This is a genomic window from Affinundibacterium seohonense (assembly GCF_014284305.1).
GTDB lineage: Bacteria > Pseudomonadota > Gammaproteobacteria > Burkholderiales > Burkholderiaceae_D > Undibacterium > Undibacterium seohonense.
This window is the reverse complement of record NZ_JACOFW010000019.1, coordinates 1-57,671: the sequence shown is the minus strand read 5'-3', so window position 1 is coordinate 57,671 and position 57,671 is coordinate 1. Positions and strand designations below refer to the sequence as shown.

At 44.0% G+C, this 57,671-nt stretch carries 58 protein-coding genes and 1 tRNA gene (1 of these 59 running past the window's edge); 50 read left to right on the top strand and 9 right to left on the bottom strand.

Annotated features, from left to right (window positions below):
* The 10 genes from H8K52_RS15340 to H8K52_RS15295 all read left to right on the top strand — a co-directional run.
* On the top strand, window positions 1-21 hold the 3' end of the coding sequence (locus H8K52_RS15340; RefSeq protein ID WP_186923790.1) for a YfgM family protein. The gene continues 648 nt to the left of window position 1, outside the view; only the last 21 of its 669 coding nucleotides appear in the window; its start codon lies off the left edge, out of view; it ends in the stop codon at window positions 19-21.
* A gap of 1 nt (window position 22) precedes the next feature.
* Entirely contained in the window at window positions 23-1,189 is a 1,167-nt protein-coding gene (bamB, locus tag H8K52_RS15335; protein WP_246464581.1) for an outer membrane protein assembly factor BamB, read from the top strand.
* Between the two features lie 4 nt (window positions 1,190-1,193).
* Window positions 1,194-2,537 (top strand): ribosome biogenesis GTPase Der, encoded by a 1,344-nt coding sequence (der, locus tag H8K52_RS15330; protein ID WP_186923789.1) that lies wholly within the window; start codon window positions 1,194-1,196, stop codon window positions 2,535-2,537.
* A 148-nt stretch (window positions 2,538-2,685) separates the two neighbouring features.
* Window positions 2,686-2,922: an RNA chaperone Hfq gene (gene hfq, locus H8K52_RS15325; RefSeq protein ID WP_186889331.1), complete on the top strand. Its 237-nt coding sequence runs from the start codon at window positions 2,686-2,688 to the stop codon at window positions 2,920-2,922.
* A gap of 44 nt (window positions 2,923-2,966) precedes the next feature.
* On the top strand, window positions 2,967-4,076 hold the full coding sequence (gene hflX, locus H8K52_RS15320) for a GTPase HflX (protein ID WP_186923788.1): 1,110 nt from the start codon (window positions 2,967-2,969) through the stop codon (window positions 4,074-4,076).
* A 71-nt stretch (window positions 4,077-4,147) separates the two neighbouring features.
* Entirely contained in the window at window positions 4,148-5,404 is a 1,257-nt protein-coding gene (gene hflK, locus H8K52_RS15315; RefSeq protein ID WP_186923787.1) for an FtsH protease activity modulator HflK, read from the top strand.
* Window positions 5,404-6,300 carry a protease modulator HflC gene (hflC, locus tag H8K52_RS15310; RefSeq protein WP_186923786.1) on the top strand — a complete coding sequence of 299 codons (897 nt, stop codon included), beginning with the start codon at window positions 5,404-5,406 and terminating at the stop codon, window positions 6,298-6,300. The genes hflK and hflC overlap by 1 nt, the downstream gene beginning before the upstream one ends.
* A gap of 117 nt (window positions 6,301-6,417) precedes the next feature.
* Window positions 6,418-7,569, top strand: a complete 1,152-nt coding sequence (locus H8K52_RS15305) for an ATP phosphoribosyltransferase regulatory subunit (protein ID WP_186923785.1) — start codon at window positions 6,418-6,420, stop codon at window positions 7,567-7,569.
* A gap of 6 nt (window positions 7,570-7,575) precedes the next feature.
* Window positions 7,576-8,889, top strand: a complete 1,314-nt coding sequence (locus H8K52_RS15300) for an adenylosuccinate synthase (protein WP_186923784.1) — start codon at window positions 7,576-7,578, stop codon at window positions 8,887-8,889.
* Window positions 8,890-8,900: 11 nt separating this feature from the next.
* Window positions 8,901-9,437, top strand: coding sequence for a phosphoribosyltransferase (locus tag H8K52_RS15295; RefSeq protein WP_186923783.1), 537 nt, complete (start codon window positions 8,901-8,903; stop codon window positions 9,435-9,437).
* Between the two features lie 217 nt (window positions 9,438-9,654).
* On the opposite strand, the gene H8K52_RS15290 is transcribed toward H8K52_RS15295, so the two are convergent.
* Window positions 9,655-9,739 (bottom strand) — tRNA-Leu (locus H8K52_RS15290).
* Window positions 9,740-9,967: 228 nt separating this feature from the next.
* On the opposite strand from H8K52_RS15290, the gene rnr reads away from it, so the two are divergent.
* The 3 genes from rnr to cysE all read left to right on the top strand — a co-directional run bounded on the left by rnr (window position 9,968) and on the right by cysE (window position 14,257).
* The gene (rnr, locus tag H8K52_RS15285; RefSeq protein ID WP_186923782.1) at window positions 9,968-12,427 is read left to right on the top strand and encodes a ribonuclease R; all 2,460 of its coding nucleotides are present in this window, start codon (window positions 9,968-9,970) and stop codon (window positions 12,425-12,427) included.
* Window positions 12,428-12,613: 186 nt separating this feature from the next.
* Entirely contained in the window at window positions 12,614-13,354 is a 741-nt protein-coding gene (gene rlmB / locus H8K52_RS15280) for a 23S rRNA (guanosine(2251)-2'-O)-methyltransferase RlmB (RefSeq protein WP_186923781.1), read from the top strand.
* 156 nt (window positions 13,355-13,510) lie between these two features.
* Window positions 13,511-14,257 (top strand): serine O-acetyltransferase, encoded by a 747-nt coding sequence (gene cysE, locus H8K52_RS15275; RefSeq protein WP_186923780.1) that lies wholly within the window; start codon window positions 13,511-13,513, stop codon window positions 14,255-14,257.
* A gap of 38 nt (window positions 14,258-14,295) precedes the next feature.
* On the opposite strand, the gene H8K52_RS15270 is transcribed toward cysE, so the two are convergent.
* The 5 genes from H8K52_RS15270 to H8K52_RS15250 all read right to left on the bottom strand — a co-directional run bounded on the left by H8K52_RS15270 (window position 14,296) and on the right by H8K52_RS15250 (window position 19,184).
* Complete coding sequence (locus H8K52_RS15270; protein WP_186923779.1) at window positions 14,296-15,069, bottom strand: UDP-2,3-diacylglucosamine diphosphatase; 774 nt, start codon at window positions 15,067-15,069, stop codon at window positions 14,296-14,298.
* Between the two features lie 61 nt (window positions 15,070-15,130).
* Window positions 15,131-15,619 carry a peptidylprolyl isomerase gene (locus tag H8K52_RS15265; RefSeq protein WP_186923778.1) on the bottom strand — a complete coding sequence of 163 codons (489 nt, stop codon included), beginning with the start codon at window positions 15,617-15,619 and terminating at the stop codon, window positions 15,131-15,133.
* 89 nt (window positions 15,620-15,708) lie between these two features.
* Window positions 15,709-16,374 (bottom strand): peptidylprolyl isomerase, encoded by a 666-nt coding sequence (locus tag H8K52_RS15260; protein WP_186923777.1) that lies wholly within the window; start codon window positions 16,372-16,374, stop codon window positions 15,709-15,711.
* 51 nt (window positions 16,375-16,425) lie between these two features.
* Window positions 16,426-18,219: a L,D-transpeptidase family protein gene (locus tag H8K52_RS15255; protein WP_186923776.1), complete on the bottom strand. Its 1,794-nt coding sequence runs from the start codon at window positions 18,217-18,219 to the stop codon at window positions 16,426-16,428.
* The gene (locus tag H8K52_RS15250) at window positions 18,186-19,184 is read right to left on the bottom strand and encodes a L,D-transpeptidase Cds6 family protein (RefSeq protein ID WP_186923775.1); all 999 of its coding nucleotides are present in this window, start codon (window positions 19,182-19,184) and stop codon (window positions 18,186-18,188) included. Before H8K52_RS15250 ends, H8K52_RS15255 begins: the two co-directional genes overlap by 34 nt.
* A gap of 471 nt (window positions 19,185-19,655) precedes the next feature.
* Here H8K52_RS15250 and H8K52_RS15245 point away from each other — a divergent pair, with 471 nt between their 5' ends.
* The 26 genes from H8K52_RS15245 (at window position 19,656) to motD (ending at window position 44,196) form a co-directional block, all read left to right on the top strand.
* A complete protein-coding gene (locus H8K52_RS15245; RefSeq protein ID WP_186923774.1) occupies window positions 19,656-20,303 on the top strand; it encodes a DNA-3-methyladenine glycosylase family protein in 648 nt (215 codons plus the stop codon).
* Between the two features lie 55 nt (window positions 20,304-20,358).
* Window positions 20,359-21,333 carry an acetyl-CoA carboxylase carboxyltransferase subunit alpha gene (locus H8K52_RS15240; RefSeq protein WP_186889361.1) on the top strand — a complete coding sequence of 325 codons (975 nt, stop codon included), beginning with the start codon at window positions 20,359-20,361 and terminating at the stop codon, window positions 21,331-21,333.
* Entirely contained in the window at window positions 21,330-22,775 is a 1,446-nt protein-coding gene (gene tilS, locus H8K52_RS15235) for a tRNA lysidine(34) synthetase TilS (RefSeq protein WP_186923773.1), read from the top strand. The genes H8K52_RS15240 and tilS overlap by 4 nt, the downstream gene beginning before the upstream one ends.
* Window positions 22,765-23,496, top strand: a complete 732-nt coding sequence (dnaQ, locus tag H8K52_RS15230) for a DNA polymerase III subunit epsilon (RefSeq protein ID WP_246464577.1) — start codon at window positions 22,765-22,767, stop codon at window positions 23,494-23,496. The genes tilS and dnaQ overlap by 11 nt, the downstream gene beginning before the upstream one ends.
* 556 nt (window positions 23,497-24,052) lie before the next feature.
* Window positions 24,053-24,370, top strand: a complete 318-nt coding sequence (flhD, locus tag H8K52_RS15225) for a flagellar transcriptional regulator FlhD (RefSeq protein WP_186923772.1) — start codon at window positions 24,053-24,055, stop codon at window positions 24,368-24,370.
* A 35-nt stretch (window positions 24,371-24,405) separates the two neighbouring features.
* Window positions 24,406-24,957 carry a flagellar transcriptional regulator FlhC gene (gene flhC / locus H8K52_RS15220; protein WP_186923824.1) on the top strand — a complete coding sequence of 184 codons (552 nt, stop codon included), beginning with the start codon at window positions 24,406-24,408 and terminating at the stop codon, window positions 24,955-24,957.
* Window positions 24,958-25,359: 402 nt separating this feature from the next.
* Window positions 25,360-25,776, top strand: coding sequence for a class I SAM-dependent methyltransferase (locus H8K52_RS15215; RefSeq protein ID WP_186923771.1), 417 nt, complete (start codon window positions 25,360-25,362; stop codon window positions 25,774-25,776).
* 134 nt (window positions 25,777-25,910) lie between these two features.
* Window positions 25,911-26,771: a flagellar motor stator protein MotA gene (gene motA / locus H8K52_RS15210; protein ID WP_186923770.1), complete on the top strand. Its 861-nt coding sequence runs from the start codon at window positions 25,911-25,913 to the stop codon at window positions 26,769-26,771.
* Window positions 26,772-26,787: 16 nt separating this feature from the next.
* Entirely contained in the window at window positions 26,788-27,702 is a 915-nt protein-coding gene (motB, locus tag H8K52_RS15205) for a flagellar motor protein MotB (RefSeq protein WP_186923769.1), read from the top strand.
* 60 nt (window positions 27,703-27,762) lie between these two features.
* Window positions 27,763-28,311 (top strand): chemotaxis protein, encoded by a 549-nt coding sequence (locus H8K52_RS15200; RefSeq protein WP_186923768.1) that lies wholly within the window; start codon window positions 27,763-27,765, stop codon window positions 28,309-28,311.
* Between the two features lie 48 nt (window positions 28,312-28,359).
* Window positions 28,360-28,725 carry a response regulator gene (locus H8K52_RS15195; RefSeq protein WP_186923767.1) on the top strand — a complete coding sequence of 122 codons (366 nt, stop codon included), beginning with the start codon at window positions 28,360-28,362 and terminating at the stop codon, window positions 28,723-28,725.
* Window positions 28,726-28,773: 48 nt separating this feature from the next.
* Complete coding sequence (gene cheA, locus H8K52_RS15190) at window positions 28,774-30,825, top strand: chemotaxis protein CheA (protein ID WP_186923766.1); 2,052 nt, start codon at window positions 28,774-28,776, stop codon at window positions 30,823-30,825.
* A gap of 37 nt (window positions 30,826-30,862) precedes the next feature.
* Window positions 30,863-31,369 (top strand): chemotaxis protein CheW, encoded by a 507-nt coding sequence (locus tag H8K52_RS15185; RefSeq protein WP_186923765.1) that lies wholly within the window; start codon window positions 30,863-30,865, stop codon window positions 31,367-31,369.
* A gap of 49 nt (window positions 31,370-31,418) precedes the next feature.
* Entirely contained in the window at window positions 31,419-32,306 is an 888-nt protein-coding gene (locus H8K52_RS15180) for a CheR family methyltransferase (RefSeq protein WP_186923764.1), read from the top strand.
* Between the two features lie 3 nt (window positions 32,307-32,309).
* Window positions 32,310-32,918: a chemoreceptor glutamine deamidase CheD gene (cheD, locus tag H8K52_RS15175; protein ID WP_186923763.1), complete on the top strand. Its 609-nt coding sequence runs from the start codon at window positions 32,310-32,312 to the stop codon at window positions 32,916-32,918.
* Window positions 32,919-32,990: 72 nt separating this feature from the next.
* The gene (locus H8K52_RS15170; protein ID WP_186923762.1) at window positions 32,991-34,067 is read left to right on the top strand and encodes a protein-glutamate methylesterase/protein-glutamine glutaminase; all 1,077 of its coding nucleotides are present in this window, start codon (window positions 32,991-32,993) and stop codon (window positions 34,065-34,067) included.
* A gap of 95 nt (window positions 34,068-34,162) precedes the next feature.
* Window positions 34,163-34,558, top strand: coding sequence for a chemotaxis response regulator CheY (cheY, locus tag H8K52_RS15165; protein ID WP_186889376.1), 396 nt, complete (start codon window positions 34,163-34,165; stop codon window positions 34,556-34,558).
* A gap of 366 nt (window positions 34,559-34,924) precedes the next feature.
* Complete coding sequence (locus tag H8K52_RS21980; RefSeq protein WP_186923761.1) at window positions 34,925-35,062, top strand: hypothetical protein; 138 nt, start codon at window positions 34,925-34,927, stop codon at window positions 35,060-35,062.
* Between the two features lie 91 nt (window positions 35,063-35,153).
* The gene (locus tag H8K52_RS15155; protein WP_186923760.1) at window positions 35,154-36,371 is read left to right on the top strand and encodes an EAL and HDOD domain-containing protein; all 1,218 of its coding nucleotides are present in this window, start codon (window positions 35,154-35,156) and stop codon (window positions 36,369-36,371) included.
* Window positions 36,372-36,597: 226 nt separating this feature from the next.
* Window positions 36,598-37,752: a flagellar biosynthesis protein FlhB gene (flhB, locus tag H8K52_RS15150; protein WP_186923759.1), complete on the top strand. Its 1,155-nt coding sequence runs from the start codon at window positions 36,598-36,600 to the stop codon at window positions 37,750-37,752.
* Entirely contained in the window at window positions 37,749-39,839 is a 2,091-nt protein-coding gene (gene flhA, locus H8K52_RS15145) for a flagellar biosynthesis protein FlhA (protein WP_186923758.1), read from the top strand. Before flhB ends, flhA begins: the two co-directional genes overlap by 4 nt.
* Window positions 39,836-41,092: a flagellar biosynthesis protein FlhF gene (gene flhF, locus H8K52_RS15140; protein ID WP_186923757.1), complete on the top strand. Its 1,257-nt coding sequence runs from the start codon at window positions 39,836-39,838 to the stop codon at window positions 41,090-41,092. Before flhA ends, flhF begins: the two co-directional genes overlap by 4 nt.
* The gene (locus H8K52_RS15135; RefSeq protein ID WP_186923756.1) at window positions 41,085-41,927 is read left to right on the top strand and encodes a MinD/ParA family ATP-binding protein; all 843 of its coding nucleotides are present in this window, start codon (window positions 41,085-41,087) and stop codon (window positions 41,925-41,927) included. Before flhF ends, H8K52_RS15135 begins: the two co-directional genes overlap by 8 nt.
* A gap of 7 nt (window positions 41,928-41,934) precedes the next feature.
* The gene (locus H8K52_RS15130; RefSeq protein WP_186923755.1) at window positions 41,935-42,669 is read left to right on the top strand and encodes an RNA polymerase sigma factor FliA; all 735 of its coding nucleotides are present in this window, start codon (window positions 41,935-41,937) and stop codon (window positions 42,667-42,669) included.
* Window positions 42,651-43,397, top strand: a complete 747-nt coding sequence (locus H8K52_RS15125; protein WP_186923754.1) for a flagellar motor protein — start codon at window positions 42,651-42,653, stop codon at window positions 43,395-43,397. The genes H8K52_RS15130 and H8K52_RS15125 overlap by 19 nt, the downstream gene beginning before the upstream one ends.
* A gap of 16 nt (window positions 43,398-43,413) precedes the next feature.
* Window positions 43,414-44,196: a flagellar motor protein MotD gene (gene motD, locus H8K52_RS15120; protein ID WP_186923753.1), complete on the top strand. Its 783-nt coding sequence runs from the start codon at window positions 43,414-43,416 to the stop codon at window positions 44,194-44,196.
* 75 nt (window positions 44,197-44,271) lie between these two features.
* Here the strand turns inward: motD and H8K52_RS15115 are convergent, their stop codons facing one another.
* The 3 genes from H8K52_RS15115 to flgA form a co-directional block, all read right to left on the bottom strand.
* Window positions 44,272-44,766 (bottom strand): flagella synthesis protein FlgN, encoded by a 495-nt coding sequence (locus H8K52_RS15115; RefSeq protein ID WP_186923752.1) that lies wholly within the window; start codon window positions 44,764-44,766, stop codon window positions 44,272-44,274.
* Window positions 44,763-45,080 (bottom strand): flagellar biosynthesis anti-sigma factor FlgM, encoded by a 318-nt coding sequence (gene flgM, locus H8K52_RS15110; RefSeq protein WP_315466936.1) that lies wholly within the window; start codon window positions 45,078-45,080, stop codon window positions 44,763-44,765. The genes H8K52_RS15115 and flgM overlap by 4 nt, the downstream gene beginning before the upstream one ends.
* Before the next feature lie 124 nt (window positions 45,081-45,204).
* The gene (flgA, locus tag H8K52_RS15105; RefSeq protein ID WP_186923750.1) at window positions 45,205-45,918 is read right to left on the bottom strand and encodes a flagellar basal body P-ring formation chaperone FlgA; all 714 of its coding nucleotides are present in this window, start codon (window positions 45,916-45,918) and stop codon (window positions 45,205-45,207) included.
* Window positions 45,919-46,157: 239 nt separating this feature from the next.
* On the opposite strand from flgA, the gene flgB reads away from it, so the two are divergent.
* From flgB to flgL, 11 genes are all read left to right on the top strand, one after another.
* The gene (gene flgB, locus H8K52_RS15100; RefSeq protein ID WP_186923749.1) at window positions 46,158-46,565 is read left to right on the top strand and encodes a flagellar basal body rod protein FlgB; all 408 of its coding nucleotides are present in this window, start codon (window positions 46,158-46,160) and stop codon (window positions 46,563-46,565) included.
* A 5-nt stretch (window positions 46,566-46,570) separates the two neighbouring features.
* Window positions 46,571-46,978 (top strand): flagellar basal body rod protein FlgC, encoded by a 408-nt coding sequence (flgC, locus tag H8K52_RS15095; protein WP_186923748.1) that lies wholly within the window; start codon window positions 46,571-46,573, stop codon window positions 46,976-46,978.
* 39 nt (window positions 46,979-47,017) lie between these two features.
* Complete coding sequence (locus tag H8K52_RS15090) at window positions 47,018-47,686, top strand: flagellar hook assembly protein FlgD (RefSeq protein ID WP_186923747.1); 669 nt, start codon at window positions 47,018-47,020, stop codon at window positions 47,684-47,686.
* 121 nt (window positions 47,687-47,807) lie between these two features.
* Window positions 47,808-49,154, top strand: coding sequence for a flagellar hook protein FlgE (gene flgE, locus H8K52_RS15085; protein WP_186923746.1), 1,347 nt, complete (start codon window positions 47,808-47,810; stop codon window positions 49,152-49,154).
* A gap of 42 nt (window positions 49,155-49,196) precedes the next feature.
* Window positions 49,197-49,937 carry a flagellar basal-body rod protein FlgF gene (gene flgF / locus H8K52_RS15080; RefSeq protein ID WP_186923745.1) on the top strand — a complete coding sequence of 247 codons (741 nt, stop codon included), beginning with the start codon at window positions 49,197-49,199 and terminating at the stop codon, window positions 49,935-49,937.
* Between the two features lie 77 nt (window positions 49,938-50,014).
* Window positions 50,015-50,797 (top strand): flagellar basal-body rod protein FlgG, encoded by a 783-nt coding sequence (gene flgG, locus H8K52_RS15075; RefSeq protein WP_186923744.1) that lies wholly within the window; start codon window positions 50,015-50,017, stop codon window positions 50,795-50,797.
* Between the two features lie 45 nt (window positions 50,798-50,842).
* Window positions 50,843-51,517: a flagellar basal body L-ring protein FlgH gene (locus H8K52_RS15070; RefSeq protein WP_186923743.1), complete on the top strand. Its 675-nt coding sequence runs from the start codon at window positions 50,843-50,845 to the stop codon at window positions 51,515-51,517.
* A 14-nt stretch (window positions 51,518-51,531) separates the two neighbouring features.
* A complete protein-coding gene (locus H8K52_RS15065; protein ID WP_186923742.1) occupies window positions 51,532-52,677 on the top strand; it encodes a flagellar basal body P-ring protein FlgI in 1,146 nt (381 codons plus the stop codon).
* 9 nt (window positions 52,678-52,686) lie between these two features.
* Complete coding sequence (gene flgJ / locus H8K52_RS15060) at window positions 52,687-53,601, top strand: flagellar assembly peptidoglycan hydrolase FlgJ (RefSeq protein ID WP_186923741.1); 915 nt, start codon at window positions 52,687-52,689, stop codon at window positions 53,599-53,601.
* Window positions 53,602-53,752: 151 nt separating this feature from the next.
* Window positions 53,753-56,074 carry a flagellar hook-associated protein FlgK gene (flgK, locus tag H8K52_RS15055; protein WP_186923740.1) on the top strand — a complete coding sequence of 774 codons (2,322 nt, stop codon included), beginning with the start codon at window positions 53,753-53,755 and terminating at the stop codon, window positions 56,072-56,074.
* Between the two features lie 9 nt (window positions 56,075-56,083).
* Window positions 56,084-57,292 carry a flagellar hook-associated protein FlgL gene (flgL, locus tag H8K52_RS15050; protein WP_186923739.1) on the top strand — a complete coding sequence of 403 codons (1,209 nt, stop codon included), beginning with the start codon at window positions 56,084-56,086 and terminating at the stop codon, window positions 57,290-57,292.
* Window positions 57,293-57,671: the final 379 nt, after the last annotated feature.

Below are 57,671 nucleotides of genomic sequence, written 5' to 3'. Positions count from 1 at the left end.
GTAACTACAGACAAGAAATAATATGAAATTAAATATGTTTCCACGTGGCATATTGGTATCTTTGTTCAGCATAGGCTTGTTGAGTGCTTGTTCAAGTTTGTCTTGGCTCAATCCATTTGCTAAGGAAGATCCTAAGACTGCTCCAGCGGTATTGCAAAATTTTACTACCAGCATGTCTGTAAAAAATGCTTGGACCGTCAGTTTGGGATCCGCTGGTGATTATTTTTTCAGCCCAGCAGTGGTCGGTGTGGATGTCTACGCAGCGAGCGCTGATGGGACTGTTGCAAAGATTAATAGCTCTAGCGGTCAAGTCGTTTGGAAAATCAAAGCAGAGCTCCCTTTAACTGCAGGCGTTGGCGCTAATGCAAAAGCAGTTGCGGTGGCTGGTCAGAAAGGTGTGTTATTTGCATTTGATGATCTTGGTAAGTTGCGTTGGAAAGCGCAGGCAAGTAGTGAAATATTGTCGGCTCCAGCAGTGACCGAGAGCCTGGTTTTGGTTCACAGTATTGATAATCGCATTACGGCGTTTGATCTCGAAACCGGTGCAATGAAGTGGGCTGTCGAACGTCCATTGCCAATTTTAACTTTGCGTATGGCGACAGGAATTACGATCAAAGATCAAATGGCTATCATTTCTACGCCAGGTGGTAAATTAATTGCATTAGCACTGCAAAATGGCGGTTTACGTTGGGAAGCCACGGCTGCAGAAGCAAAAGGGGCTACTGAGTTAGAACGTATCGTTGACATGTCTGGTGCGCCTGCCTTGGTTGGTAATACCACTTGCGCTGCTAGTTATCAGGGGCGTGTTGCTTGTTTTGATGCGGTAAATGGCACGGCAAAATGGGCGAAAAATATTTCAAGTGAAGTTGGCGTTGCCGCCGATGAACGTTTTGCATTCGCCGTGGATAATACCGGTGGTGTGTTTGCTTACGATATCAATGGTGGTGCTACCGTATGGAAAAATGATAAATTGACGAATCGAGGATTGGCAACGCCAACCTCGTTTGGTCGTGCGGTGGTGATCGGTGATCGTTTGGGTTTCCTGCATTTTTTATCGAGAGAAGATGGTTCTTTCCTGGCGCGTATGCCGACGGATGGAAGCAAGATTATGTCTGCGCCGGCGATTGTCGGTAATAACCTGATTGTGCAAACGAAATCAGGTGTTGTTGTCGCATTTGCGACGGAATAAATTAATGAAACCAGTTATCGCTTTAATCGGTCGACCAAACGTCGGCAAATCCACACTGTTTAATCGCCTGACGCGTACTCGTGACGCGTTAGTCGCTGATTTGCCAGGACTGACTCGTGATCGTCACTACGGTGAAGGTCGAGTTGGTGAACGTCCATTTTTAGTGATTGATACAGGTGGTTTCGAGCCAGTTGCAAAAGAAGGCATCATGCACGAAATGGCCAAGCAAACCAAGCAAGCCGTGGCCGAAGCTGATGTGATTATTTTTCTTGTTGATGGTCGGCAGGGATTGACGCCGCACGATAAGACGATTACTGATTTTTTGCGTAAGTCAGGTCGATCGGTCATGTTGGTTGTGAATAAGGCTGAGGGCATGCGCTACACCAGCGTTGCGGCAGACTTCTACGAACTTGGGTTGGGTGACCCGTATGTGATTTCGTCTGCGCATGGTGACGGTGTTACCGACTTGGTGGAGGAGGCATTAAACATCGCTTACGCTTCACGTCCAGATGAGCCGGAAGAAAATCTGGATGCTGCAAAGGGTATCAAGATCGCAATTGTTGGTCGTCCAAATGTCGGTAAATCGACCCTAGTGAATACTTTGTTGGGTGAAGAGCGTGTAATCGCATTTGATATGCCGGGAACTACTCGCGATTCGATTGAAATTCCGTTTGAACGCGATGGGCAACAATACACCTTAATTGACACTGCCGGTATTCGTCGTCGTGGCAAAGTATTTGAAGCCATCGAAAAGTTTTCGGTCGTGAAAACGCTCCAATCTGTTTCTGAAGCGAACGTGGTGTTGCTGCTACTGGATGCACAACAAGATATTTCTGAGCAAGATGCTCATATCGCCGGATTCATTCTGGAATCTGGTCGAGCCTTGGTCGTTGGTGTGAATAAGTGGGATGGATTGCAAAGCGATCGCCGTGATGAAATTAAGATGGATATTGAACGCAAATTAAATTTCCTAACGTTTGCGAAGTTCCACTTTATTTCGGCGTTGAAGTCCACTGGTATTGCACCTTTGATGAAGTCGATTGATTCTGCTTATGAAGCGGCGATGGCGAATTTGTCGACGCCAAAGTTGACTCGTGCACTGATTGAGGCTGTCGAACATCAACAGCCTAAACGTAAAGGTTCGATTCGTCCTAAGATGCGTTATGCGCATCAAGGCGGACAAAATCCTCCTATTATTGTGATTCATGGTAACGCGTTGGATGCGATTGGCGATGTCTATAAACGCTATCTAGAAAAACATTTCAGAGAAACTTTTAATTTAACCGGAACGCCTTTGCGGATAGAAATGCGTTCGGGAAAAAATCCTTTTACCAAAGATTCGAAGTAAAAAAACGGTAGATACAAACTTTACTTCGTTAAATTTCTTGGAAGTATTTTAAAAATTAATTTCTCGTGGTATCTTAATTATCTTTTGGACACTTGAAATAATAAAAGGTGTCCCCAACTCCTAATCACAACAACACAATGGAGCTGTTATGAGTAATAAAGGGCAACTGTTACAAGACCCATTTTTGAATGCGTTAAGAAAAGAACACATTCCTGTTTCAATTTATCTGGTCAACGGGATTAAGTTGCAAGGTCATGTTGAATCATTTGATCAGTATGTCGTGTTGTTACGTAATACCGTGACGCAGATGGTTTATAAACACGCCATCTCTACCGTGGTTCCAGCTCGTGCGGTGAGTATTAATTCTGATTCTGAAGCAGAGTAATTATTGTTGAATCTTTTAAGTAATTGTATTTATTTTAGGTTTATATGCGCGCTGCACTAGTTGGCGTGGACTTCGGCAAAGGAGACTTTGCGGCAAGTTTAGATGAACTTTCTCAGCTCGCGCTTTCGGCAGGGGCTGAGACTATCACAAGCATTGCATGTAAGCGATCGAGTCCTGATGCGGCCTTGTTTATAGGTTCAGGTAAGGCCGATGAGGTCGCTCATGCTGTCATTGATCTTAGTCTGGATCTCGTCATTTTTAATCACGCACTATCGCCAGCGCAACAGAGAAATCTAGAGCGTCACTTGAAGATACGTGTAGTTGATCGTACTAGCTTAATTCTGGATATTTTTGCTCAGCGTGCCAAGAGTCATGAAGGTAAGGTGCAAGTTGAGCTGGCACAGTTGCAGCATTTAGCGACGCGCCTAGTTCGCGGTTGGACTCACCTTGAGCGGCAAAAAGGTGGTATTGGCTTGCGCGGGCCTGGTGAGACGCAGTTAGAGACCGATCGTCGTCTGTTAGGTGAGCGTGTGAAAATGCTCAAGGCAAAGATGGAGAAGTTGCATAAGCAACGTGAAACACAGCGACGTTCTAGGGGCAGAAGTAATACTTTTACTGTGTCTTTGGTTGGGTATACGAATGCTGGTAAGTCAACCTTATTCAATACCTTAACGAAGGCTGGCACGTATGCGGCCAATCAATTGTTTGCGACTTTAGATACAACATCACGGCGTTTGTATTTGGAGGGTGCTGGTAACATTGTTGTGTCTGATACCGTTGGCTTTATCCGCGATTTGCCACATCAGTTGGTTGCGTCGTTTAGGGCGACGTTGGAAGAAACGATACATGCGGATTTGTTACTGCATGTCGTGGATGGTGGAAGTGCGGTCAGAAATGACCAAATTGAGCAAGTAAATCATGTTCTTAAAGAGATAGGGGCTGATCACATTCCGCAGTTGTTAGTGTGGAATAAGATCGATCAGGCTGATTTGCTTCCCGCAATCGAACGGGATGAGTATGGTAAAATTAGCAGAGTATTTTTAAGCGCAAAAAATGGTCAGGGTATTGATTTGTTGCGTGACGCAATAGTTGAACTGATGCAAAAAGAAGCCGTCAGTTTTGAGTCCAATACCGAAGCTGTATTTGATGAATAGCATGTTTTGGTTTGTATTTCTTTTGTTTTATTTTGGTTATTAAATTCAACAATTTATCGGGTAATCAACGAATGCGAATTCCTTTTTTAAATCGCTTAAGGCCATTGCTCTCTTTGAATGATCCTCAATGGGGTCGTGGGTCAAAGGGTGATAAGCAAGATGGTAAGAAGCCAGAAGACGGCCCTCCAGATCTGGATCAGTTGTGGCGTGATTTCAATCAATCTATCGCTCGCATGTTTGGTAAAAATGGTGGCGGTGATGGTGGTAATGCTGGTGGGTCGCCTGCGGATTCTTTGTTCGCAAAAATTGGCTTTGGTGTGATTGTTGCCGTGCTAGCTTTCTTCTGGATGATCAGCGGCTTTTTCATCGTTCAGGAAGGTCAAACTGGTGTCGTTACGACTTTTGGTAAATATAGCTACCAAACCAGCCCTGGTTTTAACTGGCGCTGGCCAGCACCAATTCAGGCGCACGAGATTGTGAATGTGCAGCAAGTACGTACCGTGGAAGTTGGCTATCGTAATAACGTTAAAAACAAACAGGCTAAAGAAGCTTTGATGTTGACTGACGATGAAAACATTATTGATATTCAATTTGCAGTTCAATATAAATTGAAAGATGCGGCGAAGTGGCTTTATAGTAATCGCGATCAAGAAGAAATGATTCGTCAGGTTGCGGAAACAGCGATTCGTGAAATCGTTGGTCGTAGCAAGATGGACTTTGTTCTTTATGAAGGTCGTGAAAAAGTTGCGCTTGACGTGAACATGTTGATGCAGCAAGTCTTGGATCGCTATGATTCGGGCGCGCAAATCACCAACGTTACAATGCAGGCAGTGCAGCCACCAGAGCAAGTACAGGCGGCATTCGATGATGCGGTAAAAGCGGGTCAGGATAAAGAGCGTCAGAAAAATGAAGGCCAGGCCTACGCGAACGATGTGATTCCAAAGGCCCGTGGTGAAGCCTCTCGTATGTTGCAGGACGCTGAAGGTTATCGTTCAAAAGTAATCGCAAACGCCGAGGGTAATGCGGCACGGTTTAAGCAAGTTTTGGTCGAATATCAAAAGGCACCAGCAGTGACACGTGACCGTATGTATTTGGAAACCATGCAGCAAATTTTCTCCAGCACCACCAAGTTGATGATGGATACAAAAAACGCCAACAATATGATTTATTTGCCTTTGGATAAGCTCAATTCGCAAGGTGAAAACGGTGCTCGTACAAATGCGCCTGCAGTGTCAAATAGTGCACCAACAGACACCATGAGCACTGTCGAAGTCAGAGGAAATAAAGATGGTCGAGTTCGCGATTCTCGCGATAGGGAGTCACGTTAATGAATAAGTTTATTTCTTCTTTAATCGCCCTAGCTATTGCTGGCGTGGTTTTTTACTCGACTATTTTTGTCGTCGATCAAAGATCGCATGCTATCGTGTTTGCTCTTGGTGAAGTTAAGGCTGTGATTAGTGAGCCTGGTCTGCATTTCAAATTGCCGCCACCATTTCAAAATGTGATGTTTTTGGATAAGCGTATTTTGACGATCGAATCCCCAGAAGCAGATCGTTTCATTACTGCTGAGAAGAAAAACATTTTGGTTGATACTTATGTGAAATGGCACATTACAGAACCAAAACTATACTTTGTTAGTTTTGGTGGTGAGGAAGGTCGTGCCCGTGATCGTTTATCGCAAATCGTGAAAGCTGCTTTAAACGAAGAAATTACTAAGCGTTCAGTACGTGATGTAATTTCTGGTGAACGAGATAAAGTGATGCAAGCGATTCGTAAAAAAGTCACGGATGAAGCGAAGCAAATTGGTGTCGAAATAGTCGATGTACGCTTACAGCGTGTGGACTACGTTGAACAGATTAATAACTCTGTCTACGAACGTATGAAAGCTGAGCGTAGTCGTGTGGCAAATGAATTGCGCTCAACAGGCTTTGCTGATTCAGAAAAAATTCGTGCAGATGCGGATCGTCAACGTATAGTCATTTTGGCTGAGGCTTATAAAGAAGCGCAGACCGTCAGTGGTGCAGGCGATGCAGAAGCAGCGAAAATCTATTCTCAAGCCTTTAGCCAGAACGCAGAGTTTTACAAGTTCTATCGCAGTTTGGAGGCCTATCGTGCTAGCTTTAAGAGTAAGAGCGATATGATGGTAGTTGATCAGGGCTCAGAATTCTTTAAATATTTTAAAGCGCCAGGGGCAGGAGCTGCCGGAGCTGCACCGAAAAAATAAATGTACTAAAAGTGGGTGACGTTAGATAGACTGCATTTCATTTTGAACTGCAGTCTTTCTAGTTTTTGCCCGATCCATTAATGTTTGTAGTATTGCTATTGCTGAAGATTGTTCCCTATGCCAAATTGGCTACTCCCAGAAAACATCGCCGACGTCTTGCCATCAGAAGCGCGCAAGATTGAAGAGCTGCGCCGTGTTTTATTAGATAATTTCCGTTGCTATGGCTATGAATTAGTCATGCCACCGTTACTTGAATACATTGAGTCTTTATTGACCGGTGCTGGTCAGGATATGGATTTACGCACCTTTAAATTAGTTGATCAAATTTCTGGTCGAACTATGGGTGTGCGCGCTGATATGACGACGCAGGTGGCACGGATTGATGCGCATTTGTTGAATCGCCGATCAGTGACACGTTTGTGCTATGCCGGTAGTGTTTTACATACACGTCCATCTGGTTTGCATGCAACGCGTGAACCCTTGCAAATCGGTGGTGAGATTTATGGACATGCTGGTCTCGAAGCTGATGCTGAAATTCAAGAGCTGATGCTGGCATCTTTGGCATTAGCGAATATTTCAGAAGTGCGTTTAGATCTCTGCCATGTGGGAGTGTTGCGCGCCTTGTTGAATAGTGATGCTGCAGCCAAACACCATGAGTCTCAGTTATTTGCTTTGTTAGAGGCAAAAGATTTGCCAGCATTAAAAGAGTTGACGAAAGACTTTCAGCCAGAAGTTCGTCAAGCTCTATTGGATTTGCCAATTTTATATGGCGACAAGGCGATTATTCAAAAAGCCCGTGAAATTTTGCCCAAACTCGATGGGATTGCGATAGCATTGGACGAGTTGAGCTATTTGGTTGATTTGGCAGGTAGTGCCAAAGTCACGGTTGATTTGGCTGATTTACGTGGTTACCACTACCATAGTGGTGTCATGTTTAATGCCTTTGTTCCTGGATTGCCAAACGCAGTTGCACGCGGTGGTCGTTATGATCACGTGGGGGAAGCATTTGGACGGGCGCGACCAGCAACTGGCTTCTCATTAGATTTGCGTGAGCTGGCGCGTTTGATGCCTTCTGCGGAGCGAAAGAACGCGATTTTGGCACCGTGGAGCCCAGATCCGGCATTGCGTCATAAAATAAATGAATTGCGCCAAGCAGGTGAAGTAGTGATACAAAATCTGCCTGGCCACGAGAATGAACAGGACGAATTTGAATGCACGCGCATGGTCGAATTCGATGGTAGTCAATGGATTTTAAAAACTGTAGGTTGATGAGCGATGTCACAAAATAAACCAGCAAAAAACGTAGTTGTCATTGGTACACAGTGGGGCGATGAAGGCAAAGGTAAAATCGTCGATTGGTTGACGGATCACGCGCAAGGTGTGGTGCGTTTTCAAGGTGGACATAATGCCGGCCATACTTTGGTTATCGGTGGTCAAAAGACGGCTTTGCAATTGATTCCGTCTGGAATTATGCGTGCAGGTACTGCCTGCTATATCGGTAATGGTGTCGTTCTTTCCGTACCAGATTTGCTGCGTGAAATCGATAAACTGGAAGCGAACGGCGTTGAGGTTTGTTCTCGTTTGAAAATTTCTGAAGCTTGTCCAGTTATTTTGCCTTACCACACTGCCCTTGACGCGGCGCGTGAAGCTGCACGTGGTGCGGCTAAAATTGGCACAACTGGTAAAGGTATTGGCCCAGCTTACGAAGATAAGGTGGCACGTCGTGCGATTCGCGTTGCTGACTTGTTAAATCCAGAACGCTTTGCTGAAAAGCTCAAAGAAAATCTGGAATACCATAACTACGTCTTAGTAAATTATTTGAAAGCCGAAGCCGTCGACTTCCAAAAAACCTATGATGATGCGATGCGCGATGTTGCACGTATTCGTCCTATGGTCACTGACGTTTCCAGCGCTTTGCATGCAGCTTACAAAAATGGTGCAAGTTTGTTGTTCGAAGGTGCGCAAGGTAGTTTGCTCGATATCGATCATGGTACCTATCCATTCGTCACTTCAAGTAACTGTGTGGCTGGTAATGCATCTGCAGGCTCGGGTGTTGGTCCTGGCATGTTGCATTACATCTTGGGTATTACCAAGGCTTACACAACACGTGTTGGCTCTGGTCCATTCCCATCTGAATTGCCAACTGATCAAGGTGTTGGTAAGCATCTGGCAAGTGTGGGTCATGAGTTCGGTACAGTAACAGGCCGTGCGCGTCGTTGTGGTTGGTTCGACGCGGCTTTGTTGAAGCGCTCTGTACAAATTAATGGCGTGTCTGGCATGTGCTTGACTAAGCTTGATGTGTTGGATGGTTTAGAGTCTTTGAAGCTGTGTACTGGTTATACGATCGACGGCAAAGCTGTTGATATTTTCCCAGTGGGTGCAGAAGAGGCGGCACGTTGTGTTGCAGTGTACGAAGAAATGCCGGGCTGGTCTGAATCGACCGTAGGTGCGCAGTCGATGGATGCGCTACCGGCGAATGCACGTAACTACATCAAACGTATCGAAGAGTTAGTTGGCGTGCCTATCGACATGGTTTCAACTGGTCCCGACCGTGAAGAAACTATTGTATTGCGTCACCCATTCCTGTGAAGATAGTGGAGATGGCGACTTTGAATACAAAGCAAAAGGATTTGTCTGTTTCTTGGGATGAGTATCATCGTTCGATTGAACGTTTGGCATTGAAAGTCCACGAATCAGGTCTGCAATTTGATCATATTTTGTGCTTGGCTCGTGGCGGTCTCAGAATCGGCGACGTTTTCTCACGCTTGTTTAAGTTACCTTTGAGTGTACTCTCTGTTAGTTCTTATCGCGGTTCAGCTGGCCAAGAGCAAGGGCAAATACAGATTGGCGGTAGTGTAGCCAGCGTAGAAAAGAATCTTCGAGGTCGCGTTTTGCTGGTCGATGATCTGGTTGATTCCGGAGTTACTTTTAAAGAAGTCCAACCATGGCTGCGACTCCATTATCCGGAAATCACTGAGATGAAAAGTGCAGTTATTTGGGTGAAATCGGTGTCTGTTGTGGTTCCCGATTTTTATCTGGAATATCTCGAAGGCGCGCCATGGATACACCAACCATTTGAGATCTACGACACTTTAAGCTTTGATGATATTGGTGTTGGTAGTTCTGATAAACATTAAGTTCATCGTGAATTGAATTTAATTCTAAAAGACGGATTTCATTTATTTGTATATCCGTCTTTTTTCTTTTGCTGAGGTGTTGCCACTTGATTCATCGACCAAATTGAGTGAATTGTTACCAGGCAGTTTGATTACGCCAAAAGCGAGTGACGTTGAGTGAGATGCTCTTTGAAAATAAAAAAGCCGTTGACGAATCAACGGCTTTTCTAAGTAATGCTGGTGCCCACGGAGGGACTCGAACCCCCACACCCGAAGGCACATGGACCTGAACCATGCGCGTCTACCAATTCCGCCACGTGGGCAACGGAGACCGAGATTATAAAGTAAAGCCTTATAAAGTCAATGTATTTAAAATGGCGCGGCACTTTAGTTTTTAGAATATACAGCGCCTGTCAGCATTGATTTGTCGGGTCGTGATTGTCGATTCTGGCAAAGACTAGGTATTTTTTGTTTTACCCGATAAACTATGTTTATCCATTTTTGGTCATCATTTTTATGATCATATTTAATTTAGAAGAGACTTCATCGTTTTGAACAAACATCTTTATCCTATACCAAGCCGTGAAGATATTCTCGGCGTCTTGCGTGCTTCAAAAACAAGTTTGAAGGCAGCATCGATTGCAAAAAAATTAGGCGTCAAACCTGAGGAGATCGACGGCATGGCAAAAAGACTGAAAGCAATGGAGCGCGAAGGTCAGGTCGCGCAGGATAAGTTAGGAAATTTTTCTGCACTGGCGCAAGATAATTTAATCGTTGGTCGTGTCAGCAGTCATCGTGATGGCTATGGGTTCTTGACACCAGATGACGGTAGCCCAGATTTGTTTTTATCTGAGCGTGAGATGGGGCGTATTCTTAATGGCGATCGGGTCAGTGCACGTGTCGTCGGCACTGATCGAAAAGGTCGATTAGAAGGAAGCGTGTTAGAAATTCTTGAACGCGCTAATACCCACATCATTGGTCGTTTGATTCAAGAAAATGGTATCTGGCTCATTGCCCCCGAAGACAATCGAATTAATCAAGACATCTTGCTAGCAGGCTCACCAGGAAAGGCAAAAGCGGGGCAGGTTGTCAGCGTGGAGTTGATCGAGCAGCCAACCAAATATTCACAAGCGATTGGCAAAGTCGTTGAGATTCTTGGTGAGATTGATGATCCAGGAATTGAGATAGAAATTGCTGTGCGTAAGTTTGGCGTGCCACATGAATTTTCCGATGCTGCGCAAAAAGCCGCAAGTAAATTACCATTCGATGTTGGTCCTAAAGATTTAGAGGATAGAGTTGATCTGCGCGATATCGCACTGGTGACGATTGATGGTGAAGACGCGCGTGATTTTGATGATGCCGTGTATTGTGAGCCATGCAAAATTGGCCGTGAGAAGGGCTATCGTTTGTTGGTGGCAATCGCGGATGTTAGTCATTATGTGAAACCGAATGATGCGATTGATCAAGATGCCTTATTGCGCAGTACGTCTGTTTATTTTCCACGACGCGTGATCCCGATGTTGCCGGAAAAACTGTCGAATGGTTTGTGTTCTTTGAACCCGAACGTCGATCGTTTAACGCTGGTTTGCGATATGGTAATCTCGCTTGACGGTGAAGTGACAGCCTATCAGTTCTATCCTGCTGTCATTCATTCAGCTGCACGTTTCACTTACACCGAAGTTGCCGCAATTTTGGGTAACACCAAAGGACCGGAAGCGCATAAGCGCCTGCCTTTGGTGCCGCATTTGTTGCATCTGTATGAAGTATTCCAAGTGTTATTGAAAGCGCGTCACCGCCGTGGTGCAATTGATTTTGAATCGACCGAAACCTATATCGTCGCCAATGCCGCGGGCAAAATTGAAAAGATTCTACCGCGCACACGGAATGACGCACATCGCTTGATCGAAGAGTGCATGTTGGCTGCAAACGTTTGTGCAGCAAGTTTATTGCAGGAATTTGAACACCTCGGCGTGTATCGTATTCATGCTGGGCCGACCAAAGAAAAACTTACTCAAGTGCGTAATTTCTTGCGCCAAGTTGGATTAAATCTGATGGGAGGAGATAAACCTTCAGCTTCGGACTATGCGCAATTGATGGATAAGATTAAAAGTCGCCCAGACTCACAGTTATTGCAAACCATGTTGCTGCGTTCGATGCAGCAAGCGGTGTATAGCCCAGATAATATTGGTCACTTTGGTTTGTCTTATGATGCTTACGCGCATTTTACAAGTCCGATTCGTCGCTATCCTGATTTGCTGACACATCGTGCGATTAAGGCGATTCTGCTGGGTAAAAAGTACGAGCCTAAAGGAATCGATACTAGTATTTTAAATACCACCATCTCGAACGCAGCTCGCAAACAAATGGCCGTCGACAGAGCTGCTGGCAAAGAGCGCCAACAGAAAGAGCAAACTATTTGGGATATGCTTGGAACTCATTGCTCTGCCAATGAGCGGCGTGCTGACGAGGCGTCACGGGATGTTGAAGCTTGGCTCAAGTGTTATTACATGAAGAGTAAATTGGGCGAGGAATTTACCGGCACAATTTCAGGCGTCACGCAATTTGGTTTGTTTGTGCAATTGGATGAAATGTTCGTAGAGGGCTTAGTGCATATCACTGAGCTTGGCGCAGATTATTTTCAATTCGATGAAGCGCGTCATGAACTGCGAGGTGAACGCAGCGGTAAGCGTTATCAATTGACGGATAAGGTTAAAGTCGTGGTGAGCCGAGTTGATATTGATGCGCGAAAAATTGACTTGTCCTTAGCGACCAGTGCGGTGCCCAATAGATTCCCCAAAACACGCGAGTTGGAAGAAGTTGTTGAGCCACGCCAGACTAAACGTAGTGCTGCGAGCAAGATAGCTAAGTCTATCCCAGGTAAAGTGCAAAAGGACATGAGCACCTACGCCGAGACGCCAGTGAATAGACTTAAAGGCAAAAAAGTTGGCGTTGCCCCAAGCCGTAGCGAACGCAAAGTAAAGACGGTTCAGAGTAGTCGCAAAAAGCGTTGAATCTTGATCGCTTTTTCGATTTGTTGACGTGATTCAAGTCGAAAAATAGTCGATGCAAGTTCAGTGCATTAAATAGTACAAGTAATGAATATAGGGTTCATGAAGATTCACTTAGACGTGCTATAGAAATATGAGCTGTTTTCATTTTCATGAACCCAAGAATTAAACCCGTTAGAGAAATACACAATGAAAAGTAAAATGATTTTCGGCTTTCATGCCGTCACTTCCCGTCTTCGTCATGAAGCATCATCGGTAGAAGAAATTTATGTCGACAATGATCGTTCTGATCGTCGTATGCAAGAGCTCATTCACGCTGCCAAATCCGCAGGTATTCGGATTATTCAAGCCGATGATCAGCGCCTGTCAAATATTGTCGGAACCCGTCGCCATCAAGGTGTCGTGGCAAAAGCTGGTGAGCTATCTCTCGCTCGCAATCTCGATGAATTGCTTGATGCGATTGAAGGCCCACCATTGCTGCTGATTTTGGATGGTATTACCGACCCGCATAACCTCGGTGCATGTTTGCGCGTAGCTGATGGTGTCGGTGCGCATGCGGTGATTGCACCAAAAGATCGAGCGGTGGGTTTAAATGCCACTGCCGAAAAAGTCGCAAGCGGCGCGGCTGAAACAGTACCGTACATTACAGTGACCAATTTGGCGCGTACGATTCGTGATTTGAAAGAACGCGATATTTGGATTATTGGTACTTCTGATGATGTCGAAAAAACGATTTATGATGTCGATTTTAAAGGTGGTATTGCGATCGTAATGGGGAATGAAGGTGAGGGTATGCGCCGTTTGACGCGTGAGAATTGCGATATGCTGGTGCAAATTCCAATGATGGGTTCAGTTGAAAGCTTAAACGTGTCCGTTGCTTCTGGCGTTTGTTTATATGAGGCACGTCGTCAACGCATTGCAGCTCAGTAAGTCAACTATTTCGCTGAATGCCGTGAATATTTTGCTTTAATAGAAGCAAAAATTTAACAGCGTTCAGCGACAATTCTCAAAAAACATTACACTCCTGTTTTGTCTTTTTGCCCGAAGTTCAGTTCTGCACAATTTCTATGCATTCATTTCATCATCATGTTTAAGCAATTACGCGAAGATATCGCTAGCATCATTCAACGTGACCCCGCCGCTCGCAATACTTGGGAGGTCATTACCTGCTATCCGGGACTACAAGCAATTGTGATGCACACTTGGGCGCAATGGTGCTGGACTCATGGCATGAAGTGGTTGGGACGCTTTATCGCGCATCTTGCACGTATTTTTACTGGTATCGAGATTCATCCAGGTGCGACGATTGGAAAACGCGTTTTTATTGATCATGGATTTGGTGTGGTGATTGGCGAGACAGCGATCGTTGGAGATGATTGCACCATCTATCAAGGCGTAACGCTAGGGGGAACGTCGCTCACAAAAGGTGCTAAGCGTCATCCAACATTGGAGCAGGGCGTGATTGTTGGTGCTGGTGCAAAGGTTTTGGGGGGCTTTACGGTTGGTGCCGGTGCAAAAATAGGATCGAATTCTGTCGTTATCAAACCAGTTCCTGCAGGCGCAACTGCGGTAGGGAATCCTGCGCATATTGTCCAATCGAGCAAAGATAAAGATGCGGCCAATACCCCATTGAGCTTTAGTGCATATGGGCTTAGCACTAGCGGTGATGATCCGATTTCAAAAGCCTTCCGTCAGTTGACTGAGCATGTCTGTTCACAACAAGAACAAATTGAAAAATTGCGTGCTGCAGTTCAAGTCGCAGGTATCGTATGCGAGAAATCTTTGAATGAAAAGCGCATTGATGCTAAGGAAATTTCGCAATTGGTTGATTGAGTAAGACGAGGCTTTACTTGTACTGAGCGTCTGGTAACTCAGAGGTAAGTGAATTCTAAGTTGCCAGTAGAATCCAAGCCTAAGAAGCCGCCACGCCTGTTCGCGCCATGATCGTAATCCCAGTCGGGTAATACGTAACGTAAGCCATAGTTCTCTTGATGTATCGCATTCCGGTGGGTATGTCCGTGAATCAGTGTGGCACCGGGAAATTCTTGTAAGAGTGTTTTCACATCATCTTGATTAACATCCATGATTTGCATACTTTTGTTTTGCTGTTCTGCGTTGCTGGCCTGACGCATGCTAAGTATGATCGCCTTGCGTTCTGCTAAAGGTTTGGCGAGGAATGCAGATTGCCATCCAGCTTGACGTACCATTCCACGAAATTTTATGTAATCGAGGTCATCGGTACAAAGCGCATCGCCATGGGAAATGATGAAGTGGTGTTGGTCGATGTGAACTTGGGTTGGGTCTTCTAATAGCTGAACGCCTGATTGCTGTGCAAACATATGCCCGACTAAAAAGTCCCTGTTCCCAGCAAGCCAAAAAATCTTAACGCCGCTATCGCTGAGCTCACGTAACGCATTGATGATTTGACGGTTGTAACGATCGCTACAATCATCGTCTCCAGCCCAATACTCGAACAAATCGCCGAGCAGGTATAAGCGCTCGGCGTTGACTGCGATCTCACTTAGGAATCCAAGGAATACACTGGTGGTTTGTGGCAGAGAGTCTGATAAATGTATGTCTGAAACGAATAGAGCGTGAAACTTCTTTTGCGCGATATTTGTTGAGATGGGACTGGATTCGGACATTAAAGAGTCGTCTATTGTAATTGTTTAAGTTAACCGCGTAATAAAGTGAACTGAATTTAGTTTAAACAATTTCCGCCTTTTCAATTAGAATATTCTCGACTGGAACGTCAGCAAACAAAGCAGATCGTGTTGTTTTTGATGCTGAAATTTTGTCGACAACGTCTTTGCCCTCAACCACTTCACCAAACACGCAATAGCCCCATCCATCTTGGCCGGGGTAATCTAAGAAGTCGTTCTTGCTAGTATTGATGAAGAATTGCGCAGACGCAGAGTGAGGATCGCTGGTGCGTGCCATCGCCAACGCGTAACGCACGTTCTTTAAGCCGTTGTTCGCTTCATTTTCGACGTGACCATTCGTTGGTTTTTGCTTCATACCGACTTCAAATCCTCCACCTTGCACCATAAAACCAGGGATCACGCGGTGGAAAATTGTTCCTACATAATGACCGGACTCAACATAAGCTAAGAAATTTTTGACCGTCTTTGGTGCTTTCTCCGGATTGAGTTCAATTTTAATTGCACCTAAATTCGTGGTAAGTAGCACTGCCATAATGTCCCCTTTTTTTAGAAGTAATTCGTATTGTAATTGATTCGGCTGTTAATTTTAGAAGAGCGAAATGTCGAAATTTAACATTGGAGTTATTTGATTAATTTAACCGAAATAATCTTGATCATTGTTACGGGAACATTTTTATGGACGCTGAGCTCTGTGGTTGGTGCAGCTTTAATTTTCTCGACAACTTCCCAACCTTCAATGACCTTGCCGAAAGGGGTGTATCCAGCGGCAGCAACCAAAGCGCGTGAACGCGACATTGATACAGGTTCTCCGTTTTTCACGAGTTGGACGGGATCGCCATCAGGCACTGGTTGATAGTTGAGAAAATCATTATTGTTGACATTGATGTAGAACTGCGCCCGCGCTGAATTAGGATCACTTGTGCGAGCCATGGCGATCGTTCCGATATCATTTTTTAGTTCCTGTTCATAAGCGATCTTGGCTTCCGATATGACGGGTTTATCGGTCGGTTTTTCGCGCATCGCTGCATCCATGCCCCCGCCTTGGATCATGAAGTTGTCGATCACGCGATGAAATATTGTTTTGTCGTAGTGTCCTTTTTTTACGTAGCGTAAAAAATTTTCTACTGTTTTCGGTGCCTTCTCAGGATACAGTTCCAATACGATATTACCCATCGATGTTTTGATGATGACTTTAGGTAGTTCTTGGGCGGGTGAGAGAGTGGCAAATAAAGTCAGAAAGCTGGCAGCACCAATTTGTAAAAAGTGACGGCGAATATGCATGAACATGTTTGACTCCTCTTTAAGTGATTCAAAAACTTAGTTTAGTTTTCAGTTAAATTAACTACCTGTACGTTCTTGTTTGATCAACCATTTACCATCTTGCTTGACCATGATTAGTGTTTTTCTACTACTCGCGACTAAAGCACCAGATTGATAATTTTGTCTGAATTTGACTGTAGCAGTATTGCCATCAACAGTGATGCTTGGTGAATCAATGTTGATTGCAATTTTTCCTTTACCTTCAATTCTTGAGCGACGTTCTTCCATCCAAGATTTGCGAGATTCGCCGTTGGGAGTCTGAAAATCTTTCGCATAATGAGAGAGATAAGCCTTAGTATTTTTTGCACTCCAGACATTGATCCAACGTTTGATGGCTTGCGCAATCTCAGCTTGTGCAACAGTATTTGAAGATGTTGATCTCGACGTTGACGTTGCAGTTGATACTTTACTTTCACTTTTTGAGGATTCTTTAACAAGTGCCTCTGTCTTAGTTGATTCTTTCGGTGTGTTTTTTACGATGTCACGCATCGGCTCTGGTTCAATTCGTGTGCCAGCAACTTGGTTTGCCTCTTCATAAAGAATTCGCCATTGTCCTGCTTCTTTGCCCCAATATTGACGTCGTTTAATTGTGCTAAGTCCCCGGTTTGTTTGAATATCTAAGGCGAAATTGCTGACAATAATCTCGTCGCGTCCAGGATATTTAAACTGAGATACGTCACGCAAAGTAAAAATGCCACCAAGTTTGCCAATACTCTGGGTTTGCTTGGCAAGCCATGCTGGAGCGGTGTCGTTGGCTGCACTTTTGAATTTCTGGCTGTATAGAGATAGTGTTTGGTTGGGATTCGATGACGCTAAATTTTGCTGCCATGTTTCAATCAACTTGCGAGCACTTTGTCGTTCGCTCATCCAATTCGCGCGCGAGATAAATTCTAACTTGTCACTAATGATCACTGGCGTTTTAGCGATATCAACCGTGCTAGAGATTTTCAGGAAATCTGGATTGGAAAGCACTATGCAGCCATCCGACGCAAGTGGTGCACGACTGTAATTGGTAGATGGAACTCCGTGTAACCAAATGCCGGACCCGCCGCGCCCCTTTAGCTTGTCCCACTCGTTCGGATAGTTTAATGGCAGAGCTCCAGGTCCATAGAAGTCCGGTAATTTTGCTCCAGGAAGGCGGTTGGTGATGTAATACACACCGAGAGGTGTGCGTTGGTCGCCTTCCTTGAACTTGTCCATGCCCAGTTTTCCCTGGCTGACATAATAATCGCTCAATAAGGTGGGAATGCCGCCTTTATTTTCATACAAATAAATCCTCGCACGCTTGGCATCCATCACAAGAGAGTAACGTTGTTCGTCACTCATTTGCAATAAGACGCTAGGCACGAGGTCTTTATTTGGTTTTTCCGTAATTGCCCGAAGTCGCGCAACGGCCTCTTCATTTAAATCTTTTAGTTTGTCAGTCGGTGCATTTGTAGCGGCACCGAAGCGTGTCACAGGACGGGTTCGCATGGCGATCAAATCGCCGCGAATTAAATGCGCCAAGTGAAAATTAGGGTAGGCGAGTAAGAGCTCATCAACTTTAGTTTGTGCTTTTCCCAACTCATTGTTCGCTAAGTACTTATAGGCTTCGATCAAGAGTAGATCAGGATTTGGGCCTGATTTGTCTGTTTGTACCTGAATTTTTTGTGGAGGATTATTATTTGCGGAAGCGAGATTGCCTTGTCCAACAAATAAAAATGCGGCAAATGAGATTGATGAGAAAAGGGCTCCAGCAGGCCGTAGTGCTGGAGCATTACTACGAGATAATAAATACATCAGTTGCCCGAACGCTCCTGCTTGATAAGCCATTTGCCATCTTGTTTTGACAGCACTAAAGTTTTGCGGCTGGTCGAAGACAGACGATCAGACGTGTAAAATTGCTTAAATTTAACAGTCGCAACATTACTATCTATGCTGATGTTCGGTGCATCGATACGCACGTTAATCTTTCCTTTTCCTTCAATTCTTGAGCGCCTATCTTCAGACCAGGTATTTCTGGATTCTCCATTTGGCGTTTGAAAATCTTTGGCATAGAAAGCCAAATATTTGGAAACGTTTTGATTGCTCCATGCTTTTGCCCAAGACTCAACGACATCCAAGACATTGTCTTTTTCATTGATTGCAGCTGTTGATTTCGTTACTGTAGGTGTTACAGGCTTTGGTTCAATAACTTTTGCTGGTGGTGTTGCTACCATCGCTGTATTTGGAATACTGGCAATGGGCGCTGGATTGCTGGTGTTGGTTTTAGGATTTGTACCACCTGTAGTATTGCCAATCAAGTTTTTAACTAAATTGAGTTTGAGCTTGGCGGTCGAATTAGCAGAGTCTAGTTGGAGAGCCTTGTCATAGGATTGACTAGCCAATTTTGCATAGACATCACCTAAATTTTCGTGTGCAGTACCATAAGTTGGGTTTGTACGAATTGCCATTTCTAAAGCCGCACTTGCTTTCAAATATTGTCCATTCGACGCATATAACACTGCCAAATTGTTATAAGGCTCAGGCAATTCCGGATAGTCATCTGTGAGCTTGCTGAAAATCGTAATAGCTTCAGCTGGCTTGTTCTGTTCCGTCAAAATAATGCCCTTTAAAAAGCGCATTTGAGCATCTTTCGGACGTTGAGCTAGTACCGCATCAATTTTCTTGATGGCTTCATTCAATTGCCCAGCTTTATACAGTTTGCTGGCGTCTAGTGCATCGTCAGCGTGCGCAAGTGGAAATAATCCAATGCTAAGGACAATGGCAGCAAATACGCTTTTTATTGAGTTTCGCATAATTTAACGTGAAGTTTTTCCAAATGATGGTGCTTCGATCGAGGCCGATCGCCGCAGTTGTATTTTTCTTGATGAAATTTATCAGGCGCAATCTTAACAAATAAACTTGGTGTCGCGTTGTACTGATTGCATATCGCCGTGAAAAAGTAGTGTGTTGGCTTCGTTCATAACTAAATTGTCGCCACAATGACAAAATAATAGTAGGTAACCTGTCGTTCATTTGGGAATGGTTCTTGGAGTTGGATGTTAAGGTTTTATCGCTCTTTTTCCGACGAAAAGTACCGTTCGCCTCTTATAAAAATAGGAATTCGCTGCCATTCTCTGGTTCTCCTCGTGTCGATTTTAGTTCTTTCCGCATCATTATCATGTAAAATTAACGGTTTTCTTTAATCGTTCCAGCGACTAAAGTTGCTCAAGTCAGGCTTTGATGATGTGTTGCATGGCTCTCTTTTGTATTACGGAAGATAATAAATGAATAAAAATAGTGGTGTCCGTAATGAACTGTTGCACGTTCCAGAATATTGGGAGAACGCGAAGTCAGAGTTAATGAAGCGTGATCGTATTTTACGAAAACTAATTCCGCAGTTCGGTGATTTGTATTTGCTTGGGCGTGATGATCCATTCACGACTTTGACGAGATCAATTATCGCGCAGCAAATTTCTGGTGTTTCTGCAAATGTTTTATGGGAAAAATTTTTGGGTGTTTGTCCGAAGCCAACACCGAATGAAGTGTTGGCCGCAGGTAAGGATCGGCTGTTGTCTTGTGGCTTGTCTAAACGTAAAACTGACTATATCCTTGACCTAGCTGGGCATTTTAAAGATGGTAGTGTGCATGTCGACAATTGGGCCGATATGACAGATGAAGCGGTGATTGCTGAGTTAATTCAGATTCGTGGAATTAGCCGATGGACTGCTGAGATGTTTTTGATTTTTAATTTGCTGCGTCCTAATATCTTGCCGTTAGATGATGCTGGCCTAGTTAGCGGGATTAGTAAGAATTATTTTTCTGGGGAACCAGTTTCACGTATCGATATTCGCGAAGTTGCTGCCAATTGGGAGCCTTGGCGAACTGTGGCTACATGGTATATGTGGCGTAGCTTGGACGAAAAAATAGCTTAACTTGACTCGATCAAGCTTATTTCTTTAACTCGTGTGGAATTTTTAAGGAGGCACGATGACTAAAACGACATTTCTGGGATTTGAGCAATCAATTGCTGAACTAGAAACAAAAATTGAAGAATTACGTTTTGTGCAGGATGATTCGGCGGTAGATATCTCAGAGGAAATTGATCGTCTCTCACAAAAGAGTCAGATGCTGACAAAGGACATCTATGCGAAGTTGACGCCATGGCAGGTATCACAAATTTCGCGCCATCCGCAACGTCCATACACTTTGGACTATATCTCTCAAATTTTTACTGATTTCCATGAGTTGCATGGTGATCGGGCATTTGCTGATGATTTAGCGATTGTCGGTGGTTTAGCTCGTTTTAATGGCCAAGCGTGTATGGTAATTGGCCATCAAAAAGGACGCGACACGAAAGAACGTGCTATGCGTAATTTTGGTATGCCGAAACCAGAAGGCTACCGTAAAGCGATGCGCTTGATGAAGTTAGCTGAGAAATTTGATATTCCAGTTTTTACCTTTGTTGATACGACCGGTGCATGGCCTGGCATTGACGCCGAAGAACGCGGACAATCTGAAGCGATTGGACATAACCTTTATGTGATGGCTGAGTTGAAAGTGCCATTGATTGCAACCATTATAGGAGAGGGTGGTTCTGGTGGCGCATTAGCACTCGCTGTAGGTGACGCGGTGCTAATGCTGCAATACGCAACGTATTCGGTCATTTCACCTGAAGGGTGTGCTTCGATCTTGTGGAAGACTTCGGAACGTGCTTCGGATGCAGCGGAAGCGTTGGGTTTGACCGCCAATCGTTTGAAAGCCATGGGTTTGATCGATAAAATTATTAATGAGCCACTTGGCGGGGCGCATCGGGATCCAAAGCAAATGTGTGCTTTAGTTAAGCGTGCCTTGGCAGATACATTACGTCAGTTCCAAGGCATGAAAACAAAAGAATTGCTTGCGAATCGCCATGAGAAATTGATGAGCTACGGTAAATTTAAGGAAACCCGAGTTTCTGAATGAGCGATCTGCTCTGTCATAGTGTCAAGGAATTAGAACAAAGTTTTTTTGCTAAACTCTCTAGCATTATTCAATCTCAAGCTCTTAATTGTAGGCAATCGGGGATCGCGATTGCCTACAGTGGTGGTCTTGATTCCACTGTCCTCTTGGTTTTATCCACTCTTTTTGCCAAGCGGGAGCAAGTTCCTCTTTTCGCTTACCATGTCAACCATGGATTGAGTCCTAATGCAGCTCGGTGGTTGGAGCATTGTCGCGCCATTTGTGATTCTTTGAAAATACCGTTTAGAGCCGAGCAAGTTGTACTTGAGAATCAAGGACAAGGCATTGAAGCTGTCGCCAGAAGCGAACGTTATCTAGCTTTGGGCCGAATGTGTCAACGCGATCAAGTCAACTTTCTGCTGACTGGACATCACCTTGATGATCAAGCCGAAACAATGCTGATGCAGTTATTTCGTGGTACAGGCTTGCGTGGACTTGCTGGTATGGATGAATACAATTTTGCGCCTGATTTATTGGGTTCTCCTCATATTTTACTAGCGCGTCCATTGTTATTTGAATCCAAAAATACGATTCAAAGTTATGCCAATGCAAATAAATTGTCAAATGTCGATGACGAATCAAATTTTGATATTTGTTTCACACGTAATGCAGTTCGTCACCTATTAATGCCAAAGATAGAAGAATTTTATCCTGGTTTTTCAGAACGGTTATTACGTACATCCAGCCATGTACGTGCCGCACAAGGTCTTTTGGATGAAGTTGCGATTAGTGATTTACGGGAATGTGAGCAAGATAATACGTTGAATTTGGGTTTTCTTCGTGAACTTACACAAGATCGTTTTACAAATGTGTTTCGACATTGGTTAACCATCAATCGAGTACAACTCCCATCAACCTCGAAAATTACGGAAATTCAGTTTCAGCTTCTAAATGCACGTAATGACGCTCGTGTCGCCATTCGACATGGCAATTTTTCGATTTGTCGTCATGATCATAAAATCTATTTGGAAGAGCATCCTGATGTGAGTCTGCACCATGGGGAAATCAGTTTTACTTGGAATGGAGAGCATATGAAATATTTTCCAGAGCTAAGGGGAACGCTCATATTTCAAGAAAGTGCGGTTGGCATTGATGAGGATTTACTCAAACAATCAGTGATGACGGTGCGTCAGCGTCAGCAGGGGGCGCGTTTAAGATTAGCGAAAAATCGTCCATCTCGGGATTTGAAAAGCCACTTTCAAAGTCAGCGTATCCCATTTTGGCAACGTGAGAAATTGCCATATATATATATTGAGGAGCAGTTATTTTTTGTCGGATTGCTTGGTATTGACGCCGCATTTTTGTCGGAGAACATGATTAATTCGGACATGAACAGAGTGAAATTACAATTGATTTGGGAACCTGATCATTGTGCAAATAAAGTTAATTTGAAAGATGGGTTTTAAAATGAAAAGGCAAATTGTTCTTGATACAGAAACAACTGGCTTAAATCCTCGGTTGGGTAATAGGGTGATTGAAATTGGTTGCGTTGAACTATCTAATCGTAAACTTACTGGAAATAATTTTCATCGATATATCAATCCTGAGCGCGATTCTGAAGAAGGCGCATTAGCAGTTCATGGATTAACCACAGAGTTTTTGAGTGATAAGCCCACATTCCCTCAAATAGTTGATGAGTTTTTAGAGTTTGTTCGTGGCGCTGAGTTAGTTATTCACAATGCTCCGTTTGATATGGGTTTTTTGAATGCGGAGTTTGAGCGCTTAGGTTTATCGAAGCTCGAGGTTTACGTAGATGGCGTTATTGATACTTTGGTCCAGGCCAAAGAATTGCATCCCGGTAAACGCAATTCTCTGGATGCACTTTGCGATCGTTACGAAGTGTCAAATTCACATCGCAAGTTGCATGGAGCCTTACTTGATGCTGAATTGTTGGCAGATGTTTTCTTGGCTATGTCGCGAGGGCAAAACAGTTTTAGTATCGAGATCAATGAAGAGCCAAGTATCGTTATTGTAGAAACGATAGAACTAGATGAGACGGATCGTGATGTTTTGGTTCAATATGCTGATCCCCATGAGCAAAGTGAACATGGGGCGCTGCTGCAAGATATAGGTAAAGCCTCCCAAGGAGCATGTATCTGGCAACTTGGTATAAATAATGAAAATTAATGTTGGCATGATTTATATAACTTGATTCATGGGCGTTCGTACAATAGTTTTTAAGTAAGGTGTTTTATCTGAATTTAATTTTCGTTGAGAAATATTTTTGTTTATTTGAAAGTTTCGACAGAAAACCAACAGAAATAATTGAAATAAATTTCATCGCCACCCTAAAGTGGCGATTTTTTTTGCCGTTAATAAGAAAAGCAGGAGTAAGAAAAAAGTCTTAAAAATATTTTGAGTTTGGCCTAAAGTTTTTCTAAAGCTTGCCGTTAATATGTTGTAGGTAAAGTTTACGTATTGATTTTATTTTGTAAGGTCTTGTTTTCATTAGATTTAATTTTTAAGTGCTTCATTTTGTTAAATCTAGACGTCAATTAAAAATCACTTCATAAAAAAGTGATTTGTTCTAAATAATCCAATGTAGGATGAATTCCTATTGGATTTTTCTTGTTTTTCTTCAGTAAATTCCATTGTTCTGCTGATACACCCATTTTTCGTCAGGTACCACAATCTGTCTCACTGGCAACACATTTCGCTAGGGCAAATAAGTGGGAGTGCTAAAATGACACCAAATGATATGATGGCTGAAATTCGCGACGCAAACTTAAGTTATCTTATGTTGGCTCAACAAATGATCCGCGCCGATAAGGCGACCGCGATCTTTCGTCTGGGTATCAGTAAAGAAATCGCTGATTTAATCGAAGGTATGAATAATGCTCAGATCTTAAAGTTGGCCGGTTCTAACATGATGCTTGCACGTTTCCGCTTTGAAGATAGTTCAATTCTTTGCATGCTGACAAATTACAATAAAGAACGAAGCCTCGCCCATTCGCACGCCGCGATTTTAATGGCGGGCCAAAAAGTCGAAGAAATTGCTTGATTGTTTTGTTATCAGATTTTAGTCGGGGGTGGAATATGGCTACGAAGAGTATCGTAAATGAAGCTAATGAAATTCAATTAGCGGTTGATTTGGTGAATTTGGGCGCGCGCCTACAGTTACTTGAGTCTGAAACCTCATTATCTAGAGAGCGCCTGTTAAAAATTTACAAAGAGCTCAAAGGGGTTTCTCCACCAAAAGGGATGTTGCCATTTTCTACCGACTGGTTTGTTACCTGGCAACCAAATATTCATTCTTCTTTATTTATGAATATATTTAAATATCTGCGTGATCATGCTGGAGTTGATGGCATTCATGCGGTTGTGAAGGCTTATAAACTCTATCAAGAGCAGTTGCCAACTCCAGAAGGTGATGAGCCTGTCCTATCTTTAACTAGGGCATGGACTCTGGTGCGTTTTTTTGAAGGCAATATGTTGTCGTTTGTTAAATGTAAACAATGTGGCGGCCAATTTGTCGGGCATACCTTGGACTTGCATGATCACTATGCATGTGGTTTGTGTCACGTACCTTCTCGTGCTGGTAAAACAAAAAAACATCGTGCGGCGGAGGCCGAGCGCGTATTAAATTAGTTTTTTTGATTTCCTCCTGGTTTCTGATGCTATGATTTTCAGAAATATATCTTGGAGGTAAAAGCTTTGAAATCATTGGTTGCTGTCAAGGCGCTATTTTTGCAGTTAAGTTCATTTTTTTTGATTTTTGTACTGTTAAGTTTTTTATCTTCAACACTTCAAATCTCTTTCTCTGTTTTACACCTCCTTATTTGCCATGCCTTGTGTGCCGCCCTCGCGGCATTTTTATTGAGATTTGACTGGTGGTGGGTGCCGATTCAGTTTCTCTTTCCATTGTTTGCCTATTTTTTGTCGGCATTCACGATCCCGCCGTACATCTACTTCTCCATATTGCTGATGTTCACTATGTTGTTTTGGTCGACATATCGAACGCAGGTTCCATATTATCCATCGCGGTCAGCGTTGCTGATACCTATCTTGGAATTGATGGAGGGAATGAAGAGCCCAAGATTTATCGATGTCGGTAGTGGCTTGGGTGGCTTGTTGATTAAGCTCGCTGATAGCCGAAAGGATGCAAGTTTTTTTGGAATTGAGATTGCGCCCCTTCCATGGTTGCTAAGTCATCTCAGGGGGCGTCTATTGAAGTCAAGTGTCAGTTTTGAATTTGGTGATTTTTATGATTTAGACTTTTCAGACTTTGATGTTATTTTTTGTTACCTCTCACCGGCCGCAATGCCGTCGATTTGGGCGAAAGTTGAATCCGAAATGGCGCCAGGTTCTATTTTTTTGAGTTATGAGTTCATTGTTCCCTTTGTCGATCCTGATTTTTCTTTGCAAATCGAAAGCGATGGAAGGTATTTGTATGGATGGCGGATATAATGAAACAACAAAAATATATTTTTTGGGCAATATTTTGGAAAATGTTGCCTAATGTTATGTGATCGCTGGTATTCTTAAGTCGTAGCTCGAAAACCATGTCAATTCTGGATCAACCTGTTTAAGGAGTTTAACTCGTGTTAGTGATTGTGGGTTATATCGTTGTTTGTGGTTCCGTATTCGGTGGTTTTGTTTTAGCCGGTGGACACATGGCTATTCTATTTCAGCCGATTGAACTCTTGATGATTGGTGGCGCTGCTGTTGGAGCATCTCTAGTTGGAAATAATTCGAAAACATTAAAAGCATCATTGAAGGCATTGCCGGGAATTTTCAAGGGTTCTAGTTACAACAAGGCGATGTATATGGAGCTCATGACGATGCTTTTTGACGTTTTGACAAAAATTCGAAAAGAGGGGTTGATGTCGATTGAAGGGGATATTGAGAAGCCGGAAGACAGTCCATTGTTTAGTAAGTATTCGTTGGTCGTGTCAGATCATCATTTAATGGAGTTTTTGAGTGATTATCTACGATTAATGGTGTCTGGAAATATGGACGCGTTTCAAATTGAGAATCTAATGGATAATGAGTTGGAAACGCATCACCATGAAGGCGCGATGCCTGCACATTTTATGGCGAAACTTGGTGATGGTTTGCCGGCTTTCGGGATTGTTGCTGCGGTGATGGGTGTTGTACATACAATGGAGTCGGTTGGTATTCCGCCTGCTGAATTAGGGATTTTAATTGCTAAGGCGCTAGTTGGGACATTTTTAGGTATTCTATTGGCGTATGGTTTTGTAGCACCGATCGCCAGCTTAATGGAGCAAAAATTGGAGGAGTCCTCGAAAGCTTTTCAATGTGTGAAGGTCACACTTTTGGCGAGTTTGAATGGCTACGCTCCAGCACTTTCGGTTGAATTTGGACGCAAGGTACTTTACTCCACTGAGCGACCAACGTTTTCCGAGTTGGAAGAACACATTAAGCAGTCAAAATCAAAGTAATAGCTAGCGAATAGATATGGCAAACGAAGAATTACGTCCGATTATCGTAAAGCGAATCAAGAAGGTTGCAGGTGGTCATCATGGTGGCGCTTGGAAAATTGCTTATGCCGACTTTGTTACCGCGATGATGGCTTTTTTCTTGTTGATGTGGTTATTGGGGTCAACAGCGAAAGGTAATTTACAAGGGATCGCCGAATATTTTCAAACGCCACTCAAGGTTGCAATGTCTGGTGGTGATGGCAGTGGTGATAGTTCAAGCGTGATCAAAGGCGGCGGAAAAGATCTGTCACTAAAAGATGGCCAAACAAAAAAAGGCGATATCGAAGCCGCAAAGAAAACATACAACTTGCAGGCTGCTGAAGCCGCTCTGGCGAAAATTGATGCGGAACGGCTGAAAGGTCTGAAGAGTAAAATTGAGGCGGCGATAGAATCAAATCCAATACTGAAGCAATTCAAAAAACAATTGTTACTTGATCTTACTTCTGAAGGATTACGCATACAGATGGTCGATGAAAAAAATCGTCCTATGTTCGCCTCTGCTAAGGCGGAACTTCAACCTTATACCAGAGAAATTCTTCGTGAGATTGGGCTTGCATTGAATGAGGTTCCTAACAGAATCAGTCTCTCTGGTCATACCGATGCAGCGCCGTATGGCAGTGGTGAAAAGGGTTACAGCAATTGGGAATTGTCAGCTGATCGTGCCAATGCTTCTCGTCGTGAATTAATTTACGGCGGCATGGATGAAACGAAAGTACTACGTATCGTTGGCCTGTCATCGTCTGTTTTGTTTGATAAGGAAGATCCACTAAATCCAATTAATCGACGCATTAGCATTATTGTGATGAATAAAAAGGCTGAAATTTCAGCATCGCAAGATGGAGGGGAAGTCGATTTAGGTAAAATTGATGTCCCACTCGAAACTAAAAAGTGAAATGGCTCATTAAACGCATCATAAATTGCAACGATCATGTTGCAGAATGGGACGCTGAAGATGTCGAAGAAAAAAAACTTGGGCTCGCAAGTTAAGCAACTGTTGTCAGGGGTTTCTGACCACGGTGTTGCGCATCTGTTAGAGGTGGAAACGGACCTGGTTCAAACCACAATTCTGTTGGCAGAAGCTATTGAGAAGTTGGGTGAAAATTTTTTAGATTTGCACTCTTCAATTACTTCTCAGGAAGCGCAAATACTTGAGCTGGTCAATACTGGCTTAATTCCTAAAGATAATGTTGATAAATTGGCGAAGATTCAAACAGATATTGCGGTGCATATCAATCGTGCTGTAACTAGCCTGCAATTTCAAGATTTGACAAGCCAATTAATTTCTAGGACGGTGCAGAGAAGCGCGGGATTGCGTGAACTGCTTTCGACTTTGGACGTCGTTGGTAATGTTATTCCTAGTGATGGTGGCATGGATGAAATTTCTCAGGTATTGACGGAAATCACTGACAAACTCGAACAGCAAAGTATCGAGCTTAAGAGCTTGTTGCGTAAAACAGTAAATCAACAACATTTAAACAGCGGTGATATCGAATTGTTTTAAGTACTAATTAAAGTGTGAGTTTTCACGATTTTTCTCAATGGAGTGATGATGGCCAAAACAATTTTAGCGGTTGACGATTCTGGATCTCTGCGTCAAATGGTGGCATTTAGTTTGAAGGCTGCCGGATATCAAGTAATCGAAGCCATCGATGGTCAAGATGGACTTGAAAAAGCCAAGAATCAAGTCGTCGACTTAGTACTCACTGACCAAAATATGCCACGTATGGATGGCCTGACTTTGATTAAGTCGTTGCGCGCTTTGCCAACATATCAGCGGGTTCCGATTTTGATGCTAACGACGGAATCTAGCGACGATATGAAAGCAAAAGGTCGAGCAGCAGGGGCCAATGGTTGGTTGGTAAAACCATTTGATCCACAAAAGCTGACTGAAGTGGTAAAGAAAGTTATTGGTTGATACGAAGAGATATTTGCCAAATATTTGTGTGAACAATGGGGTGAGATAATGACGATTGACATGAGTCAGTTCTTCCAGGTTTTTTTTGATGAGGCTGAAGAACTTCTCGCCGAGATGGAGAAGTTATTATTAGGCGTTGAAATTTTATCTCCAGATCCTGAAGATTTGAACGCGATTTTTCGTGCTGCCCATTCAATCAAAGGCGGCGCATCGACTTTCGGTCTGTCCGATATGACGGAAGTTACGCATATTTTAGAAAATTTGCTGGACAAGATTCGCAAAGGTGAAATGCATTTAACTGCAGAACATGTTGATGCGTTTTTAGCTGCAAAAGACATACTTAAAATGCAGCTAGATGGACATCGATTGGGGACTGCGGTTGATCTTGATGCTGTTGCTGACGTGAGAATGTTATTGCAGTCCTTTGTGCAGGACGATCTTGCGCCCAAGGCGGTTCCTGCTTTAAGTCTGGCACATATTAGCCTATCCTCAAAAGAGCATGAGACATATCATCACTGTTTCAGAGTGAGCTTTAATGATGTAAAAGTAGCAGATCTGGATCTCCTAACTTCTGAATTGAGTCTTTTAGGACTTGCGCGAAGCGAAAAAACTGAGCAAGGTCTTGATTCTATTTTGCTCAATACCAATGGTACGGAAGACGATATTTTTGCTGTCTGTTCATTTATTGTAGATGCCGACAAAATGAGCATTCAGAGTGAACAGTCAGCTCAAGCAATAGGTGTAGAAAAACAACTTACTGAAGATGAGTTGGGCTACGGTTTCTTTGAACCGATAGAGTCGATGTTCCCACCTTTAGAAAATCAAGATGCTTCTGACAAAGCCAAATTAGAAGCAGAAAAAGTCGCTCAGCAAGAGCTCGCTGCGATTCAAGCAAAGAATCATCACAAAAAAGAATCTGAGAAGAGTCATGGTGCGCAGGAATCTACGACGATTCGTGTGGGTATTGAAAAGGTTGACCAGATCATTAATCTTATAGGTGAGTTGGTTATTACCCAAGCTATGTTGACGCAGCGTACTCAGGATCTTGATCCGGTTTCGAATGAGCGTTTGCTGAGCAGCGTTGCGCATCTCACGCGCAATACTCGAGATTTGCAAGAAGCGGTGATGTCCATACGGATGATGCCTATGGATTACGTTTTTTCTAGATTTCCACGTATGGTGAGAGATCTTGCTTCTAAACTAGGCAAAAAAGTCGAATTTGTGACTTATGGTGCTTCAACTGAGTTAGATAAGGGCTTGATTGAAAGAATTGTTGACCCTTTGACGCACCTAGTACGTAATAGTATTGATCATGGAATCGAAATGCCAGCGACCCGCTTAGAAAGTGGAAAAAGTGAAGCTGGTAAGTTGTCACTGTCCGCTGTGCATCAAGGTGGAAATATCGTAATTGAAGTGTGTGATGACGGTGGTGGATTGCATCGTGACAAAATTCTAGCAAAAGCAAAGCAAAGTGGGCTTGCCGTTTCTGATTCCATGTCGGATTCAGACGTGTGGCAGTTGATTTTTGCGCCAGGATTTTCGACTGCAGAAGTTGTGACGGATGTTTCTGGGCGTGGCGTCGGTATGGACGTCGTTAAACGGAATATCACGCAAATGGGCGGTGTCGTTGATATTCGTTCGGCGAAAGGTTTTGGAACCACGATCACAATTTCCTTGCCTTTAACTTTGGCTATTTTGGACGGTATGTCTATCAAAGTTGGTGAAGAGATTTATATATTGCCATTAGGTTTTGTTGTAGAGTCTTTACAACCTCAAATTGAAGATATTAAAGAAATTAACGGCAAAGGGCGGGTAATCAAAATTCGTCACGAATATCTTCCTTTAATACCATTGTTTGAAACTTTCAATATAGTTCCAAAACACACAGATCCTGCTGATGGCATTACCGTCATTGTCGAGGTCGATGGAAAAAAAGCGGCTCTATTTGTCGATGATCTGGTAGGTCAACAACAAGTTGTTGTAAAAAATATCGAGTCAAACTATCGCAAGATTCCTGGCATTTCGGGCGCCACAATTTTAGGTGATGGCGGTGTTTCCTTTATTTTGGATGTGGCAGCAATATTGCGCTCGGTACGTTAAATTTTTTGAGATTAATAAGTTTTAAGAGGAATTGATCATGATACAAAACTCAGATGGCTTAGGTAAGAAAATACAATCCGAGAATGGCGACCTTACTACGCATGAGTTCTTAGCTTTTACTCTCGGAAATGAAGAGTATGGGATTGATATTTTAAAGGTTCAGGAAATTCGTGGATACGAGGCTGTGACCAGGATCGCCAATGCACCCGAGTTTTTAAAGGGTGTCATTAACTTGCGCGGAATTATCGTACCAATTGTTGATATGCGTATTAAGTTTAATTTAGGTACGCCGACCTATGATCAATTGACCGTGGTGATTATTCTCAATATTGGTACTCGAGTGGTTGGTATGGTGGTCGATAGCGTGTCAGACGTGATGACACTGCTTCCTGCACAGGTTCGTCCTGCTCCAGAGATGAATACGACATTTAACAATGATTTCTTGATTGGCCTTGGTACATTAGAAGAGCGTATGTTGATATTGGTTGATATCGAAAAATTGATGTCTAGTCCTGAGATGGGTCTAATGGATCACGCGGATTGAGTATAACTGCTCTGAATTGCAGGAAATTTTTGGGAAGTGGAAAAAACGAATGGCAAAGCCAGCAGATCGATCCGACGGTGAGAAAGAGTTTACATTCAACAATCGCGATTTTGATCGTGTACGTAGTTTGATTTATCAACGTGCTGGAATCTCTTTGTCGGATAGTAAGCAGGAAATGGTGTACAGCAGGCTTGCGAGAAGACTGCGTGCCACGGGAATAAACTCGTTTTCTATTTATCTAGATATGCTGGAACGAGAGATTAATAGCAATGAATGGGAGTCATTTACGAATGCGTTGACGACGAATTTAACTTCATTTTTTCGTGAAGAACACCATTTCCCGATTTTGGCTGAACATGTAAAGAAGAAATCCGGACATTTAAGAGTTTGGTGTTCCGCTAGTTCGACGGGAGAGGAGCCATATTCGATTGCGATTTGTATTTGTGAAGCATTGGGAACTATTAAGCCCAATGTAGAAATAATTGCGACCGACATTGATACCAATGTACTTAGCGTTGCGGCACGAGGTGTTTACAACGCGGATAGAATCGAAAAATTGCCGAACGATATTGTTCGAAAGTATTTTTTGAAAGGCAGAGGGAAAAATGAAGGTACTGTTCTGGTAAGGCCGGAGCTAAGACAGCTAATTAGTTTTGAGTCACTAAATTTGTTGGAAGATCGTTGGAGCTTAAGTGGTGAGTTTGATGCAATTTTCTGCAGAAATGTCATGATTTATTTTGACAAGCCAACTCAATCTAGCATCTTAAAGAAATTTGTACCGCTGTTGAAGTCCGATGGTTTATTGTTTGCAGGTCATTCAGAGAATTTCTTATATGTTTCTGATGATTTTAAATTGCGCGGCAAAACGGTTTATGTGTTGGCGAGTCAAGAAGATAAACGTAAGAAGTCGAATTCTTATGATTTAAATAAAGGGTGATCCATGAGTCAGTTTAGTGAAGAACACTTTGCCACTAACGTTTATTATGATCGCACTTTTGATTGTGATGCGGCTAAGATTTTACCTGGGGAATTTTATTTTACCGGGAAAGACATGTTGATTGTGACGGTTTTAGGATCGTGCGTATCAGCTTGTATTCGTGATCGTGTTTCCGGTGTCGGTGGCATGAATCATTTTATGCTACCTGATGGTGGTGAGAACTCCGAAAACCCGGTGTCGGCTTCGATGCGCTATGGAACTTACGCCATGGAAGTATTGATTAACGAATTGCTGAAAGCTGGAGCTCGCCGAGAAAATATGGAGGCGAAGGTTTTTGGTGGTGGTAATGTATTGCGTGGTTTCACTGCCATTAATGTGGGTGAAAGAAATGCGAAATTTGTATTGGACTATCTGCGGATGGAAAGAATGCGAGTGATTGCGGAAGATTTAAATGATATTTATCCGCGTAAAGTGTACTTCTTTCCGAGGACCGGTAAAGTTTTGGTGAAAAAGTTAAAAGTTGAGCATAACGATACTTTGAAAAAACGTGAACTCGATTATGCAAGTCGATTGAAAAGTGCGCCAGTTGGTGGTGATATTGATTTATTTTGATCCAATTTATTCGTGAAATTAGCGCCATCAGAGTTATTCTGAAACCAGACAGTTGCGTACCGTGAGGGCAGAATGAAAATTAAAGTATTGATCATCGATGATTCTGCGCTGATACGAAGTATCTTGAGTGAAATCATTCGCTCACAGAACGATATGGAAGTAGTTGGCGTGGCGCCTGATCCTTTGGTTGCAAGGGAATTAATTAAACAATGTAATCCCGATGTGCTGACCTTAGATGTTGAAATGCCAAAAATGGACGGCCTCGATTTTTTAGAGAAGTTAATGCGATTGCGTCCAATGCCTGTGATTATGGTGTCGTCCTTAACTGAACGTGGGTCCGAAATTACGATGCGTGCATTAGAGTTGGGGGCAGTTGACTTTGTGACTAAACCCAAGCTTTCGATTCAAAGCGGCATGTTGGAATATGCTCAAGTCATCACTGACAAAATTCGTGCAGCATCGAAAGCAAAAATTCGGTCGAGAGCGGTTAGTACAAGTGCTGCAACGTCGCAGGCACATGCAGTGCTTCCCTCAGTAAGGAACCCATTAGTTAGTAGTGAAAAGTTAATCATTGTCGGTGCTTCAACTGGTGGAACCGAGGCCATCAAAAATTTTCTAAGTCAAATGCCTTCGGATTGTCCGGGTATTTTGATCACGCAACATATGCCAGAGGGGTTCACCAAGTCGTTTGCTAAGCGTTTAGACGGTTTGTGTAAAATTTCGGTTTCTGAAGCCGTCGGTGGTGAGCGTATTTTGCCAGGACATGCCTATATTGCACCTGGTCATTCGCATCTGTTGCTTGCTCGTAGTGGTGCGAATTATGTTACTGAATTGAGTGACGACGCGCCAGTAAATCGACATCGTCCATCTGTCGATGTTTTGTTTCGCTCCGCGGCCAAGTACGCCGGTAAAAATGCTGTCGGTGTTATTTTAACTGGGATGGGAAAAGATGGTGCCGAAGGAATGTTAGAAATGAAGAATTCTGGGGCGTACAATTTTGCGCAAGATGAAGCGAGTTGTGTGGTCTTTGGCATGCCAAGGGAAGCAATTGCTGTTGGTGCCGTCAATGATATCGCGCCATTAAATGAGCTGCCACATCGTGTTTTGCAGTATTTAGATCAGCATGGCAGTCGTGCACTGAGGGTTTAAGTAAAAAATGTAGTTATGGATGTAAAGAAGTACCCAAAGATGTTTATATAACCGATAATATGGTCTACGGTCCTTGTGATTTTATGGAGTAAGTTATGGCTGATCAAAACCTCAAATTTTTAGTAGTTGACGATTTTTCGACGATGCGTCGTATCGTACGTAATCTGTTGAAGGAACTTGGGTATTCGAACGTCGATGAAGCGGAAGACGGCGCGCTTGGTTTGGCAAAGTTAAAGAGTGGTGATTTTGATTTTGTGATTTCAGATTGGAATATGCCCAACATGGATGGCCTCACTATGTTGCAACATATCCGCGCGGATCCAGCTTTAGCCAAATTGCCGGTATTGATGGTGACGGCAGAAGCGAAGAAAGAAAACATTATTGCAGCCGCGCAAGCGGGAGCAAATGGCTATGTTGTAAAACCATTTACCGCAGCAACGTTAGATGAAAAACTTTCCAAAATCTTTGAAAAATTAGGCAAGCCTGCATAGCGCTGAGATAGAGTTTCGGAGCGAAAGTGGAAATCGATCTTGGCGTTCATTCTCAACACGACGAATTGTAAAGACGTGTAGGTCACTTCACTAGAGTGCTTCATGATAGCTTTCGCGGGTTGGGATTGGATAAGTTATTTGAGCGTGCTACTTAGGATGTTTCGGATGCGCGTGATCGACTCGATTTCGTTGTGAGAGCGTCAGTGAAGGCGGTACGTGGGGCATTAAATGCGACCGTTGCTGCGATTTTTCACTAAGCAATGGATGTTGATGTGCGATCCTTACTGCTCAGTCTTAGCAACTGATCACTTTCGTAAAACGAAAGCACACTTGATTGATGTTGTGATTGTGTAATGTTTTCAGGGATTGACTAAGCAAATTGTTAGAAAAATCACTGAGCTGATTCAGAATGTCGAACAACAATTTGTTCAGTTATTGATTGAGTATTCTTCCGGCAAAGTAGAGCGTTCTCGTATGGTTGGCCTTCTAATGGGGCACAAATAACTCAGAGGCAAGTTTGACGTTGTCACTTATGCGGGCAGGTTGATGATCGGTTAGGCAGCCTTAGTTTCTAATAATTTAATAATTAAAATTTATGAGTGATGTAAAGTTCATTGTTCGGGAGCCATTGCTTGACCCTTCACAACGTGTGATTGGTTTTCAATTGTCGTGGCAAGATAATGCAAAGACCGCTGAGCTTGATACTGCTGCGTTAAGTTCGTTAATGTCTTTTGTTGCAGATGAGTTTAATGACGATGAAAAAGGTTTCTTGCTAGGTGATAGCCTCATTTTTTTGGAAGCTGTCCCAGGCTTATTACAAGCCGAAGGTTTACGTCAACTGTCCCCCAAAAACACTGTCCTAATTTTTTCTAAGCGCTATTTCGGTGATGAAGTTGCGCTTTCAGCTATCAAAGAGCTGCGGGCTTTAGGCTTTGGTATTTGCCTTAAAAATGCGGATATTTCTGCATTGGAACGCTCGTTCTTTTCATTGATTACGCACTTTGAAGTGCAGTTGGACGCTAGTAACTTGGCGGCGCAAGCGAAAATGTATGCTGCACTAAAACAATCCAATGTGCAGATGGTCGCCCGCAATGTCGGAAGTTGGCAAGATTTCGATGCGTGTGCCGCGTTAGGGCTATCTAGTTTTGTTGGAAAACTACATTTGACGCCGAGGCCAAATGTTGCGCAAAAAGGCTTAAATACGACTCAAACAACGATTCTGCAGCTAATGGAAATGATCCGCAAAAATGCGGATATCCAACAATTAGAAACCGTCGTCAAACGTGATGCTGCTTTGGCCTATAAATTATTGAGATATATTAATTCTGCAGGCTTTGGTTTGCGAACTGAGGTGCAGTCACTAAAGCATGCTGTCACCATTTTGGGCTATAGCCCCTTGTATCGTTGGCTCTCTTTGTTGTTGGCAACCGCTAGTACGAGTGGTAATTCTCCAGTGCTTTTAGAAACGGCAATTGTGCGTGGTCGCTTTGCTGAGATCCTTGGGCAGCCGTTTATGTCTAAGAGTGAAGCGGAAAATTTATTTGTTGCGGGTATGTTTTCTTTATTGGATCGCTTGTTGGGAATTCCGATGGAAGAAGTCTTGTCAACGATTCAGCTGCCTGAACCTGTGGTAGAGGCCTTGGTATCAAGAAGCGGCGTTTATGGCCCTTATCTTGCACTGGCTGAAGCCTGTGAATTAAATAGCATGTTAGTGTCTTCGATTGCAGAAACGCTCAAAGTGTCTCCTATTGATGTGAATAAGGCGCATTTATCTGCATTGGTTTGGGCTAAAAATATTTCTGCAGCCGCCTAAGTAATTCCCCCTGTTTTTGCCTATCGATTCAATCCTCAGATTTTTCTCTGATGTTTGAGTCGTTAGCGCGCAGTTTGTCTTCAATCGTTTTCTTCTCAATCGCTCTCTTATTCTCTTGGAAAAGAGGGTGGAATCCCATTCTATTCATCCGATCTCCTTGACCTGATTTCGTGAATAATTTGTCCTAGGGAAATTAAATTATATTTCCATCGAAATTGGATGAACAATGGCTGACGACAGCGGATTAGAACGGACCGAACCGGCATCGCCCCAGCGACTTGAAAAAGCGCGCGAGGAGGGCGATGTTCCTCGTTCCAAAGAGCTATCAACTTGCACCGTTTTATTGGCTGCAGGTGGTGGTTTGTACTTCTACGGCGAAACCTTGTTCAATAATCTGGCAAAAAATTTCTCTCGTGGCTTGTCCTTCGAACGCAATACAGCGTTTGATGCCAATTTTCTAGTAATGCAGGTGCTCGATTCCGTGATCGATGTCATGCTCGCTTTTCTTCCTATTGCGGGTCTCTTTCTGATCGCTGCACTGGGTTCCCCTTTGTTGATTGGTGGTTGGCTATTTAGCTTCAAAGCCTTGGAACCAAAATTTTCTCGCCTTGATCCGTTTGCTGGTATTGGTAATTTAGTGTCCTCAAGAGCTGGCGTAGAATTAGTGAAGGCGATCTTAAAAACGATTTTGGTTGGTGTGATCGCTTGGATGGTCGTTTCGCGCCAAAAAGAGGCGATTTTTGGTTTAATTTATGAGCCATTAGATCAGGCCAGCGCCCATCTTGGACATATGCTCGGCGTTTGTTTTTTGGTGATCGTTGGCGGACTAGTTTTGATTGCAGCGATTGATGCGCCTTATCAAATGTGGGCATATGCGGACAAACTAAAAATGACACATCAGGAAGTCGTTCAAGAGTCAAAGGAAGCCAATGGTAATCCACAGATTAAAGCTAAAATTCGTCAGCAACAACGTGAAATGGCGCGCCGTAGGATGATGGCGGAAGTGCCAACTGCAGATGTGGTAGTGACAAATCCTACGCATTTTTCTGTCGCTTTGAAGTATGCCGATGGTAGCAATGGTGCGCCGCGTGTGGTGGCTAAAGGTGCAGATGCGGTCGCCGCAAAAATTCGTGAGCTGGCGAAAGAGAATAATGTTCCCATCCTAGAAGCGCCACCACTCGCACGTGCTTTGTATAAACACACTGAATTAGGGGATGAAATTCCAGAAGGTCTATATGCCGCGGTTGCGGAAATTCTTGCTTATGTCTTTCAATTGCGCACCTATCGTAAGAGTGGTGGCCTTCCACCGATAGAACCTAAACATATTCAAGTTCCAACGGGACTTGATCCGCTATCTAAAGACGCAGGAGCACAAACATGAACTCATTTATTTTTCCAGCATGGTTGAATGGAAAAGGCGGGAAAGCTCTTGCTGGTCCTATCATGATTATCATGATGTTGGCCATGATGATTCTGCCATTGCCAGGTTTTGCATTAGATATTTTCTTCAGTTTCAATATTGCCCTCGCCATCATCATTTTGTTAACTAGTTTCTATACAGTGAAACCGTTGGATTTCATGGTGTTTCCTACCGTTCTGTTGGTAAGTACGATGCTGCGCTTGTCTTTGAATGTCGCGTCTACGCGCGTGGTGTTGACTGAGGGGCATACTGGACCTGATGCTGCGGGGAAGGTAATTGAGGCTTTTGGACATTTTTTGATTGGCGGGAATTATGCAGTCGGAATCGTGGTGTTTATCATCATTACGATTATTAACTTTTCAGTGGTGACGAAAGGCGCTGGGCGTATTGCCGAGGTCGGCGCACGTTTCGCCTTGGATGCTATGCCAGGTAAGCAAATGGCGATTGATGCCGATTTGAACGCGGGCTTGATTGCGGAAGAAGAAGCACGACGTCGCCGTACCGAAGTGGCGCAAGAAGCAGAGTTCTATGGTGCGATGGATGGTGCCAGTAAATATGTTAAAGGTGATGCGGTTGCTGGTATTTTAGTGACAGTCATCAATGTCGTCGGTGGCTTAATTGTCGGCATGGTGCAGCATGATTTAGGATTTGCTGAAGCGTCAAAAATTTATACCTTGTTGGCAATTGGTGATGGTTTAGTCGCGCAAATTCCATCGTTAATTATTTCCACTGCAGCAGGTATTGTTGTTTCTCGTGTTGCAAGCGAAGAGGACATCGGTAATCAATTCATTAACCAATTGTTTACTAAGCCAGAGGTCATGTACATCACGGCAGCAATCATTGGTGGTTTGGGTGTGATTCCCGGCATGCCACATGTCGCGTTTATTTTGTTGGCCGGAAGTTTGGCTGGCGCTGGTTATATGCTTAAGAAACGCAGCCAAACTGCACCCTCGCAGGAGGGGGTTGCAGCTGCCAGCGCAGTACCCCCAGCGCCAGAGATGGAAGAGGCTACTTGGCAAGATATTTTGCCGGTGGATACTTTGGGACTAGAGGTGGGATATCGCTTAATTCCTTTAGTCGATAAAAATCAAGGTGGCGAACTACTGCGTCGTATTAAAGGCATTCGAAAGAAATTTGCGCAGGATATTGGTTTCCTATCCCCACCAGTGCACATTCGCGATAACTTGGAATTAAAGCCAAGCTCGTATCGTATTGCGTTGAAAGGCGTGGAAATTGGTAGTGGTGATGCGAACATGGGGCAGTACTTAGCGATTGATCCAGGTATGGTTTCCGGCACATTGCCAGGTATTCCTACAACCGATCCGGCTTTTGGGTTACCTGCGGTTTGGATCGATGCTTCAATGCGTGAGCAAGCACAATCGATGGGATATACCGTAGTTGACGCGGGCACCGTAATTGCAACGCATTTAAATCATCTAATTACATCGAATGCGACCGAATTACTCGGACGCCATGAAGTACAGCAGTTGCTGGATCATGTGGGTAAAGAGTCGCCGAAATTGGTGGAAGATTTGACGCCCCGCTTGTTGTCCTTGTCCGTCATTCAAAAAGTGCTACAGAACCTACTAGTCGAAGGAGTGCATATCCGTGACATGCGCACTATCGTCGAGACACTGACTGAATTCGCAACGCAAACACAAGATGCGAATGAGTTAACCGCACAGGTTAGAGTTGCTTTGGGCCGTGCGATCGTTCAACAAATTTTCCCAAATGGGAATGAGTTGGCGGTGATGACACTAGACAATAAATTAGAACGCCTCTTGATGCAGACCTTACAAGGACATGGTGCAGATGGCGCCAGTATGGAACCTGGTTTGGCAGATACCTTGGCATTGCAGACAGAGGTTGCAGCACAACATCAACAACAGTTGGGATTGACACCAGTCTTGTTGGTGCCAGGACCGCTGCGCGCATTGCTGGCACGTTTCTTAAGGCGCACTTTACCGCAAGTCAAAGTGTTATCGCACGCAGAACTACCAGAGAATAAGACTATACGAGTTACTAGCCTAGTTGGAGGGCAAATATGAACGTCAAAAAATTTATCGCACCTAGTTCACGAGAAGCTTTAAAAAAAGTGAGGTTAATGCTGGGTGAGAATGCAGTCATTTTGTCGAATCGTAATGTCGATGGGCAAGTAGAGATTCTCGCTATGAATGATCAAGCTCTCACTGATATTGCGCCAGAGGCTGATCTAGTACAAAAGACTAGTTTAACCACACAATTTAATCCCCGTGCAAAATCAAGTGTTACGCCTGCATCACCAATTGATCTTGTTGCACGTGACGACGTCAACTCAAGTCAGGCCGAGATAGCCTTGATGATGAATGAAATTCGTTCGATGCGCGGTATGCTCGAAAATAAAATGTCAGAAATGTCATGGATGAATACACAGCAAAAATCTCCCCATAAGGCAGATGTTTTACGAGAGATGTTGGCCACCGGTTTGAGCGCTAGTTTGTCACGTCAATTAATTGACAAAATGCCAGAGGGCGCAGGGGTGGAAGCCGGACTTGATTGGGTCAAGTCGATCTTGTTGAGAAATTTGACTTCGATCAGTAATGAAAACGAGATTTTGGAGCAGGGTGGTGTGTATGCTCTAGTTGGACCGACAGGCGTTGGAAAGACCACCACGACTGCAAAATTAGCAGCTCGCTGTGTCATGCGCCACGGCCCTTCGAAGTTGGCTTTGATTACTACCGATGGCTATCGTATCGGTGGCTATGAGCAACTACGTATTTACGGAAAAATTCTTGGTGTCATGGTGCATTCGGTGAAAGATGAAGCGGATTTGAAAATCGCTCTGGCCGAACTGAAAAATAAACATACGGTGTTGATCGACACTGTCGGTGTGAGTCAACGCGATAAGATGGTCACTCAGCAAGTGGCGATGTTATCGGGCTCTGGTGTGAATGTAAAACGATTATTGTGTTTGAACGCGACATCAACGGGTGAAACCTTAAGTGAGGTGGTTCGCGCATATCAGGGCAGTGGGCTTTCTGGTTGTATTCTAACAAAGCTCGACGAAGCAGCGACGATAGGTGGAGCATTAGATATCGTGATAAGACAAAAACTCAATCTTTACTATGTGGCTAGCGGACAACGCGTGCCTGAAGATTTACATATCGCGAACAAGCAGTATCTGGTTGATCGTGCTTTTAGGTTGAAGCGTGAGACATCATCATTTAAATTTCAAAACGATGAATTGCCTTTATTGATGTCGACAATGTCGAGCACACCGCAAGTGGCTGAGGCAGGAAAATCGGAGGAACTCTTTGGCTAATTATGATCAGGCAGAAGGCTTGCGTCGTATGCTGGAGTTGCCTAAATTAAGGGTGTTAACCTTCCTTTCTGCGCTACCAGATGTGGATCGAAACGGCATGCTGATTAATTTGTCCGCCAGTTTTGCACGACAAGGAAAAAATACTCTGATGGTCGATGCGAAGTCGAGTGCATCAAGTTTGAGTGCATGGCTAAATTTGAAATCAGATCAGACATTGTTGGAGGTAGCACGACAACAGCGTACAATGGACGCGGTGATAAAGCTCGTTTCGCCAGGCTTATGCATTACCAAAGTCGCGCATGGTTTGTCGAATGATTTGGGGCTGCCACCCGCTGGATATCGAGAGTTATCGAAAGTCTTTGACTTAGCAGTGAATCGTTCAGATGTAGTGGTGGTGGATGGTGAGCTAAATGACGATGGTGGCTTCATACTCTCTTCATTTGAGGACAGTGAAATGTTGATACAAGTATCGGCAGATCCGGCTACGATTACGAATGCATATTCACTTATTAAGCGATTGAATAATCGCCTGGGCAGACGGACTTATGGCGTTGTTGTATCTGGCGTTGATGCTGAGCAGGCACAAAGGGTTTTCTCGAATTTAGCAATGACAGCCCGACGCTATTTGGCGGTAGAATTAAATTTTGTCGGGTATGTTCCAGCTGATGTACATTTGACTCGCGCCACAGAATCGGGACGAACCGTGATCGATGCGTTTCCTTTGTCAAAAGCGGCTAATGCGTTTGTACGTATGGCCGAAAAACTGGTCACGAGTGCCAGTCAAAGCTTGCGTTTTGATGCCATGTCACCACTAGGCGTTCAATTTGAATATTAAATAATCTATGTACACAGCAAGTGGCAAGTCAGATAAGAACTCAATACTCACCGAGCATGCGCCTTTGGTGAAGCGTTTGGCTTATCAATTGAAAGCTAGATTACCCCCCAGTGTTGAAGTGGACGATTTGGTGCAGGCCGGGATGATCGGTTTGCTCGATGCAGTTAATCGTTATGAAGACAATCATGGCGCGCAGTTTGAAACCTACGCAATACAAAGAATACGCGGTGCCATGCTTGATGAACTGCGCAGTAGTGATTGGTTGCCGCGTGGCGTGCGCCAAAATATGCGTAAGATTGAAAACGCCATGAATGAAATGCAGCAGAAGCTAGGTCGTCCTCCGATGGAGACCGAATTAGCTAAACATCTCAAATTAACTTTGGCTGACTATCAGGAACTCCTAGGGGAGAGCGGTGGCCATCAATTGCTGTATTACGAAGATTTTCATGATGCGGATACTAAAGAGCATTTTTTAGATCATTTTTGCAATGACGAACGCTCTGGTGATCCCTTACAAGATCTATTGCATGGAGATTTTCGTGACGCTGTAGTGCACGCCATTAATAGTCTGCCTGAACGCGAAAAGTTATTGATGGGTTTGTACTACGAGCAAGAATTAAATTTAAAGGAGATCGGGGCCGTGATGGGGGTTTCGGAATCTCGTGTATCACAATTACATAGCCAGGCTGTCGCTAGGTTACGTGCATCTTTGAGGGAGCGGGCGTGGACAGGGCTAGCTTAATAGGAATTGTTCTTGTTGTTGTCGGTATACTTTCGGGTCAGATCCTTGAAGGTGGCCACCTCTCGTCTTTATTGCAGCCCGCTGCATTTGTGATTGTTGTCGTGAGTACGATAGGTGCTGTATTACTGCAAAGTCGTATGCCGACCTTCATTCGAGGTATCCAAATGCTGAAGTGGATCGTCATGATGCCGGAAGACAAAAGCCGTAAAAACGTGCAAGAGGCGTTAGTTTGGAGTGTCGTTGCCAGGCGCGAAGGCTTTTTAAGTTTAGAACGTTATATTAATACCGCCAAAGACCCTTTCATTGAAAAAGGCCTGAAGCTAGTGATTGACGGGATCGACCCAGAGCGCATCAAAGAAGTCTTAGATGTTGATATTTCTTTTTATGAAATGGAACAACGACAAGCCATTAAAATCTGGGACGCTGCTGGTGGATATTCGCCGACCATTGGTATTTTGGGCGCTGTATTAGGTTTAATCCATGTGATGGAGAACTTGACGGATCCAAATAAGCTAGGTGGCGGCATTGCAGTTGCATTTGTTGCGACGATTTATGGTGTTGGTTTGGCAAATCTGTTTTTCCTGCCAGTCGCGAACAAACTCAAGGAAATTGTGGGGACCGAAGTCGTTAGGCGAGAAATGTTAGCCGATATATTTTTTAGTATTGCGCAAGGTGATAGTCCAAGGATTGTAGAAGAGCGCCTCTCCAATCACCGAGATAAATCATAGTCCGATTTACGATCTTATGGCACGCAAAAAATATCAGGAAGAACCAGATAATCATGAACGTTGGCTAGTCTCTTATGCCGACTTCATGACGCTATTGTTTGCCTTTTTTGTTGTGATGTATGCGATCTCCTCTTTGAATGAAGGAAAATATCGTGTCTTGTCTAATGCCTTAAATGGCGCCTTTGGGACTGCGATGGTTCCTGGTGGTGAAATTCCAGATTTGAAAAAGCAACAAACGGCGCTCATCGAAACTTTTCCGATTATCAAACCAAAAAATAGCGAGCCACTCAAAAAGGAGCGTGAAAAAATGACGCATGTGGCTCGAGATATCATGAGTGTGCTCGAACCTTTGGTGCGGGAAGGAAAGGTTCGGGTTACGCAAACTAGCCGCGGTGTTTCCATCGAGATTAATGCTAGCTTACTGTTTGGACAGGGGGAGGCAAAATTAAATGGCGATTCTATACAAGCCCTCAAAGCGATTGCTGAGGTTTTGAAAATCGATACGCATGCCATTCAAGTTGAGGGATTTACCGATAATCTTCCAATTAAAAATTCGACTTTTCCATCCAATTGGGAGTTGTCTGCAACGCGTGCAAGTACGGTAGCACGTTTATTTATGGAGAATGGCGTCGATGAAAATCGAATCACGGCGGTGGGGCAGGGTCCCAAATTTCCGGTTGGCCCTAACGAGACGGCTGAAGGTCGGGCAAGAAACCGTCGCGTGACCATCACTATACTTTCTGTTTTGCCAGAAATGCCGGTCGATGTACCTGTTGCGGTTGGTGTTAAATCAAATTGAGCGTACTGGCTCAAGTTTGAGCTAGATGCTACATGATTATTTTAGTATAGAAAAATACCTGTGATCGCCAAAAAATTATCCGGCCACAATACCTCGACCAGTACTTGGTTTTAATTTAGATTGGCCGTCAGCGCCATACATGGAACCTGCTTGATGGCTATTTCCAGATTGGAGAACGTTGAGGGTAGCTTGATTTTTGTTGAGTTGGCGATTGATGAGTAAACCATTTGTCCGGTTTTGTTCCTGCGCATCAGCTGAGACTTTTAAGAGCTGATGCCATGATTCTTTCAGTTGACTATTGATCCTGCTGTCACTGAATAGTCCGTGTATACCTGCCGCATCATTATTGACGCCAAGTTGCGATAAAGTCGAGGCGCGGTTTTTCTCTAACTCAACAAGCTTGGCTAACAACTGACTTTTAATTGGCGTAATTGACTCTAATTTCTCAGCTTCATTATTGACTAATACCAATTGCTCTTGTTCCAGGATTTGAATCAACGATTGCATCGCATGAATCTCTAGATCCATAATTTCCTGTAGTCGCGCGGTATTTGTCAAAAAATCGTTCATGTCGGTTGTCTTCTGGCGTTGAGTAAATCTTTAACGGTTTCTAATAAGCCATCTGCCACTTTCTCAGCATCGACTTGAAAGCGGCCTTCAGCTATGGCTAATTTAATTTCTTCCACTTTTTTTGCTTCAAAAACGGCGCCGCTTGATTGCGTGCGTTGCATCGTTTGTAACTGCACAGACATAGGGGAGATTTGTACATTAATTGACGGTGTTGTCGTCACCTTCGCACTATTATCCCCAGCTTTGTCAGCCCTTGGTGTTGCCGGACTACTTGGTAGTCCTTGGGTTGAGTTTAAGGAGTCATTAATTTTCACGATGTTACCTCTGAGGTTGGATTTACATACATCTACAACCATTATAACGGCTCGCTATTTTTAAACTTTAACCTTATTTAAATAATTCTCTGATCGATTGTTTAAATAGCTTTTTGTATGGTGTTTACTGCACTTCGATAATTCCCCCGGTGCGGGCAATTCCACTAATGAGTAGTCCAGCTGTCGTCTTTGCTCTCGCAATTTGCCCTTCGTTTGCACTATTTACAGCGATAGCATCATTTGAGACGCGAAATCCAACGCCTTGACTAATGACTTTAATGTTCTGACCTTGTTGAATCACTGGCAAGGATTTGAACATATCCAGTCTGACACTGACACCGGCGGGAACGCTGGCCAACATGGTTTTTCCAACCGCCGCTTGTGTTTGCATAACGACGCCTGGAGCTTGACTGCTAAGTTCCCCATGAACTTTAACGATGTCTTGTTCAGTGATGATTTGTCCAGAACTAATAGCATTCTTGGTGACAAAGTAGTCGCCAAACACTCTTACCTGTGCTGCCACGTAGATCGTCCACGGTTTGGGGCTGTTGCAACGAATGCCCACAGTGACTTTGCCCCAGGCTTTCGCACCTGGTGGGAGAAAACTTGTTAATTGTTCACAGGCTTGTAATCTCAATCGTGAATCAATCGGCTTAATACTAATTTCAATCTGATGGTTGAGATTAAGGGTTTGTTGTTGCAAGAATTTTTCTGCTTCTTGCGTGATTTGACTTAATTTAATTGTAGTAACTGGGAGTTGTGCATGTGCGACCGGCAAGACAGTCATTCCCAGAAAGATGCATGTTAATACTAAGCGCATGTGACTGATATTTTTCATAGATTCTCTGCTTATTTCGCGTAATGGACTGTGCATGATTTCATGAGCAGTAATACTAGAGAGTGATTGTAGGCTTTGGCACGAAAGCCTATCGGGAGAATAGATGGGTTTTTTTGTCTTTTATCGGCAGATCAAACTGGACTTCGGAGTTTTATTATGCATCTTAAGGAAAACCGTCAGTTTGATTGCATAGTTGGCTTATGTAGCGGCGGTAATTGGTGTGATGACAGCAGGTGAGAATGGAGAATACAGTGAATAAGCTAGACGATTATATGCGCTTTCATCAGCTTGCATTGTCCGTGCGTGGTCAACGCCAACAATTGTTAGCATCGAATATTGCCAATGCTGACACGCCAAACTATAAAGCGCGTGATATCGATTTTGGTTCGGCGATGAGCGCAGCCTTGGGTAAGACTGGTGCGGCGCGAGATTTGAGCAAAACTGCTGCTGCACATTTTAGCCAAGCTGGGACGGTGGCTGGATTGCCGCCAGCTTACCGTAAAGAAGTCCAAGGAAATATCGATGGCAATACGGTAGATATGGATGTTGAGCGCAATGCGTTCACAGAAAATGCATTGAAATATGAAGCTAGCTTAACTTTAATTAACATGCAAATCAAAGGCTTATTGTCAGCGATTCAAGGGTAACCATCATGTCTCTATTTACTATTTTTGATGTATCTGGTTCTGCAATGAGCGCGCAAGCGCAGCGGCTCAATGTGGTGTCTAGTAACTTGGCAAATGCGGATAGTGTTACCAGTTCAAATGGACAGGCTTATAAGGCCAAGCACGTCATATTTAGTGCTGTACAAACGAAGGATCCCGCGACGACGGGTGTCAAAGTGACACAGGTCGTTGAAGATCCAAATCCACCAAAATTAATGTATGACCCCAAGCATCCGTTGGCTGATGAAAAAGGTTATGTGTCGATGCCGAATGTGAATGTGGTGGAAGAAATGGTGAATATGATTTCTGCTTCGCGCTCATACCAAACCAATGTCGAAACCATGAATGCAGCGAAAACCATGCTCTTGAAAACCTTGGCGATTGGTCAGTCTTAATCCGCGTTGCGCAGCAATTAAATTTTTAAGGAAAAAATGATGAGTACGATTAATACCCAAACCGTTGATCCTAGCTTGCTCAATACAATGAACGGAAATAAAGGCGCAAAATCTGTTGCACAAGAGGCGCAAGATCGTTTCATGACATTGCTCGTGACGCAAATGAAGAATCAAGATCCCTTGAATCCTCTGGATAATGCGCAAGTGACTAGTCAATTGGCGCAATTATCAACTGTCACCGGAATTGACAAACTAAACGACAGTATGAACGCCATCGCTGCCAGTTTTCAAGGAAGTCAAAATTTGCAGGCAGCAAGCATGATTGGTCATGGTGTGGTGGTGCCGGGTAGTACTTTGGAATTGAAAGATGGTAAGTCAGTTTTTGGATTCGATCTTACGCAATCCGCGGACAAGGTCGAGGTTTTGGTGAAAGATGCAAGCGGCAACGTCGTGCGAAAGCTTGATCCCGGCTATTTGACGAGTGGCTTCAATTCTTTGGGGTGGGACGGCAAGACGGATGCCGGAACAAATGCTGTGAATGGCAATTATTCTTTTGAAGTAGTGGCAACTTCGGGCGGTAAAAAAATTGAGGTTGCACCATTTTCCTTTGGATTGGTTTCGAGTGTGGCCTTTGGTAGTCAAGGAACAACCTTAAGTATTTTGAATATGGGTGACGTTGCTATGACGGATGTAAGGCAAGTGTTTTGATGAGTTTGTCGGATGGTTGTAGTTTGAGATTTCATGTTGTGTTGTGAAAAAAATTTGTTGGTCATTGGTCATGTTGGCATCCAAAGTGTGTGCGCTACATGCAAAATAGAGGAGAAATGTCATGAGTTTTCAGCAAGGGTTGAGCGGCTTGAACGCGACGTCAAAACAATTGGATGTGATCGGGAATAACATTTCAAATGCGAGTACCGTCGGTTTTAAAATGGCGCAAGCACAGTTTGCGGATGTGTATGCGAATTCACTCAGTGGTGCAGGCGGAAATAGTGTCGGTATCGGTGTGAAAGTGCAGAGTGTGATGCAGCTTTTTACTCAGGGGAATATTAGTTCGTCGAATAATCCCCTAGATTTAGCGATTAACGGGGCTGGATTCTTTCGTATGTCAACGAATGGCGCGATTACTTACAGTCGAAACGGTCAGTTTTCTCTGGATAAAAACGGCTTCATCGTCAATGCGCAAGGGGCGCAATTAACTGGCTATGGGGCGGATGTTAACGGTGCGTTGTCGACCGGCGCTGCGGTGCCATTAAATATCAATACGAGTGATATCGCGCCGAAACAAACGGATACTGTCAGTGCTAAGTTGAATTTGGATTCGCGGCTTTTGGCGCCAGGGACAGTGGTATCTCCGCCGAGTGTCACGCCTATTCCTTTTTCAATGACGGAACCGAATTCTTATAACAGACAAACGTCGGTGTCGGTATTTGATAGTTTGGGTAATTCGCATGTGCTTCAAACTTTTTTTGTGCGCGTCGATAATTCTCCAACAGGCCGCACGCCTCCAGTAACGGTGCCACCAACTGCAGCACAATGGGATATCTTTGCGGCAGTTGATGGTCAGTTGATCTTAGGTACAGAGGCTGCCCCAGCGCAGACTAACGCTGTCGGTACAATTAATTTTGATGCATTTGGCAAGCTGATAGGTGCGGTGACCAATTTTTCAGCAACAGATCCAAGTGCAATTGCAATTGAGATTCCAGTATCGACAGGTGCTGTGTCACCGATTTCAGCGCCCACTATTAAGTATGACATGACTGGTACGACACAATACGGCTCCGAATTTAGTGTGAATGCAGTTAAGCAAGATGGCTATACGTCAGGAAAATTATCGAAATTCAATACGTCAAAGGACGGCACAATTGTTGGCAGTTATACCAATGGTCGAACAGCTGTATTGGGGCAAGTGGCGATGGCGAATTTTACAAATCCAAATGGCTTGCAATCTTTAGGTGACAATCAATGGAATGAAACGTCGTCATCTGGCACCGCACTAATTGGTACTCCTGGTTCGGGAAGTTTAGGGGTCTTAACGTCAAGTGCAACGGAGGATTCCAATACCGACCTGACAGGCGAATTGGTCAATATGATTACGGCTCAGCGCGTCTATCAAGCAAACGCACAAACGATTAAGACGCAGGATCAGGTATTGCAAACATTGGTGAATTTGCGATAAGCAAAAGTAGATTTTAGTGATGAAGGATAGCGGGAGTATGCGATGGATCGATTAATTTATACCGCCATGACTGGGGCAAAACATATCCTGGAACAACAGGCTACGACCTCGCATAATCTCGCAAATTCAACCACGACGGGCTTTCGTAGTCAGCTTGATTCTTTTCGTGCTGTGCCAGTGATTAGTGAAGGCTTGCCTACCAGAGCATTTGTTGTTGATGCGACGGTTGGCACGGATTTTTCTACTGGAAGTATGCAAATGACGGGTCGTGATTTAGATGTGGCGATACAGGGGAAGGGTTGGTTGGTAGTTCAGGCTGAGGATGGGACTGAAAAATTGACACGCCACGGCAGTTTGAAGGTCAGTGAAAACGGCATTTTGCAAACGCAATCTGGGTTAAATGTGATTGGCGATGGTGGGCCAATTACGATTCCACCAGAGGTGACGATTGCAATAGCCAAGGATGGAACTATCTCAAGCATTCCTATGGGGACTAAGCCAAATGCCGTCCAAGTTATCGGCCGTTTAAAACTCGTTAATCCACCAGAGGCAACTTTAGTTAGAGATGTTGATGGTCTATTTAAAACTACGGACGGTAATGCCCCAGACGCTGATGCGGCGGTTACGGTTGCTGGAGGTATGTTGGAGGGGAGTAATGTCAATGTCGTCGAATCTATGGTGACGATGATTAATCTCGCAAGACAGTTTGAACTGCAAATGAAATTGTTGACCAATGCCGAGAGCAATGCGACAAAAGCCAGTCAGATCTTGGCATTGAGTTAGAAAAATTAGTAGCACAATACAGTCAAAGCTACAGTCATGAATCATGGATGGCGTTGTAGGCTGATTTGGAGAAAAAAATGATACGGTCATTATGGATAGCGAAAACGGGACTTGATGCGCAGCAAACGCAGATGGATGTCATTAGTAATAATCTGGCGAACGTAAGTACGACAGGATTTAAGCGTTCCCGCGCTGTTTTTGAAGATCTGTTGTATCAAAATATTCGTCAGCCTGGCGCTCAAAGTTCACAGCAAACGCAATTACCTTCGGGTTTGCAGTTGGGCGTTGGTGTCCGGCCTGTTGCTACTGAACGTATTTTTACGCAAGGCAATTTACAGCAAACTGGCAACAATAAAGATTTGGCGATTAATGGACAGGGCTTCTTTCAAGTATTAATGCCAGATGGTAGTACTGGTTATACCCGTGACGGTTCTTTTCAGGTGGATAGTCAGGGACAAATGGTGACGTCAAGTGGATTTGTGATTCAGCCAGCGATTACCATTCCAGCTAATGCGCAAAGTATTACTGTGGGTCGTGATGGCACAGTCTCCGTCACTCAGCCAGGGTCAACGGCCCCAACGCAGGTTGGTTCCATTCAGTTGGCGACGTTTATTAATCCGGCTGGCTTGATGAGTTTGGGTGAAAATCTGTATGTCGAAACTGCAGCATCTGGGAATCCTGGTACGAACACGCCAGGGACAAATGGTGCGGGATTGATTGTGCAGTCATTTGTTGAGACCTCGAATGTGAATGTCGCTGAAGAACTTGTCAGCATGATTCAGACGCAGCGAGCCTATGAAATAAATAGTAAAGCCATTACGACTTCCGATCAGATGCTGCAACGCTTGTCACAATTGTAGCGATACCGTTTTAATTAAATTAAGTCGTAATGTGTGAGTTGAGGTATGAAAATGACAGTGTGGAAAATTTTAATCCTTGTTGCTGCTGGTTTGTTGGCATCCGCATGCGCGATTACTCCTGCACCAATTGTGCATCAACCGACAATGGTGCATCCACAGACAGCAAAAGCGCAACGCGAAGCAAATGGGGCAATCTTTCAAGCATCGAGCTATCGTCCCCTGTTTGAAGATTACAAAGCGCGACTCATTGGCGATGTGTTGACAATCGCTATTAGTGAAAATACTTCCGCCGGCAAGGCGGCAGCATCTTCAGGAAGTAAAGCTGGGGCTGCTTCCTTTGAGGCGCCAACGATTTTTGGAATACCCGGCACGACCACCGCTAAAGCATCCTTGTCGACTAGTGCGTCGACCAAGTTTGATGAAAAGGGCGCAGAGACTGCGAGTAATTCTTTCACCGGCACCATCGCTGTAACAGTTGTTGATGTGATGCCAAATGGAAATTTACTTGTCAGTGGTGAAAAGCAAATTGCGTTTAATAAAGGGGCGGAATATGTCCGCTTTTCAGGTGTCGTCAGTCCGCAAGCAATCAATGCCGCAAACACGGTGTCCTCTACGCAGGTTGCTGACGCACGCTTTGAATATCGTTCGACTTCGAGGATCGACTTGGCGGAAGCCAATTCATTATTAACGCGCTTCTTTTTAAGTTTTCTGCCATTTTAATAAGAGAGAATATGATGGAAAACGATCAATTCAACCGATTCGCCAGAGTTAGTAAGTTGTTGTGTTCACGCATTTTCGTCTTGGTATTGGCGAGCCTATTTGTTGCTTCTCCAGTTTGTGCGGAACGATTGAAAGATTTGGCTGGTATTCAGGGCGTACGGCAAAATCAATTGATGGGATATGGGCTAGTCGTTGGGCTCGATGGTAGCGGCGATCAAACCACGCAGACACCATTTACCGTGCAAAGTATTATTAGCATGATGCAGCAAATGGGGGTAACGATTCCGGTTGGGACAAGTTTGCAATTAAAAAATGTGGCGGCGGTGATGGTAACGACTTCTTTGCCTCCTTTTTCGCAGCCCGGTCAAACTCTCGATGTCACAGTGTCTTCCATGGGTAACGCGAAGAGCTTAAAAGGTGGCACTTTATTGATGACCCCGTTAAAAGGTGCGGATAATCAAATTTATGCAATGTCACAGGGAAATGTATTGGTTGGTGGTGTTGGTGCTTCGTCCAATGGTAGTAAAGCGCAGGTCAATCATTTGAGTGTTGGGCGTATTTCTGCCGGAGCCACAGTGGAGCGCGCTGTTCCCTCTGCACTGGGATATGGCAATAGCATACAGTTGGAATTGAATACGGCAGATTTCTCCACTGCGAGCCGGGTGGTCGAGGCGATTAATCTTCGTTTTGGGGCAAATACGGCGGCGGCAGTGGATGGGCGTGTAATTCAAGTAAAAGCCCCACTTGCCAATGATCAGCGTGTGGCATTTTTGGGGGCTCTCGAAAGTCTTGATGTGACCCCAGCACAGATGGCGGCAAAAGTGATACTTAACGCACGCACTGGTTCTATCGTCATGAATCAATCGGTAAGTTTAGAAAATTGTGCTGTGGCACATGGAAATTTGAGTATTGTCGTAAGTACCGACAATACAGTCAGCCAGCCAAATGCGTTGACTGATGGGCAGACAGCAGGTGTTGGAAATTCCAATATATCCATTACAAAAGAAGGGGGGCAGCTGCTTATGTTGAAAGCGGGCGCATCGCTTTCTGAAGTGGTAAAGGCTCTCAACTCGATTGGCGCAACCCCACAAGATTTGCTAGCAATTTTGCAGGCAATGAAGGCTTCTGGTGCATTACGTGCTGATTTGGAAATTATCTAGGAAATTGACATGATAGGTCGTACAGACATGTCGGAGCAACTTGCTTTCGACAGCAAGAGTTTGAATGCTTTACGACATTCTTCTAAAGATAATTCTGCAGAGTCGATCAAGGCTGCGGCGACACAGTTTGAAGCTTTATTCGTTAATATGATGTTGAAGTCAATGCGCCAGGCAGGTGGTGGCGAAGGCGGCATGTTTGATAATGAGCAAAGTCGCATGTACACATCGATGATGGATCAGCAGATATCACAGAAAATGGCCAGTCGGGGAATTGGCCTTGCGGACGCAATGGTACGTCAACTGACTAATAATGCAATGTCACAGGTATTGCAAACCGAAGAGGCGCCAACGGTTCCGCTGGGGGGAATGGGCGCCATCAATCAATATGTACAGCAACAAAAGAATAGTTTGCAAGCAGACCAAATCTTGGCATCGACTGGTTCGATAGAGTCCAATTCATCTTCCCGTCATGTACAAGAATTTACTCAAAAGTTGGGTGTTCATGCTGAATTAGCCAGTCAATCTACGGGTATTCCCGCAAAGTTCATGCTAGGCCAGGCTGCCTTGGAAAGTGGCTGGGGTAAAAAAGAAATCAAGGCGCTTGATGGTTCGACTAGCCATAATGTGTTTGGAATTAAAGCCAACGCCAATTGGAAAGGTAGGACAGTTGATGCTTTAACTACTGAGTATATTAATGGTGTTGCCTATCAAAAAGTGGAGAAATTCCGTGCTTATGGTAATTACAGTGAGGCATTTCGTGACTATGCGAAACTCATTAGCGACAATCCTCGATATCAAAATGTAATGCAAAATACGGGAGATGCATCTCAATTTGCACATGCATTGCAAAAAGCAGGATACGCAACAGATCCACAATATGCCCAAAAGTTAAGTAAAGTGATTCGTCAGTCATTTTCTGGGTAGGAAGTCTTGTATCGCGCTCGTTTCCACTATTAAAGTTTTCCATCAATTACCCGATAAGTTAGATGACGGTAGCACTTAGTGTGCCTGGATGGGTTTTGGCATTAGATGTAAGTTTTGTAATCTTGCTGGTTTTAAGTGAATAGGCTGAATTATGGGGACCAATATTTTAGGTATCGGGCAAAGTGGGCTAGCAGCTGCGCAGCTCGGCATTGCGACTGCAGGTCATAATATCGCGAATGCTAATTCCCCTGGCTATAGTCGCCAAGTCTTATTTCAAAGCGCCGCGCAAGCTAATAATGATGGTGGTAATTTCATCGGTCAAGGTGTTAAGGTTGGTGAGATCCGCCGAGTCTATAGTGAGCTTCTTGGGCAACAAGTCACTGCGACTCAATCGAGTAAGAGTTACGCTCAAACTTATTCCATGCAAATTCAACAGATTAACAATCTGGTTGGAGATCAAACGACAGGCGTGTCGCCAGGAATTCAAGACTTCTTTAGTTCAGTTCAAAATCTGGCTGCTTCACCAAATGGCACCGCTGGCGCCGCGGCAAGGCAATCGGTGGTGTCTGCTGGTGCCTCTTTGAGCTCAAGAATTCAAAGCCTGGGCTCTCGGGTTAAGCAAATAGAGGATGATGTCAACAATAAAATTGGACAGTCTGTTACAAGTATCAATCTTTATGCCCAACAAATATCCGATTTAAATACCGCAATTGGACGAGCTCAGAGTGCTTCGGATGGTTCTGCCCCAAATGATCTGTTAGACCAACGTGACAACGCAGTACGTGAACTAAGCAAGTATGTGAACGTGTCCGTGGTGAAGGAGGATAATAAATATAATATTTTTATTGGCACCGGGCAGCCATTGATCGTTGGTGCACAGGTCAGTAATTTACAGGTGATTAATTCCTTAACAGATCCTAGCCGCACACAGGTTGCCTATGAGAATAATGGTAGCTTTGTTCCGCTCAATGAAAAAAGCTTAGGTGGTGGTGAGTTGGGAGGCTTGTTGGCGTTTCGTTCCAATACCTTGGACGTGACACGTAACTCGCTTGGTCGTCTAGCGGTTTCGATCGCGACGGAATTCAATGCGCAACACCGCATGGGTCAAGACTTAAATGGCGCGCAAGGCGGAGATTTCTTTCAAGTTGCTTCGCCGGTTAGCATTCCAAGTACCGCAAACACTAGCTCAGCAAATATTGCGGCCTCGTTTTCAGATGTTAGTTCTTTAAGTACTAGCGATTATCGTGTTCAGTACTTGGCAGGAGTGGGTCCTGCTCCCAATTATTATAGGGTAACGCGAATTTCTGATGGTACTTCGCAGAGCTCACAGACTTTGCCATTCACTGTTGACGGTGTTACATTGAACTTAACATTGGACAACGGCGCGCCACCTTCGCCAATACAGCCGAATATCAATGATGAGTTTTTAGTCCGGCCCACAGCCTTAGCTGCTTCCTCGATTTCGGTTTTAGTTAGCGATCCTTCAAAACTAGCGGCAGCGGTCGCGGTGACGACGACTACCCCAAGGACGAATTTAGGCACAGGCAAAATTACCTCGGGCGCGATTGATTCTCTTGTGGCTTCTACGAGTACCTCAGCAAATGCTAGTATTAGTGCTGTCACAGTAGGTGACTCTTATCAAGCTAACACATTGGCGAGCCCATTAAATTTGACGTTTGCAACTGCACCAGATTCATTGTCGGGCTTTCCAATTGGTGCTTTAGTTTCTGTAACGCTAGGTGGTGTAACCTCGAATTATCAAGTTGCAGCAGCAAATTTGCCAACGGCGACTCCGCCGCAAGTGGTAAACGTTCCATACACGAGTGGCGCGCAGATCGCTTATGGTGGTGTTAGTTTCTCTATTACTGATAATCCTGGTTCGCCGGTTGCTGGCGAAACTTTTACTTTAGCTAAATCGATTCCGATTACACCAACACAGTTGACCTATAACTCTGTTGGGAATAATTTTACCGGCTTCCCAGCAGGTGCGAACGTTACTGTTAAAAATGGAAATTCAAGTACCACTTATCTAGCGGGAGCGGCTGTCCCTTATATCGAGGGGTCAACGATCAGTTTTAGTGGCTTGAATTTTGTGGTCTCTGGTAACTATGTAAACGGCGATGTTGTGAATATCGCGGCCAATCCGACTGGCACAGGAGATAATCGTAATGCGACTAATTTAGCAAATCTTCAAACTCGGAATACGATGATTTCTGGGACTACGAGTTTCCAAGGTGCCTACGGACAATTCGTTAGTTTGGTGGGGAATAAGTCGCGAGAGCTAGAAATTACTAGTGCTGCCGAAACCAATTTACTGAATCAAGCGCTTACTGCACAACAATCTGAGTCTGGGGTGAATTTGGATGAGGAAGCTGCGAATTTACTTCGATATCAGCAAGCCTATCAGGCGGCGGGCAAATTGATGCAAATTGCTAGTCAATTATTTGACATCATACTTTCAGTTGGGCGATAGGGGGGAGTCATGCGAATAAGTACTAATACCATTTATGAATCTGGTGGATCACGTATCAGCGAGCTGCAATCAAATTTAAATCGAAATATGCAGCAGTTGTCCTCGGGGCGAAGAATCTTAACTCCTGCTGATGATCCCATCGGTTCTGCTCGTGCCCTAGTAATTTCTCAAAATTCTGCCTTGAATGATCAGTTAGCGGTAAATCGTAAAAACGCGATGAACAGCTTGGGTATGGCAGAGAATGTCCTAGGCAATGTTACGACGTCATTGCAAAGTGTAAAAACGTTAATTGTTAGTGCTGGTAGCGGCGTATTATCCGATACGGATCGAGGGTATATTGCGAAAGAGTTGCAAGGATACCTAGATCAGATTATAGGCTTTGCGAACTCAACGGATGGGGTTGATTCGTACTTGTTTGGTGGTTTTTCATCGACATCAGTGCCATATACCAAGACCCAAGGTGGTGCTCAATATAATGGCGACCAAGGTGGACGCTTTTTGCAAGTGGATACGTCGAGACAATTGCCAATTAGCGAGGTTGGCTCGATGATTTTTGGTAATGTGCGCACAGCGAACGCGCAATTTAATGTGCGTGCTAACCCTTCAAATGTAGGGCAAGCTGTTGCGACTGCTTCGATTAGCAATGCTGCGAATTTGACTGGTAATAATTATGAAGTTGCGTTTAACAATTCGGGACTGAATTTTACAGTTACGAACAAGACGACAGGTGTTGTGGTTGTGCCGAGCACAGCCTATATTAGCCCGCAAACTGTCACCATCGATGGCATAGATATCAATTTGTCGAATTCTCCAGGTGCGCCAGCCCCAAACGATAAGTTTTCAATTCAATCAGGCAATCAAGATATTTTTCAAACACTGACCGATTTGATTAACGCATTGCAAACTCCTGCTAGTTCGCCGGCTGGGAAATTGGACTTGCAAGCGGCGCTGAATCAGGCAAATGGCAATCTAGAAAAATCATTGTCGAATGTACTGCTTGCGCGCACCAATTTTGGAATGTCTCTGCGTGAGTTGGATGAATTGGATAGTTCAGGGGATAGCGTAGGGGTATTGTATAAGCAGGAATTGTCTAGTATTCAAGATTTGGATTATGCCAAGGCAATTACGGAGTTGAACCAGAGTCAAGTTGTACTGCAAGCGGCACAGCAATCTTTCGTTAAGGTTTCTTCTCTTTCACTATTTAATTACATTAACTAATATTGCAGCCCACTGATCAAAGAAGTTTTTTTAAGTCCTTTGATTCAATTGTTCCCTAATATTTTTCGGCCCTGGAACTAAAAAGCTAAACAATTTACTTAATTTATCCAAATAAGACTTGCCAAATCGGAGTGAGGCTTGCTATAGTTCGCCTCCCGCAGAAATGCTGGTGTGAAAAAAGAGAAATGCAAGTAGCTGGTCGTTGAGTTCCTGAGGTTTAAATCGAGTAAGTAAAAACGATTTAAATGAAATAAAAAACAGGGGGTTGACGGAAATAAAGAAGTGCTGCATAATCTCGTTTCTCTGCTGCTGACGAACACAACGCTTCGTAGCAAAAACAAAAACCTTTGGGTGAGTTTAAGTAGAAAAGAATAAGATC

Excerpts from the sequence above, each read along its gene's own strand:
- bamB (WP_246464581.1), top strand. The coding sequence starts at position 23 with ATGAAATTAAATATGTTTCCACGTGGCATATTGGTATCTTTGTTCAGC.
- motB (WP_186923769.1), top strand. The coding sequence starts at position 26,788 with ATGGCAAACGAAGAATTACGTCCGATTATCGTAAAGCGAATCAAGAAG.
- H8K52_RS15245 (WP_186923774.1), top strand. The coding sequence starts at position 19,656 with ATGAATAAAAATAGTGGTGTCCGTAATGAACTGTTGCACGTTCCAGAA.
- H8K52_RS15155 (WP_186923760.1), top strand. The coding sequence starts at position 35,154 with ATGAGTGATGTAAAGTTCATTGTTCGGGAGCCATTGCTTGACCCTTCA.
- cheD (WP_186923763.1), top strand. The coding sequence starts at position 32,310 with ATGAGTCAGTTTAGTGAAGAACACTTTGCCACTAACGTTTATTATGAT.
- H8K52_RS15200 (WP_186923768.1), top strand. The coding sequence starts at position 27,763 with ATGTCGAAGAAAAAAAACTTGGGCTCGCAAGTTAAGCAACTGTTGTCA.
- H8K52_RS15250 (WP_186923775.1), bottom strand. The coding sequence starts at position 19,184 with ATGCGAAACTCAATAAAAAGCGTATTTGCTGCCATTGTCCTTAGCATT.
- H8K52_RS15090 (WP_186923747.1), top strand. The coding sequence starts at position 47,018 with ATGAGTACGATTAATACCCAAACCGTTGATCCTAGCTTGCTCAATACA.
- H8K52_RS15295 (WP_186923783.1), top strand. The coding sequence starts at position 8,901 with ATGGCGACTTTGAATACAAAGCAAAAGGATTTGTCTGTTTCTTGGGAT.
- H8K52_RS15305 (WP_186923785.1), top strand. The coding sequence starts at position 6,418 with ATGCCAAATTGGCTACTCCCAGAAAACATCGCCGACGTCTTGCCATCA.
- H8K52_RS15265 (WP_186923778.1), bottom strand. The coding sequence starts at position 15,619 with ATGGCAGTGCTACTTACCACGAATTTAGGTGCAATTAAAATTGAACTC.
- H8K52_RS15255 (WP_186923776.1), bottom strand. The coding sequence starts at position 18,219 with ATGGCTTATCAAGCAGGAGCGTTCGGGCAACTGATGTATTTATTATCT.
- flhD (WP_186923772.1), top strand. The coding sequence starts at position 24,053 with ATGACACCAAATGATATGATGGCTGAAATTCGCGACGCAAACTTAAGT.
- hfq (WP_186889331.1), top strand. The coding sequence starts at position 2,686 with ATGAGTAATAAAGGGCAACTGTTACAAGACCCATTTTTGAATGCGTTA.
- hflK (WP_186923787.1), top strand. The coding sequence starts at position 4,148 with ATGCGAATTCCTTTTTTAAATCGCTTAAGGCCATTGCTCTCTTTGAAT.
- hflX (WP_186923788.1), top strand. The coding sequence starts at position 2,967 with ATGCGCGCTGCACTAGTTGGCGTGGACTTCGGCAAAGGAGACTTTGCG.
- H8K52_RS15195 (WP_186923767.1), top strand. The coding sequence starts at position 28,360 with ATGGCCAAAACAATTTTAGCGGTTGACGATTCTGGATCTCTGCGTCAA.
- H8K52_RS15180 (WP_186923764.1), top strand. The coding sequence starts at position 31,419 with ATGGCAAAGCCAGCAGATCGATCCGACGGTGAGAAAGAGTTTACATTC.
- H8K52_RS15070 (WP_186923743.1), top strand. The coding sequence starts at position 50,843 with ATGAAAATGACAGTGTGGAAAATTTTAATCCTTGTTGCTGCTGGTTTG.
- flgC (WP_186923748.1), top strand. The coding sequence starts at position 46,571 with ATGTCTCTATTTACTATTTTTGATGTATCTGGTTCTGCAATGAGCGCG.
- flgB (WP_186923749.1), top strand. The coding sequence starts at position 46,158 with ATGGAGAATACAGTGAATAAGCTAGACGATTATATGCGCTTTCATCAG.
- flgJ (WP_186923741.1), top strand. The coding sequence starts at position 52,687 with ATGATAGGTCGTACAGACATGTCGGAGCAACTTGCTTTCGACAGCAAG.
- flgG (WP_186923744.1), top strand. The coding sequence starts at position 50,015 with ATGATACGGTCATTATGGATAGCGAAAACGGGACTTGATGCGCAGCAA.
- flhB (WP_186923759.1), top strand. The coding sequence starts at position 36,598 with ATGGCTGACGACAGCGGATTAGAACGGACCGAACCGGCATCGCCCCAG.
- hflC (WP_186923786.1), top strand. The coding sequence starts at position 5,404 with ATGAATAAGTTTATTTCTTCTTTAATCGCCCTAGCTATTGCTGGCGTG.
- flhC (WP_186923824.1), top strand. The coding sequence starts at position 24,406 with ATGGCTACGAAGAGTATCGTAAATGAAGCTAATGAAATTCAATTAGCG.
- flhF (WP_186923757.1), top strand. The coding sequence starts at position 39,836 with ATGAACGTCAAAAAATTTATCGCACCTAGTTCACGAGAAGCTTTAAAA.
- H8K52_RS15240 (WP_186889361.1), top strand. The coding sequence starts at position 20,359 with ATGACTAAAACGACATTTCTGGGATTTGAGCAATCAATTGCTGAACTA.
- flgA (WP_186923750.1), bottom strand. The coding sequence starts at position 45,918 with ATGAAAAATATCAGTCACATGCGCTTAGTATTAACATGCATCTTTCTG.
- rlmB (WP_186923781.1), top strand. The coding sequence starts at position 12,614 with ATGAAAAGTAAAATGATTTTCGGCTTTCATGCCGTCACTTCCCGTCTT.
- flgE (WP_186923746.1), top strand. The coding sequence starts at position 47,808 with ATGAGTTTTCAGCAAGGGTTGAGCGGCTTGAACGCGACGTCAAAACAA.
- cysE (WP_186923780.1), top strand. The coding sequence starts at position 13,511 with ATGTTTAAGCAATTACGCGAAGATATCGCTAGCATCATTCAACGTGAC.
- der (WP_186923789.1), top strand. The coding sequence starts at position 1,194 with ATGAAACCAGTTATCGCTTTAATCGGTCGACCAAACGTCGGCAAATCC.
- H8K52_RS15260 (WP_186923777.1), bottom strand. The coding sequence starts at position 16,374 with ATGTTCATGCATATTCGCCGTCACTTTTTACAAATTGGTGCTGCCAGC.
- H8K52_RS15270 (WP_186923779.1), bottom strand. The coding sequence starts at position 15,069 with ATGTCCGAATCCAGTCCCATCTCAACAAATATCGCGCAAAAGAAGTTT.
- dnaQ (WP_246464577.1), top strand. The coding sequence starts at position 22,765 with ATGGGTTTTAAAATGAAAAGGCAAATTGTTCTTGATACAGAAACAACT.
- flgL (WP_186923739.1), top strand. The coding sequence starts at position 56,084 with ATGCGAATAAGTACTAATACCATTTATGAATCTGGTGGATCACGTATC.
- flgK (WP_186923740.1), top strand. The coding sequence starts at position 53,753 with ATGGGGACCAATATTTTAGGTATCGGGCAAAGTGGGCTAGCAGCTGCG.
- H8K52_RS15065 (WP_186923742.1), top strand. The coding sequence starts at position 51,532 with ATGGAAAACGATCAATTCAACCGATTCGCCAGAGTTAGTAAGTTGTTG.
- H8K52_RS15115 (WP_186923752.1), bottom strand. The coding sequence starts at position 44,766 with ATGAACGATTTTTTGACAAATACCGCGCGACTACAGGAAATTATGGAT.
- H8K52_RS15185 (WP_186923765.1), top strand. The coding sequence starts at position 30,863 with ATGATACAAAACTCAGATGGCTTAGGTAAGAAAATACAATCCGAGAAT.
- tilS (WP_186923773.1), top strand. The coding sequence starts at position 21,330 with ATGAGCGATCTGCTCTGTCATAGTGTCAAGGAATTAGAACAAAGTTTT.
- cheY (WP_186889376.1), top strand. The coding sequence starts at position 34,163 with ATGGCTGATCAAAACCTCAAATTTTTAGTAGTTGACGATTTTTCGACG.
- flhA (WP_186923758.1), top strand. The coding sequence starts at position 37,749 with ATGAACTCATTTATTTTTCCAGCATGGTTGAATGGAAAAGGCGGGAAA.
- flgF (WP_186923745.1), top strand. The coding sequence starts at position 49,197 with ATGGATCGATTAATTTATACCGCCATGACTGGGGCAAAACATATCCTG.
- H8K52_RS15300 (WP_186923784.1), top strand. The coding sequence starts at position 7,576 with ATGTCACAAAATAAACCAGCAAAAAACGTAGTTGTCATTGGTACACAG.
- H8K52_RS15170 (WP_186923762.1), top strand. The coding sequence starts at position 32,991 with ATGAAAATTAAAGTATTGATCATCGATGATTCTGCGCTGATACGAAGT.
- H8K52_RS15130 (WP_186923755.1), top strand. The coding sequence starts at position 41,935 with ATGTACACAGCAAGTGGCAAGTCAGATAAGAACTCAATACTCACCGAG.
- cheA (WP_186923766.1), top strand. The coding sequence starts at position 28,774 with ATGACGATTGACATGAGTCAGTTCTTCCAGGTTTTTTTTGATGAGGCT.
- motD (WP_186923753.1), top strand. The coding sequence starts at position 43,414 with ATGGCACGCAAAAAATATCAGGAAGAACCAGATAATCATGAACGTTGG.